This window comes from Paenibacillus sp. NPDC056722, from assembly GCF_042790635.1.
Taxonomy (GTDB): domain Bacteria; phylum Bacillota; class Bacilli; order Paenibacillales; family Paenibacillaceae; genus Paenibacillus_AQ; species Paenibacillus_AQ agri.
This window is the reverse complement of sequence record NZ_JBHTYV010000010.1, coordinates 1-57,671: the sequence shown is the minus strand read 5'-3', so window position 1 is coordinate 57,671 and position 57,671 is coordinate 1. Positions and strand designations below refer to the sequence as shown.

52 protein-coding genes, 12 tRNA genes and 1 pseudogene (1 of these 65 running past the window's edge) are annotated in these 57,671 nt (G+C 47.3%); 14 read left to right on the top strand and 51 right to left on the bottom strand.

Going from position 1 to position 57,671, the window contains the following annotated elements; translation table 11 throughout:
* On the bottom strand, nt 1-92 hold the start of the coding sequence (locus ACFRAM_RS21320) for a DUF5666 domain-containing protein (RefSeq protein WP_379467849.1). The gene continues 763 nt to the left of window position 1, outside the view; the window shows 92 of its 855 coding nt (coding positions 1-92); its start codon is at nt 90-92; its stop codon lies beyond the left edge, outside the window.
* Nucleotides 73-570, bottom strand: a complete 498-nt coding sequence (locus ACFRAM_RS21315) for an RNA polymerase sigma factor (RefSeq protein WP_379467847.1) — start codon at nt 568-570, stop codon at nt 73-75. Before ACFRAM_RS21315 ends, ACFRAM_RS21320 begins: the two co-directional genes overlap by 20 nt.
* 376 nt (nt 571-946) lie before the next feature.
* On the opposite strand from ACFRAM_RS21315, the gene ACFRAM_RS21310 reads away from it, so the two are divergent.
* Nucleotides 947-2,047 carry an MBL fold metallo-hydrolase gene (locus ACFRAM_RS21310; protein ID WP_379467845.1) on the top strand — a complete coding sequence of 367 codons (1,101 nt, stop codon included), beginning with the start codon at nt 947-949 and terminating at the stop codon, nt 2,045-2,047.
* A 75-nt stretch (nt 2,048-2,122) separates the two neighbouring features.
* Here ACFRAM_RS21310 and ACFRAM_RS21305 read toward each other — a convergent pair whose 3' ends face one another.
* A complete protein-coding gene (locus tag ACFRAM_RS21305) occupies nt 2,123-2,857 on the bottom strand; it encodes a nucleotidyltransferase domain-containing protein (protein ID WP_379467843.1) in 735 nt (244 codons plus the stop codon).
* Nucleotides 2,858-2,976: 119 nt separating this feature from the next.
* Here ACFRAM_RS21305 and ACFRAM_RS21300 point away from each other — a divergent pair, with 119 nt between their 5' ends.
* The 3 genes from ACFRAM_RS21300 to ACFRAM_RS21290 all read left to right on the top strand — a co-directional run bounded on the left by ACFRAM_RS21300 (nt 2,977) and on the right by ACFRAM_RS21290 (nt 5,597).
* The gene (locus ACFRAM_RS21300) at nt 2,977-3,258 is read left to right on the top strand and encodes an ArsR/SmtB family transcription factor (protein ID WP_175371449.1); all 282 of its coding nucleotides are present in this window, start codon (nt 2,977-2,979) and stop codon (nt 3,256-3,258) included.
* A gap of 63 nt (nt 3,259-3,321) precedes the next feature.
* Nucleotides 3,322-4,368: an LLM class flavin-dependent oxidoreductase gene (locus ACFRAM_RS21295; protein ID WP_175371435.1), complete on the top strand. Its 1,047-nt coding sequence runs from the start codon at nt 3,322-3,324 to the stop codon at nt 4,366-4,368.
* A 71-nt stretch (nt 4,369-4,439) separates the two neighbouring features.
* On the top strand, nt 4,440-5,597 hold the full coding sequence (locus ACFRAM_RS21290; RefSeq protein ID WP_379467841.1) for an MFS transporter: 1,158 nt from the start codon (nt 4,440-4,442) through the stop codon (nt 5,595-5,597).
* 303 nt (nt 5,598-5,900) lie between these two features.
* Here the strand turns inward: ACFRAM_RS21290 and ACFRAM_RS21285 are convergent, their stop codons facing one another.
* Nucleotides 5,901-6,200 carry an iron-sulfur cluster assembly accessory protein gene (locus ACFRAM_RS21285; protein ID WP_379467839.1) on the bottom strand — a complete coding sequence of 100 codons (300 nt, stop codon included), beginning with the start codon at nt 6,198-6,200 and terminating at the stop codon, nt 5,901-5,903.
* A 458-nt stretch (nt 6,201-6,658) separates the two neighbouring features.
* Between ACFRAM_RS21285 and ACFRAM_RS21280 the strand changes: the two genes are divergently transcribed.
* Complete coding sequence (locus ACFRAM_RS21280) at nt 6,659-7,237, top strand: hypothetical protein (protein WP_379467837.1); 579 nt, start codon at nt 6,659-6,661, stop codon at nt 7,235-7,237.
* Between the two features lie 323 nt (nt 7,238-7,560).
* Here the strand turns inward: ACFRAM_RS21280 and ACFRAM_RS21275 are convergent, their stop codons facing one another.
* From ACFRAM_RS21275 to ACFRAM_RS21250, 6 genes are all read right to left on the bottom strand, one after another.
* Nucleotides 7,561-8,760: a hypothetical protein gene (locus tag ACFRAM_RS21275; RefSeq protein ID WP_379467835.1), complete on the bottom strand. Its 1,200-nt coding sequence runs from the start codon at nt 8,758-8,760 to the stop codon at nt 7,561-7,563.
* Between the two features lie 24 nt (nt 8,761-8,784).
* Entirely contained in the window at nt 8,785-9,630 is an 846-nt protein-coding gene (locus ACFRAM_RS21270; protein WP_379467833.1) for a hypothetical protein, read from the bottom strand.
* Complete coding sequence (locus ACFRAM_RS21265; RefSeq protein WP_379467831.1) at nt 9,627-10,313, bottom strand: ATP-binding cassette domain-containing protein; 687 nt, start codon at nt 10,311-10,313, stop codon at nt 9,627-9,629. Before ACFRAM_RS21265 ends, ACFRAM_RS21270 begins: the two co-directional genes overlap by 4 nt.
* A complete protein-coding gene (locus ACFRAM_RS21260; RefSeq protein WP_379467829.1) occupies nt 10,310-10,726 on the bottom strand; it encodes a GntR family transcriptional regulator in 417 nt (138 codons plus the stop codon). The genes ACFRAM_RS21265 and ACFRAM_RS21260 overlap by 4 nt, the downstream gene beginning before the upstream one ends.
* 1,447 nt (nt 10,727-12,173) lie before the next feature.
* Entirely contained in the window at nt 12,174-12,968 is a 795-nt protein-coding gene (locus ACFRAM_RS21255; RefSeq protein ID WP_379467827.1) for a TrmH family RNA methyltransferase, read from the bottom strand.
* Nucleotides 12,969-13,458: 490 nt separating this feature from the next.
* Nucleotides 13,459-14,157, bottom strand: a complete 699-nt coding sequence (locus tag ACFRAM_RS21250; protein ID WP_379468031.1) for a potassium channel family protein — start codon at nt 14,155-14,157, stop codon at nt 13,459-13,461.
* Nucleotides 14,158-14,252: 95 nt separating this feature from the next.
* On the opposite strand from ACFRAM_RS21250, the gene ACFRAM_RS21245 reads away from it, so the two are divergent.
* Nucleotides 14,253-14,492 carry a small acid-soluble spore protein SspI gene (locus ACFRAM_RS21245; RefSeq protein ID WP_379468029.1) on the top strand — a complete coding sequence of 80 codons (240 nt, stop codon included), beginning with the start codon at nt 14,253-14,255 and terminating at the stop codon, nt 14,490-14,492.
* A 122-nt stretch (nt 14,493-14,614) separates the two neighbouring features.
* On the opposite strand, the gene ACFRAM_RS21240 is transcribed toward ACFRAM_RS21245, so the two are convergent.
* The 10 genes and pseudogenes from ACFRAM_RS21240 to ACFRAM_RS21195 all read right to left on the bottom strand — a co-directional run bounded on the left by ACFRAM_RS21240 (nt 14,615) and on the right by ACFRAM_RS21195 (nt 24,952).
* The gene (locus tag ACFRAM_RS21240; protein ID WP_379467825.1) at nt 14,615-16,201 is read right to left on the bottom strand and encodes a peptide chain release factor 3; all 1,587 of its coding nucleotides are present in this window, start codon (nt 16,199-16,201) and stop codon (nt 14,615-14,617) included.
* 440 nt (nt 16,202-16,641) lie between these two features.
* Nucleotides 16,642-18,192, bottom strand: a complete 1,551-nt coding sequence (gene zwf, locus ACFRAM_RS21235) for a glucose-6-phosphate dehydrogenase (RefSeq protein ID WP_379467823.1) — start codon at nt 18,190-18,192, stop codon at nt 16,642-16,644.
* 204 nt (nt 18,193-18,396) lie between these two features.
* Nucleotides 18,397-19,245, bottom strand: coding sequence for a YwmB family TATA-box binding protein (locus ACFRAM_RS21230; RefSeq protein ID WP_379467821.1), 849 nt, complete (start codon nt 19,243-19,245; stop codon nt 18,397-18,399).
* Between the two features lie 215 nt (nt 19,246-19,460).
* A complete protein-coding gene (locus ACFRAM_RS21225; protein ID WP_175369894.1) occupies nt 19,461-20,108 on the bottom strand; it encodes a response regulator in 648 nt (215 codons plus the stop codon).
* Nucleotides 20,074-21,146: pseudogene (locus tag ACFRAM_RS21220) on the bottom strand (sensor histidine kinase). The gene ACFRAM_RS21225 and the pseudogene ACFRAM_RS21220 overlap by 35 nt, the downstream one beginning before the upstream one ends.
* 43 nt (nt 21,147-21,189) lie before the next feature.
* Nucleotides 21,190-21,837, bottom strand: a complete 648-nt coding sequence (liaF, locus tag ACFRAM_RS21215) for a cell wall-active antibiotics response protein LiaF (protein WP_066376095.1) — start codon at nt 21,835-21,837, stop codon at nt 21,190-21,192.
* Between the two features lie 878 nt (nt 21,838-22,715).
* On the bottom strand, nt 22,716-23,417 hold the full coding sequence (locus tag ACFRAM_RS21210; protein WP_066376094.1) for a PspA/IM30 family protein: 702 nt from the start codon (nt 23,415-23,417) through the stop codon (nt 22,716-22,718).
* 2 nt (nt 23,418-23,419) lie between these two features.
* Nucleotides 23,420-23,920 (bottom strand): PspC domain-containing protein, encoded by a 501-nt coding sequence (locus tag ACFRAM_RS21205; protein WP_175369896.1) that lies wholly within the window; start codon nt 23,918-23,920, stop codon nt 23,420-23,422.
* A 4-nt stretch (nt 23,921-23,924) separates the two neighbouring features.
* The gene (locus tag ACFRAM_RS21200) at nt 23,925-24,602 is read right to left on the bottom strand and encodes a PspA/IM30 family protein (protein ID WP_175369872.1); all 678 of its coding nucleotides are present in this window, start codon (nt 24,600-24,602) and stop codon (nt 23,925-23,927) included.
* A 47-nt stretch (nt 24,603-24,649) separates the two neighbouring features.
* Nucleotides 24,650-24,952, bottom strand: coding sequence for a hypothetical protein (locus ACFRAM_RS21195; RefSeq protein ID WP_066376085.1), 303 nt, complete (start codon nt 24,950-24,952; stop codon nt 24,650-24,652).
* A 288-nt stretch (nt 24,953-25,240) separates the two neighbouring features.
* Here ACFRAM_RS21195 and ACFRAM_RS21190 point away from each other — a divergent pair, with 288 nt between their 5' ends.
* The 4 genes from ACFRAM_RS21190 (at nt 25,241) to ACFRAM_RS21175 (ending at nt 30,282) form a co-directional block, all read left to right on the top strand.
* A complete protein-coding gene (locus ACFRAM_RS21190; protein ID WP_379467817.1) occupies nt 25,241-25,930 on the top strand; it encodes a response regulator transcription factor in 690 nt (229 codons plus the stop codon).
* Nucleotides 25,927-26,955: a sensor histidine kinase gene (locus ACFRAM_RS21185; protein ID WP_379467815.1), complete on the top strand. Its 1,029-nt coding sequence runs from the start codon at nt 25,927-25,929 to the stop codon at nt 26,953-26,955. The genes ACFRAM_RS21190 and ACFRAM_RS21185 overlap by 4 nt, the downstream gene beginning before the upstream one ends.
* A gap of 97 nt (nt 26,956-27,052) precedes the next feature.
* Nucleotides 27,053-27,751 carry an ABC transporter ATP-binding protein gene (locus ACFRAM_RS21180; protein ID WP_379467813.1) on the top strand — a complete coding sequence of 233 codons (699 nt, stop codon included), beginning with the start codon at nt 27,053-27,055 and terminating at the stop codon, nt 27,749-27,751.
* On the top strand, nt 27,748-30,282 hold the full coding sequence (locus tag ACFRAM_RS21175) for an FtsX-like permease family protein (RefSeq protein ID WP_379467811.1): 2,535 nt from the start codon (nt 27,748-27,750) through the stop codon (nt 30,280-30,282). Before ACFRAM_RS21180 ends, ACFRAM_RS21175 begins: the two co-directional genes overlap by 4 nt.
* Nucleotides 30,283-30,400: 118 nt before the next feature.
* On the opposite strand, the gene ACFRAM_RS21170 is transcribed toward ACFRAM_RS21175, so the two are convergent.
* From ACFRAM_RS21170 to ACFRAM_RS21105, 14 genes are all read right to left on the bottom strand, one after another.
* Nucleotides 30,401-31,234 carry a MetQ/NlpA family ABC transporter substrate-binding protein gene (locus tag ACFRAM_RS21170; protein ID WP_379467809.1) on the bottom strand — a complete coding sequence of 278 codons (834 nt, stop codon included), beginning with the start codon at nt 31,232-31,234 and terminating at the stop codon, nt 30,401-30,403.
* A gap of 45 nt (nt 31,235-31,279) precedes the next feature.
* The gene (locus tag ACFRAM_RS21165) at nt 31,280-31,942 is read right to left on the bottom strand and encodes a methionine ABC transporter permease (RefSeq protein ID WP_175369897.1); all 663 of its coding nucleotides are present in this window, start codon (nt 31,940-31,942) and stop codon (nt 31,280-31,282) included.
* Complete coding sequence (locus tag ACFRAM_RS21160; protein ID WP_379467807.1) at nt 31,935-32,696, bottom strand: methionine ABC transporter ATP-binding protein; 762 nt, start codon at nt 32,694-32,696, stop codon at nt 31,935-31,937. The genes ACFRAM_RS21165 and ACFRAM_RS21160 overlap by 8 nt, the downstream gene beginning before the upstream one ends.
* A gap of 303 nt (nt 32,697-32,999) precedes the next feature.
* On the bottom strand, nt 33,000-33,713 hold the full coding sequence (locus ACFRAM_RS21155) for a GntR family transcriptional regulator (RefSeq protein WP_379467804.1): 714 nt from the start codon (nt 33,711-33,713) through the stop codon (nt 33,000-33,002).
* A gap of 11 nt (nt 33,714-33,724) precedes the next feature.
* Nucleotides 33,725-34,741, bottom strand: coding sequence for a sugar kinase (locus ACFRAM_RS21150; RefSeq protein ID WP_379467802.1), 1,017 nt, complete (start codon nt 34,739-34,741; stop codon nt 33,725-33,727).
* Nucleotides 34,734-35,489 (bottom strand): 2-dehydro-3-deoxy-phosphogluconate aldolase, encoded by a 756-nt coding sequence (dagF, locus tag ACFRAM_RS21145; protein WP_175369882.1) that lies wholly within the window; start codon nt 35,487-35,489, stop codon nt 34,734-34,736. The genes ACFRAM_RS21150 and dagF overlap by 8 nt, the downstream gene beginning before the upstream one ends.
* Before the next feature lies 1 nt (nt 35,490).
* Nucleotides 35,491-36,594, bottom strand: a complete 1,104-nt coding sequence (locus tag ACFRAM_RS21140; RefSeq protein WP_379467797.1) for a DgaE family pyridoxal phosphate-dependent ammonia lyase — start codon at nt 36,592-36,594, stop codon at nt 35,491-35,493.
* Nucleotides 36,560-37,672 (bottom strand): amidohydrolase/deacetylase family metallohydrolase, encoded by a 1,113-nt coding sequence (locus tag ACFRAM_RS21135; protein WP_379467795.1) that lies wholly within the window; start codon nt 37,670-37,672, stop codon nt 36,560-36,562. Before ACFRAM_RS21135 ends, ACFRAM_RS21140 begins: the two co-directional genes overlap by 35 nt.
* A gap of 752 nt (nt 37,673-38,424) precedes the next feature.
* Nucleotides 38,425-39,828, bottom strand: coding sequence for an ADP-ribosylglycohydrolase family protein (locus tag ACFRAM_RS21130; protein ID WP_379467793.1), 1,404 nt, complete (start codon nt 39,826-39,828; stop codon nt 38,425-38,427).
* 3 nt (nt 39,829-39,831) lie between these two features.
* The gene (locus tag ACFRAM_RS21125; RefSeq protein ID WP_379467791.1) at nt 39,832-40,788 is read right to left on the bottom strand and encodes a nucleoside hydrolase; all 957 of its coding nucleotides are present in this window, start codon (nt 40,786-40,788) and stop codon (nt 39,832-39,834) included.
* Nucleotides 40,789-40,851: 63 nt separating this feature from the next.
* Entirely contained in the window at nt 40,852-41,790 is a 939-nt protein-coding gene (locus ACFRAM_RS21120; protein WP_175369887.1) for an ABC transporter permease, read from the bottom strand.
* Complete coding sequence (locus ACFRAM_RS21115; RefSeq protein WP_066376011.1) at nt 41,787-42,833, bottom strand: ABC transporter permease; 1,047 nt, start codon at nt 42,831-42,833, stop codon at nt 41,787-41,789. The genes ACFRAM_RS21120 and ACFRAM_RS21115 overlap by 4 nt, the downstream gene beginning before the upstream one ends.
* The gene (locus ACFRAM_RS21110; protein ID WP_379467788.1) at nt 42,826-44,388 is read right to left on the bottom strand and encodes an ABC transporter ATP-binding protein; all 1,563 of its coding nucleotides are present in this window, start codon (nt 44,386-44,388) and stop codon (nt 42,826-42,828) included. The genes ACFRAM_RS21115 and ACFRAM_RS21110 overlap by 8 nt, the downstream gene beginning before the upstream one ends.
* Before the next feature lie 80 nt (nt 44,389-44,468).
* Entirely contained in the window at nt 44,469-45,608 is a 1,140-nt protein-coding gene (locus tag ACFRAM_RS21105) for a BMP family ABC transporter substrate-binding protein (protein ID WP_379467786.1), read from the bottom strand.
* A 336-nt stretch (nt 45,609-45,944) separates the two neighbouring features.
* Between ACFRAM_RS21105 and ACFRAM_RS21100 the strand changes: the two genes are divergently transcribed.
* Nucleotides 45,945-46,700 (top strand): helix-turn-helix domain-containing protein, encoded by a 756-nt coding sequence (locus ACFRAM_RS21100; protein ID WP_379467784.1) that lies wholly within the window; start codon nt 45,945-45,947, stop codon nt 46,698-46,700.
* A 90-nt stretch (nt 46,701-46,790) separates the two neighbouring features.
* Here ACFRAM_RS21100 and ACFRAM_RS21095 read toward each other — a convergent pair whose 3' ends face one another.
* From ACFRAM_RS21095 to ACFRAM_RS21075, 5 genes are all read right to left on the bottom strand, one after another.
* On the bottom strand, nt 46,791-49,292 hold the full coding sequence (locus tag ACFRAM_RS21095; protein WP_379467782.1) for a hypothetical protein: 2,502 nt from the start codon (nt 49,290-49,292) through the stop codon (nt 46,791-46,793).
* Nucleotides 49,293-49,319: 27 nt separating this feature from the next.
* Nucleotides 49,320-50,453, bottom strand: a complete 1,134-nt coding sequence (locus ACFRAM_RS21090; RefSeq protein ID WP_379467780.1) for an efflux RND transporter periplasmic adaptor subunit — start codon at nt 50,451-50,453, stop codon at nt 49,320-49,322.
* A 77-nt stretch (nt 50,454-50,530) separates the two neighbouring features.
* Nucleotides 50,531-51,868: an ABC transporter substrate-binding protein gene (locus tag ACFRAM_RS21085; RefSeq protein ID WP_379467778.1), complete on the bottom strand. Its 1,338-nt coding sequence runs from the start codon at nt 51,866-51,868 to the stop codon at nt 50,531-50,533.
* A gap of 111 nt (nt 51,869-51,979) precedes the next feature.
* Entirely contained in the window at nt 51,980-52,834 is an 855-nt protein-coding gene (locus ACFRAM_RS21080; RefSeq protein ID WP_379468025.1) for a carbohydrate ABC transporter permease, read from the bottom strand.
* A 34-nt stretch (nt 52,835-52,868) separates the two neighbouring features.
* Nucleotides 52,869-53,789, bottom strand: coding sequence for a carbohydrate ABC transporter permease (locus tag ACFRAM_RS21075; RefSeq protein WP_379467776.1), 921 nt, complete (start codon nt 53,787-53,789; stop codon nt 52,869-52,871).
* 124 nt (nt 53,790-53,913) lie between these two features.
* Between ACFRAM_RS21075 and ACFRAM_RS21070 the strand changes: the two genes are divergently transcribed.
* The 3 genes from ACFRAM_RS21070 (at nt 53,914) to ACFRAM_RS21060 (ending at nt 56,398) form a co-directional block, all read left to right on the top strand.
* Complete coding sequence (locus ACFRAM_RS21070) at nt 53,914-54,633, top strand: response regulator transcription factor (RefSeq protein WP_379467774.1); 720 nt, start codon at nt 53,914-53,916, stop codon at nt 54,631-54,633.
* Complete coding sequence (locus ACFRAM_RS21065; protein ID WP_379467772.1) at nt 54,630-56,003, top strand: sensor histidine kinase; 1,374 nt, start codon at nt 54,630-54,632, stop codon at nt 56,001-56,003. Before ACFRAM_RS21070 ends, ACFRAM_RS21065 begins: the two co-directional genes overlap by 4 nt.
* Nucleotides 56,004-56,101: 98 nt before the next feature.
* Nucleotides 56,102-56,398 carry a hypothetical protein gene (locus ACFRAM_RS21060; protein ID WP_379467770.1) on the top strand — a complete coding sequence of 99 codons (297 nt, stop codon included), beginning with the start codon at nt 56,102-56,104 and terminating at the stop codon, nt 56,396-56,398.
* Nucleotides 56,399-56,518: 120 nt separating this feature from the next.
* On the opposite strand, the gene ACFRAM_RS21055 is transcribed toward ACFRAM_RS21060, so the two are convergent.
* The 12 genes from ACFRAM_RS21055 to ACFRAM_RS21000 all read right to left on the bottom strand — a co-directional run bounded on the left by ACFRAM_RS21055 (nt 56,519) and on the right by ACFRAM_RS21000 (nt 57,656).
* Nucleotides 56,519-56,597 (bottom strand) — tRNA-Leu (locus ACFRAM_RS21055).
* A gap of 29 nt (nt 56,598-56,626) precedes the next feature.
* Nucleotides 56,627-56,700 (bottom strand) — tRNA-Cys (locus tag ACFRAM_RS21050).
* An 8-nt stretch (nt 56,701-56,708) separates the two neighbouring features.
* Nucleotides 56,709-56,783 (bottom strand) — tRNA-Gly (locus ACFRAM_RS21045).
* Nucleotides 56,784-56,788: 5 nt separating this feature from the next.
* Nucleotides 56,789-56,863: transfer RNA gene (locus tag ACFRAM_RS21040), tRNA-Gln, on the bottom strand.
* A 17-nt stretch (nt 56,864-56,880) separates the two neighbouring features.
* Nucleotides 56,881-56,956, bottom strand: a tRNA-His gene (locus ACFRAM_RS21035).
* 46 nt (nt 56,957-57,002) lie between these two features.
* Nucleotides 57,003-57,078 (bottom strand) — tRNA-His (locus ACFRAM_RS21030).
* Nucleotides 57,079-57,125: 47 nt separating this feature from the next.
* Nucleotides 57,126-57,201: transfer RNA gene (locus ACFRAM_RS21025), tRNA-His, on the bottom strand.
* A 23-nt stretch (nt 57,202-57,224) separates the two neighbouring features.
* Nucleotides 57,225-57,298 (bottom strand) — tRNA-Trp (locus ACFRAM_RS21020).
* Between the two features lie 5 nt (nt 57,299-57,303).
* Nucleotides 57,304-57,389: transfer RNA gene (locus tag ACFRAM_RS21015), tRNA-Tyr, on the bottom strand.
* Between the two features lie 5 nt (nt 57,390-57,394).
* A tRNA-Thr gene (locus tag ACFRAM_RS21010) sits at nt 57,395-57,470 on the bottom strand.
* A gap of 20 nt (nt 57,471-57,490) precedes the next feature.
* Nucleotides 57,491-57,566, bottom strand: a tRNA-Phe gene (locus ACFRAM_RS21005).
* Between the two features lie 12 nt (nt 57,567-57,578).
* Nucleotides 57,579-57,656, bottom strand: a tRNA-Asp gene (locus ACFRAM_RS21000).
* Nucleotides 57,657-57,671 lie beyond the last annotated feature (15 nt).

Here is a 57,671-nt window from a genome sequence, read left to right as displayed (position 1 = left end):
ATCTCTGATAACAGCTTCTGATAGGTTACCTCATTGAAATCTTCACTTGTCTTCACATGAGACATCGCTGATTTATAAACTGATTTCTTCATCTTCCAGACCTCCAATCTTTTCTTTTAAAAGAAGGCGTCCACGCGCAAGCCACGTGCCCACTGTTGCCGGCTTCGCTTGCATAATCTCGGCGATTTCCTGAATCGAATAGCCTTCGTAATAGTGCAGATGAATGGGGATACGATATTTTTTATCCAAGGCCAGCACGGCCTGTAAAACCTCGTTTTCTTCTTTCGGGAGGTAGCTCAGATCCTCCGGGACCGGATTTCTACTTTTAAACCAGCCGGTTTTCAGCATATTCTTGCTTTTATTGATCGTTGTTCGGATAAGCCATGCCTTTTCATGCTCGTTATTTTCAAAGGCCGGACGTTTTTGCAGGTAGGTTAGAAACACCTCTTGCGCCACCTCTTCTGCATCAGCCACATTTTTTAGGTAAGTGAACGCAATCTTAATCATGCTTTGAGAATATAAGTCCAGGGCCCGTCGTACCGATTCATTGATATCAAATGAAGTGTACACCTCACCACCTCCTTTCACTTTAAATACAACTGAGCCCTCCGATATTTTTCATCACGTTTAATATTTTTTTAGGATGCAACGGTTGCTTCTAAATTAATACAAAAAAAGCTCCAGCCAAAAGGCAGGAAGCTCAGGTAATCGTCCTAATTCAAATTGTTTCCGCACCGGGATCGAGATCCGACAGTCGGGTAACAGTACATTTGGTGTATTTTGAATACAATCACGACATAATACATGCATAAAGTGAACTTAAGAATAACACCTTACTGATCGATGAAGTCCTGATATTTAGAAGGCATTCTCCAGTCAGCTTGCCTAATTATTAAGTTCAGCTTATATAGTTACACAAATTTAACTACTGTGGGTGGGAGAAAAGATGACCCTATTATTAACGATTGTTATCGTAGTTCTGATACTCATTCTGATTGGCTTTCTGTATTTGCACCAAGCCCCGTTTGGAAAGCTGCCCTCCGGGAGCCGGCTTGCCCGTATTGAACAGTCTCCACATTATCGGGATGGAAAGTTTCACAACGTACTAACCACGCCAATCTATAGTGAGAACTCCAACTTATATACTGTTGTAAAAGAGAAACTCTTTACCAAGGAGCGTCTCAAACCACTCCAAAAAGTCCCTATAAAGAAGACTGACCTTCATGTTCTTCAGGAAGATGAGGAAATGATGGTATGGTTCGGCCATTCCTCCTTTTTTATTAGGACGGGTCGTAAAAATATGCTGTTCGATCCGATCTTCAGTCAGACAGGTGCTCCCGTCTCATTCTCAAAAGCCTTTCCCAGTACCAATTACTATACCCCTGATGATATGCCGGATATCGATTACCTGTTCATCTCCCATGATCATTGGGATCATCTCGATTATGCAACGCTCACGGCTCTGCGGCCAAAAATCAAACAGGTGATCTGTGGTCTGGGGGTAGGATCGCATTTGGAGCATTGGGGATTTAAGCCTGAGATAATCACGGAGCTGGATTGGGGAGACACGGTAGCTTTGGGTGATGGTTTTACTGTGCATGGGGTCACAGCCCGGCACTACTCTGGACGCGACTACCGGCAGAAGCGGACGTTGTGGTTATCCTTTGTCATAGAGGCACCTGGTCAAAAAATATTCTACAGCGGAGATAGCGGCTACGGGCCTCATTTTGCCGAAGTCGGTAAGCAGTATGGGCCCTTTGATCTCGTCATCCTGGAGAATGGGCAATACAATACACAGTGGAGATTTATTCACATGTTTCCTAATGAAGTGCTAAAGGCAGCGCAAGACCTGCGTGCAAAAAGCCTGCTGCCCGTTCATGCCGGAAAGTTCGCCCTAAGCATCCATAGCTGGGACACGCCTTTTCGCAGAATATCTGAGCACGGTGAGGATAAAACATTTCATCTGCTATTGCCGATGATCGGCGAGCGGGTGGAACTGTGGAAGGATCAGCAGCAGTTTGAGCGCTGGTGGGAGAGTATTAAGTGAGACTATAAAAGCCAGTTTTCCGGTAGTGAACTGCAACCCGATTGTTAGAACGACTAACAGTGGGGGGGCGGTTTATTAAAGGGAGACTGGCTTATTTTCTCGCATATTTATAAGATCATTTAAACTTAGAGTAACCCATTCGATAATTTGGATGGAGGATTCTATCCGTTCCCTGGCCTCTCCAACGAAGAGACTTTTAATTAAGTTCTTCAGATCATCAGATAGCATCTCCATATCCTTCAGATAAAACAGGACTGAACCATTGGGAGGCATCGGCTTATTGCTGGCTGCCCAAACCCCTTCGAGGATTTTCCATGAAGTAGTTCCCGCAACAAAAGCAGCTTTTAAATCATCTCCTGACATTTGAGCCGCTTTGATTTTAATCAGAGTGCTCTCAAGCCAATATTTTATCGATTTCATTTCTGTGACAGGGGTTTTATACCCGGAGAAAAGCTGTTTGGATCGTTCTATGAGTTGTTGGAGCTGCTCTTCGTGATCAAGGAGGATGACTGAATCCAAGAAATTGTACATCCCCATAGGTCCACCTTCACATTTATGGGTCGCCACCTCTATATCTGAATATTTAAGTTCAACGTAAATGCCCTGTCTGAATTCTGCTAGAAAGGGTCTGCTTAACCCCTCCTTCAACAATATGTACATATCCAAATCAGAAGTTTCGTAGGATTCACCTCTTGCTACCGAACCTTGAAGCAATAAGCCAATCGCTTCGTGATCCTGAATAACTTCTTCGTATATCTCCATAACTAAATTGCGATGAATTTCACTTTTGATCAAGCGAATAGAATCCATTAGACACCTCCATAATTTATTATAAATTAAATTTTGATCTTTACACTGTAGAAATAAGATGTTAATATCATTTCTATATTTATAGAATAGTAGAAATGATGATAAGAAAGGAGACCATGATGGCTCAAGTTGACAATGAGATACTGCAAGCTGTTAAAGTATTCAAGGCTTTAGGTGAACCTACACGACTAAAAATCGCATTGATGCTGGTACGGGAAAGTAATCAATGTGTGACTGCTATTGGTGAAGGCCTTGAAACCGTGGCAGCTTCAACATTATCACATCATCTCAAGCAACTGACGGATTCAGGCTTAATTCAGTCCCGAAAGAGCGGTCCGTTTATTCACTATAGTGTTAATCACGAAGTTGCAGAGAAATTTGCGCCATATATTTTGGTGTAAATTTTTTTCAGATATAATTCTATTATTCTAGAAATGTAGAATACAAAAAAGGAGCGAGCAAAAATGCAAAAAAACTCAAAAGGCATCGAACTTGGAATAACAACATTTCTTCATACCAGACCTGAAGCTGGAGGTGTTTTACCAGCCGAGCGGCTACGACAAGCCATTGAAGAGATTCAACTGGCTGATCAGGTTGGCCTTGATGTCTATGGCATCGGTGAACATCATCGCAACGACTACACAAGTTCATCTCCAGCAGTTATCTTGGCTGCTGCCGCTTCCACAACTAAGCATATTCGGCTATCCAGTGCCGTAACGGTGCTGTCTTCTGCCGATCCAGTTCGTGTCTATCAGGACTTCGCCACACTGGATAACCTAACCAATGGCCGGGCTGAGATTATGGCTGGACGTGGTTCTTTCGTCGAATCCTTTCCCCTCTTCGGATATAACCTGAACAATTATGAAGAATTATACGAAGAGAAGCTGGATCTTTTACTTAAAATCCGATCCGCAGAGAAAATAACATGGACAGGTAATCTCCGTGCACCACTTAAAAATATGGGCGTATATCCACGTGCGCAACAGCCTGCGCTTCCTGTGTGGATTGCTACTGGCGGTAGTCCAGAGTCGGCCATCCGTGCCGGCCAGCTAGGTCTTCCAGTCATTTTCTCCATTATTGGAGGTATGCCGGAGCGTTTCGCTCCACTAGTGCAGTTATATCGTCAAGCTGCTGAACAAGCAGGGCATAATCTCAATGATTTGCAAATTGCCTGTCATTCGCATGGTTTTATTGCAAATTCGTTCGAAACAGCTACAGAAAAGTATTTCCCCATCATGGAAGATCAAATGAATCAAATTGGCAAAGAACGCGGCTGGCCAGCGTATTCACGTAGCACGTATGAGGATGCGTTGAGCCCTCGTGGCGCTCTTTATGTTGGAGATCCAGAATACGTGGCCGAAAAAATCGTGCGTGCAGTACAGCAACTGGGCTTGACCCGTTTTCTTCTGTATGTTGACTTTAGTACGCTGCCTCACAGTGATTTGTTAAAAACGATCGAGCTTTTCGGCACAAAAGTAGCACCCATTGTACGCAAGGAATTGGCTAAATAAGTGAACTTCATCTATTTTTCCAGCTAACAATTCCATGTTTCTAGAAATGTAAAATCGAAAGGGGCAAAATAATGCATAACACGTGGAAAATCTATATATTAGCTATTGTAAGTTTTTTAGTGGGGACTTCAGAATTTGTAATATCCGGGATACTGGATCGGGTCTCTAGCGATGTAGGCGTAACACTTGCGGCTGCTGGCCAACTTATTACGGTTTACTCGATTGCTTACGCGATTGGTACACCTATTCTCATTGCCACTACCTCAAAAATAGACCGGAGAAAACTCATGTTGGCTGCTTTGGTCCTATTCTTTATAGGAAATCTGATCACAATCTTAACCACCGGCTATACGATGCTGGTTGTAGCACGAGTCGTCTTAGCATTAGGCACCGGTGTCTTTATGGTGGTTGCGCTAACGGTATCTGCTCAAATGGCCCAGCCAGGCAAACAAGGCAGCGCCATTGCTACTGTTCTGCTTGGATTTAACCTTTCGCTTATTTTGGGCGTTCCTCTGGGAAGAGTTATTGCCAGCACCTACGATTGGAAAATGATTTTCCTCGGAATTGGTGTACTCAGCTTGATCGCGATGCTGATCATTTCATTCACTATTCCAAAGTCCAAAGGAGAAGCAGCTGTACCGCTTAGAGAACAACTCGCCTTGTTGAAAAATCCGCGGCTTTCATTAACCTTATCGATCAGTTTCTTCTGGATCATGGGATACACTATCATTTACACGTTCATCACACCATTTCTGCTCAGCATTACTGGAATGAGCGATAACCTGGTGAGTATCGGGCTGTTTGCTTTCGGTATAGCCAGTCTGCTTGGCTCCCAGGTTGGAGGATACGGCGCAGATAAATGGGGGATTCCACGTACTTTGATTGGAAGCCTGCTATTCCACGCTGGTATTCTGCTCCTTATGACCGCATTCGCTCATATTACGGCTGCTGTCTTTCCTTTGCTGATGTTATGGTCATTTTTCGCCTGGTCTACCTTTCCCGCTCAACAAGTGTATCTGATTGGCATGGCGCCCAAAGCATCGGGAATTCTTCTTAGCTTGAACACCTCCATCGTACAACTTGGAATGGCTGTGGGAGCTGTCATTGGTGGTCTGGTTGTGGAAAAATTCTCACTGCAAGCGGTCGGCGTGGTTGGCGCAATTGGTGTCGCCATTGCAATCCTCCCGGCAATAATATCGCTTGCTATGCGAAAACAAACTGCGAATTAATTTTGAATAATATAATAAATAAGATTTGTGTAGACCCCTCTGCACAATTCTTATTTCAAATCGCCCTTTTGGTGAAATGGAGGTCCCTCAACCATTTCATCAGGGGCTATTTCAATATATGAGAACTAACTCTCCTCTCCTGTCGTGGATATTTATTAGACACATTCCAGCTGGTCCTTAGCGGGATAACAAAACGGATGAGTCTTGGTAACAAGCAATCGGAATAAAATTAAAAAAGCCGAGAGACTTCAGGAATACCTGAAATCTGCTCGGCTTGCTGTAATACTCTATAAGCTTCAATGCTTATTTTTCAAGAAATCCCGTAGAAGGATTCGTGATGAAGAAACCCTCCTGTGGAACATAAAAGTATTGAATCCAGACACCATCCAGAAGCGGTTCGCGTGTATCCAACAATACATTAATATCCTTATCTGTTGCGATAATTTCATCATGTTCAGTTGGTGTATCAAGTACTACATCATAGTGGCCGTGATCGCCATGATTCTGAGTAATAATTACCCTAATCATCTTTCCTTCAGCTTCTTGACTGTTTAGCATATCTTTTAGAACTTTAGCTGCATTACGGTTAATTTTGCACTTCATCCTCAATCGACCTCTATTCGTCTTAATTTACAGTAAGAAGTTCATTATAACATAACTTAAGGTGCTATATATAATTTAGTGCGGCAGTTTAATGAATTGCCTCTGTTGCCATTACATTAAGGACTGTCGCATACAAAAAGAGAGCCGACGTGCTGTGAACCGCTTTTAAAATTTGATGCTCACTTGCCACTTCCGTACTCCCAAAAGCCCTTATGACAAGAACTTCTATATAAAAGTCACGACAAGGAATTCTATACATTGCCATGGGCCAAATGTTAGAAGAAAGATAAGTATTAGAACTCTACACAAAGATCGGCAGTCAGGCACTGTTGAATAAAGCATTAGACTCGAAATTTATTTAAGCTAGCGGGCAGGATAGTTTGTTCGCTTTGGAGAATACTGCACTACGAATGCTTTTACGAAGTTCGTAAATCAGATATTATGAGGGGATTATGGACATGACTGAAATTGAAAAACTTCTCTCAACCATTAAAGAAAATGAACAACTTGCAGAACAGATTGGCGCAATACTATGTTTAGATTTTTATGACAAATTGCAAACACCTTACATGCTTAACTATCGGTATATATTTAGTATCCCTGGCATGGCATTCTGTAAAGATGGAGGGGGCGGAGAGTATATATTGTTAGAAGATAGTAGTATTGCTTATTCTGGTCAGGCGGATGAATGTGGTCGTGTAGCTGAAAATGTTCAAGAGTTTTTGGAATTGATATTAAATTGTGCTTACAGTTGGTATAACTATACTCTGTTGTATAATCATAATCCAGAATTTCTCAACGAAGATATTGTGGAATATGAGCTTGAAGGACGTGAGCAGTTTTTGGATGCTTTCGGGGATGTTTTTTCTAATTATGATGAGATACAAAAAAAAGTGGCAGAAGCCCTGCATCTTAAAATTTCACAGGACATTAGAAAAGATATTCTGCCTTTATTTTTTAAGGCTGCAAAGAAAGAACCTAAGTTTTACTGGGAAGAGCAAGATTTAAGAACCAAATCAACAGACTTAATAAGTTAATATTCCGGCGGTTTTTACCTAAACATACAGGATAATGGAATTGGCAATCTGATACATAGCAATGTAGGCTATTTTAAACAAGAAGCACTATAACATAACTTTGATGGGCATTTTCAAACATTCAGAAATAACTATTAGCAAATATTTATTACGTTAACAGAAACGTTAGTTCAATGAAACAGCGACAGTCTAGGACATTATTTTCCCGTCCTTTGCTGTCGCTGTTTCAATTTCTAGGGTCAGACTAAAACTTTATTTTCTTTTAACCGCAGGTAAGTTTCAGTCACAAACATATCACAATCCTCTATTTTTCTAAAATAATTCTAATACTGACCGAGATCGATAAAACTCAAATCCATGTTAGCTTCATCTTCAGCCTGATTTGCAGACTCTGTTGACACTGCTTTTCCTTCGTATTCAAGGTTACCGTTTGTCAAATTGAATACATATAGACGATTACCTTTGAAATTCTTATAACCCACAATATAGAGATAATTTTGCTTAAAACCATAGGTAATGTTTTCACTTAAATCTATATTTGTATTCTTCAGAACTGTCTCATATTCTTTACTCACTAGATCGTAAGAAATAACAGTGAATCCTATATTCCCCTTACTTGATACAGATTTTTGCAGGAAATAAATTTTCTGTCCATAGGTATCCATAATATTATTCAATAACATTTCATGTCCTTGGAACGCGAGAGGCGAGATTTGTCCTGTTTTAACATCCACTTGATATGCCTTTTTATGATTATCCTTGCTAACATTTAAAATCCATTGATCCGTGTAATCCAGGTTTTGATTGGCTAACCTTACGTATTGATTATCCCCATTTGTTGCTACAGATTTAGCTCCTGGTAATACGAGCGGCTCATTCGTAATCTCCTTTGTTGTTAGATTCACGCGGATAATCTGCGGTTCAGATACATAACCTTTAGCGCTGTGATTCAAAGACACCATTGCAACAAGCTGTTGATCAACAAGCTGTACATTTTGTACAAAGATATCTGAAACATCATGATCTACATTAAGATCGGATCTGATTTCCTGCGTATTGTCATTTTGCTTGTTAAGCACAGAAATACTGAGCGTAGCTTTCTTCTTCGCTGATGAATTATTTGATTGCTGCTGATCCACGGTCCAATCCATATAAGCAAGTATATCCTGATTTTCATAGAACCCAGCTAAGTTCTTCTTTCCACGCATGAACTGACGATGCTGATCTATCCATTCATCCAGTTGCGTTTTCACTGGTCTTTGGTTTAAGCTTTGGCTTATCGTTGGCTTTTCATTTGGATAATCTGTACCGTTTGTAGTGATATAAGCTCCTTTGATGCCAAATACACTATCCTTAGTCAAGTAATTGCCGTATAAAGCTATACCTTCAACGAAGGAAGCATCCCCTTGAACCATCGTCAGCTTATAATTAGGTAGTGTCTCTTGTGAAGCCTGTACATAATACGTCCCGATTGTAATCACCGCGAACACTACAAGAACGGCGTTAACTATATATTTTTTCATCCCATAACCTCCGTAACCCTTCAATTATACCGATATTTTCTTACGCAATAGATACAAGCTGTACCAAAGCGAACCTCCAGCAATGATCACTATTAATCCGAGACAAACACCTATGATTTCTCCTGGATAGAAGTAGCTATCGTACCGGCTGTAACCCATTTGATAGGGTATTGAGGCTAATCCAGCTAGAAGCGCAAAGTATAGTATAATTAAGCCGATTCCTTTCAGTCTGTAGCTCCGCTCCATTAGAATCGCTGTGAATAAGACGATCAGGCCTGCGATACCCAGTCCATAGTATAGTACAAACTCAGAAAAGTAGGGCGGAATCAGAACTTTAAGCACATTAGGAAACTTTAAATAATCAAATACCGAGATGTTCCGATATAATTCAGCGGGAAGAATTGACTGTGCTATCAAGCGCTCCAGTGGAACAAGGACAATCTGCAGGGCGACAAGTCCAAATGCGAAGATCAAGATCGTAACTAGCTTGGCAAAATACAAATTCGCCCGGTTGGATGGCAACGTGAGCAGGCGATATACTACCGTATTTTTACCTTTCCAGTCACGGTACCAAATGAAGCAGCTGTATATTAGCAACACTGTTATGCTCAAAAATATAGGTCCGAAATATAGAAGTACATTATATTGACTGGACACTGTACTATTTAGCTGAATATATCCAGTTACATTGTGATATTGCTCAAGGGTCCATTGATTCATTCTCATTGCCTCATTCGCAGAATCTAGCCAATGATTAGCACCGATGGTGACTGCTGCAAGTTGTAAGGCGACTGTCAGCACCATGAGTCCAAAATATATTTTGGAAAATCGGTTCATTTCAAAATTTAATAGCTTCACAAAAGCTCTCATTTCATGTACACCTCTCTCATTACGTCCGTAATGGACTTACCTTCCTGCTCGCGAACTTCTTCACAGTAGAATTCGCGTTCTACCTTTCCGTGCTGTAGCAAGACCGCTTTATCAATTAAATGCTCAATATCGTTAATTTCATGAGTTGTAATAATCACACCACGATCCTCGATCAATTCACTTGTGAACACATCAATAATTTGCTCGCGGCTGAACATATCAATCCCCGAGAACGGTTCATCCATTAGGATGTAATCACAATCCAAGGCAAGTCCGAGCAACAAATTTAACTTCGCAGCCGTCCCCTTCGACAATGAGGATACCCCATCCGAAGAGCTCAATTGGAAGAGCTTAAGTAATTCCTTGGCACGTTCAGCGTTCCAATTCCGATAAAAGTCAGCCATAAAGCTCAAGCAATCAGCAATTCTCATATTGGAGGGCATCGTTAACGAATCTGGAATGAAAGTGATTGTCTCATACATCACAGGTGTTAATGATACATTATCGATTAAGACTTCACCCTTGTGTGGTGTCAGTCCCATGATGGATTTCAGCACCGTTGACTTCCCGGCACCATTGATTCCGATTAGGCAGGTAATTTCACCCTTGGCAGCAGTGAAGCTAACGCCATTTAGTACCTTTTTGAATCCATAATTCTTCACCATCTGATTCACTTGGATCATCTTGTGTCACCATCCTCTGGAGATAACTTTCGCTCGGATGTATATTTTGTCTTTATGATATCTACCAGTTCTTCAACTGGAATTTGAATATTCTGAATGGAGCTGATGAATATATCCACTGCACTTTCGATTAATTCAGCGCGAATCGAGCTTAGAATCCGCTGATCCTGTGTAATTCGACTCGGGGAATTCCCTTCTGTTACGATCAATCCCTGTTCCTCCATTTCCTTATAAGCCTTCTGCGCCGTGTTCGCATTAATCTTCATTACTGATGCCAGTTCGCGCCGTGAAGGGATTTTGTCTCCCGCTCCGATTTGCCCTGTAGCAATCTGTTCCTTGAAGTAACGGACAACTTGAATATATACGGGTTCTCGAATATTAAAGCTAACACCTGACTTCTGTTCTTCTGTCATACAACCAACTCCATAAGGTAAGTGTGTGTACTAAGTGGTTCATACATCTTATGAATGTACTATATGTGTAATACACTTTTGTGTCAATAGATTAATTTTGAACGCAGTCTTCTGGAGTTATTGTTCTTAGCTATTGTATTTTGTGCAATTCATCCGATGAAAATCAACCTTTAATAGCACATTTCTCTAAGTTTAGTCTAATTCTTTATTTGATTTGGACACCAATTCCTCCCGGAAAGTATATCCATAAATTTGTTAAACCGCCTTATTACTTAGCATTATAGATTCTCCTCTACAGAAATTATAAATAAAAAAGGGCGTAACCCAGAACATGTAGTAGGTACATGTTTTGGGTTACGCCTTTTACACACCATATATCGTAAGGCAAGGATGAATCAGATCCATCATCATTCTTTAATTTCTTTACTTCCTACAATATTCAAACACAGACGAACCTGGTCCTGAGTTTCGTAAATCAGCTTGTTTATTTTAGAGAACCACTTTTCAAAAAAACCTCTCTTTTTCATTAAAAGCAACCAATCCGTTATTATTTTAAATAAAGAAGATGATATTACAAATGGTAATGAAATCGATTGACTCAGCAATTGAATAATTTTCTTCAGCTCATCTGCGTTCTTACTTTCATAATCCACAATGATTTTTTTGAAAAAAAGAAAATCATTTTGAGGTAATGAATATATAGTAATAAGTCCAATTGAGATAGCAAAAAAAGTTCTAATATTTTACCCCGATAGTGTTCATTTAACCGCCTCACACTACCATTTGTGCCAACAATTGTTCCATGAACTTTTGAACCCAAAATCAGTTTTAGCCATTTAGAGCACCTTTGAAAATACTCAAAGAAAATTATAAAAAAGTCCTGATAAATCAAGGGTTTCTTGACCATCAGGACTGAAATACTTGTGCCAAAAATCGTTACAAACCTGTGACAAACTACGTTCCAACGGTGACAAGATGAATTACAACTCACAGGTGGACAGAAATTATTGTTTCGTTAAACTCCCTGTAAGAACGAAAAAAATACTGTCTCAAAACTTGCCCTTCTCCAACTCGTCCCAATCCTTTGCCCCACAAGGTATCAACCCAATTTCTAGGATAAAAATTCATGTCCTTTCATGTCAGGTCACTAGGGAGAAAAAACTGGTTCATTTGTGAACGAAACGAGATAAAAATAAGAGGAAAGATAAAGGGCGAACCCCAGGGGAAAAGCTTGGGGTTCAGCTTGAGGGAAAAGCGTGAAAATCCTTGACAGGCTTGGGTTCTTGCTTGAGAAAACATAAGAAAAGGCTTGAGAAAGTTCTTAATAAAAAGAGAAAAAGACTGGGGAGTTGGTTGGGTAAAGCATCAACCAGCATCCAGTCTTTGGTGGTTTAGAGACAGTTGTTTTTATTCAGGGACAATTATTTGGGGATTGGACAGGAATTGTTTAATGTTTACCTCCCCGCTGGCGCATCCCCTCAAACAACAAAATTGTGGCCGCCATCGCTGCATTCAGCGATTCCGCCCGGCCAGCCATCGGGATGATGATGCTCTTGTCCACGAGCTGCGCGGTCTGTGGCGAGATGCCCTTGCCTTCGCTACCAATCAACAGCCACTGGCTGCCATGAAAATCGTGGCTGTAGCACGATTCTTCGCCTTGCAGCGAAGTGCTCACCAGCAGCGCCCCCCGCTCGCGCGCTTGCGGCAGGATCTCTGCGAGATCTCCCTCTATAATCGGGAGATGGAACATTGAGCCCATCGTAGACCGGATGGTCTTCGGATTATACAGGTCGGCGCAGCCTTGACCCAGTATCACCCCATCCGCACCAGCGGCATCGGCGCTGCGGATAATGGTACCGACGTTGCCAGGGTCCTGCACGCCGTCAAGGACCACTACGAAGCTATCCTTCACAGACAGGATAGCTTCCGCCCCGTGCCCTTCCTTCCGCACGATGGCGAACACCGGCTGCGGTGTATTAGTGCTGCTGCATTTGGCGATGACCGCAGCCGATACACCGACCACTTCCATGCCTTGCACAGCCTGAAGGTGATCCTTCAGCTCGGCTGGCATTCCCTTATCGAGGTCAAAGGCCAGAATCTCCACATCGGCCTCAGCCAGCAGTGCCTCTTGTACCAGATGAACGCCCTCAACGATATATTTATGAGCCTTGTCACGGTGCTTTTTTTCCTGCAGACCGGCCCATTCTTTTACCCGCGTATTTTGCGGAGACATGATTTCCATAAGGTCTTCCTTTCTTTTTCGAATCAACAACGAAATTAGTGATAGGCGCTTAATTGGATCGCTACGGGCTCGAAGGATCCTTATGGTCGCTGTTAAAGCCCGATTTCTTAAACACAAGAGAAATTAGAAGTTGAAATCGGGCTTTAAAGGCAAACACTTCCGTTTCCCCAGTACCCCAGGGCTTTGATAACGGGAAAATATACCGTTAATTTTTCACTTTCAAGGTTTTGATCATAAATAACGGGAATTTATCCTGTTAATCCACCTCTTCCATCCCTTAATTGGGCAGAATAAGGTGATTAACAGGATTTTTTCCAGTTATTTTTAGAAAAGAAGCGGATTTAATGAAAATAACATGAGAAATTCCCGTTATTCCAATGCCCTATTGAGTGAAGTTGAGCTTTTCAGCCCATTTTTCATCTTGGATAGATGAAATCCCAGTAAACCAAGGAGGCGTTTTGGTTCTAAAGCCCCCACGCCTCCAGCTCCTCTACAAATAAGCCATTTCCAGCTTCGCCAAATTATCTTTCCGGCCAACGATAACAAGAATATCGCCTTCAGCCAAACGATCCTCCGCACGAGGAGAGATATTCATTTCCTCACCCTTGCGGATTGCCATGACGTTACAGCCATATTTTGCTCGGATGTCGAGCTCCAGCAGGTTTTTGCCCAGCATCGGCCCGGATACCTTCATATCCAGAATGCTGTAATCCGGCGATAGCTCAATATAATCCAGAATGTTCGGGGAAGCCAGATGATGCGCCACACGCATCCCCATATCCCGCTCCGGATAAATGACCTTGTCCGCGCCAATCTTGCTCAGCACCTTACCGTGCAGCTCGCTTTTCGCTTTGACCAGAATCGCCGGAACCCCCAGATCCTTCAGGATCAATGTGGTCAAAATGCTGGACTGGATATCCTCCCCGATCGCGACTACAACCACATCAAAATTACGAATGCCGAGCGCACGCAGCGCCTCTTCGTCGGTGGAATCCGCGGTTACCGCATGGGTCACGATGGTCGATATTTCCTGCGTCCGCTGCTCGTCCGCATCAATTGCCAGCACATCAAACCCCATGCCGCTAAGCGCCTTGGCTACACTTGAGCCGAAACGCCCCATGCCGATAATGGCATATTGTTTTTTGGTCATATCCATGTACCTCCCGTTGCTGTCTGCATCTCCCCACAGTATAGCATAAGGCCTTAAAAACTTGAATTTTCAGCTCCCAGACAGGGCACATTATATCCTGTAACCCTTTGCTCAATTATTAAGGAGGTTGTATGATGCCAATTACACTTGATTTGCGGCAGGCGGTTATTCATAAAGTGCATGGGCAGTCCGAAGGTGATCTCCGCAGCATGATCGAAGGCTCTATCGACGGTCCTGAAGCTGCGCTTCCCGGCCTCGGTGTGATGTTCGAGATCACTTGGAAGCACCTCGACGCTGCCAAGCAAGATAAGGTCATCGAGCTGCTGCACGAAAATCTCAAGTCGATGACTCCCGGATCTCTGACCACTTCCTGATCTGGAGTGCCATCAGCCAAAAACCTCCGCAACATCAGGATGCTAGCCAGCAACCTGAGCGCGGAGGTTTTTCATCAATATCACAGCAGATGATTATGGGAAATACAATTTCTTGCTAAAAGTTAAGGGGCGGTCTCCAAGAACTTCGCTGTCGGATTCTTTTCCATAGCTGTACGCATCGCATACTCATTCTCGAACAACACCACGTAGTTACCCTTCTTGTCTTTGACCAGCGTCGAGTTAATCCGGAATTTACTTGGGTCCGGCTCATTCTCGTCCACGATCCAGCGAGCGAACTGATAAGTCATCCGCTGCAGCTGTACATCCACGCCATACTCACCCTTCATACGGTAATCGAACACCTCGAACTGCAGTTGTCCAACTACGCCCAGAATGATATCGTCGAAGCTAACCGTACGGAACACTTGAATCATGCCCTCTTCGGTCAATTGGTCGACACCCTTCTGGAACTGCTTCGATTTAAGGGCATTCTTAATACTTACCTTGGCAAAAATCTCCGGTGAGAACGTTGGCAGCTCATCGAACTCAATGTCACCAGCTTGGCTCAGCGAATCCCCGATTCGGAAAATCCCGGGATCGAACAAACCTATGATATCACCCGGATAGGCTTCTTCGACAATATCACGGTCTTGTGCTAAAAATTGCTGCGGCTGGGACAACTTGATATCCTTGCCTGCCCGCACATGCTTCACGCTCATGCCACGCTCAAACTTGCCAGACACAATACGCAGGAAGGCAATCCGGTCACGGTGAGCCGGGTTCATATTGGCTTGAATTTTGAATACATAACCCGTGAACTTCTCGCTCGTTGGATCGACGGTACCCGCATTACTACGGCGTGGTTCCGGCTTTGGTGCGAGCTCAAGGAAGTTATCCAGGAAGGTCTGTACCCCGAAATTGTTGATCGCACTACCGAAGAATACAGGTGTAAGTTCTCCCCGCAATACTTTCTCATAGTCAAAAGCGTCGCCCGCTATATCCAGCAGCTCCAGATCCTGGCACAATTGATCATGCAAATATTCTCCGGCCATTTCGCGAATAATCGGATCACGGTAACTCTCAACCTTCTGTACCTTGATCACAGAGTGATCATCGCCTTGGAACAGCTCCACCTGATTCTTCATCCGGTCATATACTCCGCATAGCTCACGTCCGGAACCGATCGGCCAGTTCATCGGCACAGAACGGATACCCAGCACTTGCTCCAGCTCTTCCATAAGGTCAAACGGACTGCGGCCTTCACGGTCCAGCTTATTGATGAAGGTAAAGATCGGAATGCCACGTTTGGCGCAGACTTGGAACAGCTTGATCGTCTGTGCCTCCACACCCTTCGCCACGTCCATCAGCATGACCGCGCTATCTGCTGCCGTTAGGGTACGATAGGTGTCCTCACTGAAATCCTGGTGACCAGGGGTATCCAGAATGTTCACCCGATGATCCATATAATCAAATTGCATAACAGAGGAAGTAACGGAAATCCCCCGCTGCTTCTCGATTTCCATCCAGTCACTCGTCGCATGTTTGCTGGCCTTCCGTGCTTTAACCGTTCCTGCCAGCCGGATCGCGCCGCCGAACAACAGCAGCTTCTCCGTTAAAGTCGTTTTACCGGCATCCGGGTGGGAAATAATCGCAAACGTTCTGCGCTTATCCACTTCCTTCTGCAGATCCTGATTCGTAGCTTTACTCATTGCACATATCCCTTCATATATAAAATTCATGGTGCTTTTTCAATTGCCCCAGGTTTGCATCAAATCGGTGATTTGCTCATTTTACATTTCCCTTCACTTGGAGAATTAATGAAATGCAAGCATCCTTTAAAGTATAACAAAATCGGGTAGAGATTATCTACATAAAAGCCCTCTTTGTAAAAAGAAACGACTAGTTTAGCCTTCAAACAAAGGACAAGCATCCGTTTCTTGTAAAATATACGTCTGATGTCTTGCACCCAAGCGATTACTCCTGTTATTCAAGTAGAAATGGCTTTGCCGTCCGCTAAGGGACGATATCCGTTTCAGCGAGAAATATAAGGATGATATATAGTGTGAAACATATAATTCTTATATTTTCAAAAAAATCTCCCTGCGGGCTTCCGCAGGGAGATTTATACACATATGTGCAGCTACGTAGCTTAGTTATTCAGCCGCCACACTACATTGTCTTCTTCTTGGCCGTTCACCGGCCACCAGTGGAATCCTTCCTGTTCCAGCAGTTGATCCGCTTCGACAGGGCCCCATGAGCCTGCTGGGTAGGAGGCCAGTTCGCTGGACTCTTCCTTCCAAGCCTTGGCGATACGGTCCACGAACGACCACGCCGACGATACTTCGTCCCAGCGCGTAAAGTAAGTGGAATCGCCGCGAGCTGCATCATGCAGCAGACGCTCATAAGCTTCTGGTGAGTTGATACCCACCATACAGCTTTGGCAGAAATCCATTGCCAGTGGCTGAATTTCGGATTCCGAGCCCGGTTTTTTGGCATTGATCTTCACATAGATGCCTTCCATCGGGTTTACACGGATTACGAGCAGGTTTGGTTCCAGTTTATGCTTTTGACCCAGATAGACGTTGGTCGGCATACCCTTGAACTCTACAACCACTTCCGTCGTCTTCACCGGAAGGCGTTTGCCTGTACGGATATAGAACGGAACTCCAGCCCAGCGGAAGTTGTCCACGAATACACGGGCAGCGAAATACGTTTCCGTCTTGGACTCCGGATCTACCTTATCTTCCTGACGGTATGCCGGCAGGGTCTTACCTTTATGCGAGCCTTCTGTGTACTGGCCACGCACAACGTTCTCACGTACCTCTTCGGAGTTAGCGTAAGGACGGAGTGAACGGAGTACCTTGACCTTCTCGTCACGGATATCCTCAGCCAGCAAGCGGCTAGGTGGCTCCATGGCAATCATGGTCAGGAGTTGCAATATGTGATTCTGCCCCATATCCCGCAGAGCGCCGGCATGATCATAGTATCCGCCGCGCTCTTCGACACCCACGGTCTCACCGAGTGTGATCTGGATATTGGCAATATGCTTGTTGTTCCAAAGTGGTTCAAAAAAGGCATTCGCAAAACGGATCACTTCAATGTTCTGCACCATTTCCTTACCGAGATAATGGTCGATCCGGTAGATCTCTTCTTCCTTGAAGACCTGACGAATCTGCTCATTAAGTTGCTCTGCTGATTCCAGATCATATCCAAACGGCTTCTCGATGACAAGGCGATTCCAGCCTCTGCTATCCAGCATACCGCCGGCTTTCAAGTTGTTAGACACGCTGCCGAACAGCTCAGGTGCAAGCGCGAGGTAGAAAATTCGGTTGCCCGGAATTTCAAACTTGCCTTCAAGCACTTCTGTCTGGGCACTCAGCTCGCGGAACCCGTCAATATTATTGATGTCCAGAGATTTGTATTCAAAATGCTGGACGAAGCCGTTCCATTCGCTCTCGTCTTCTGCCTGGTAACGGCAGAATTCACCGATCGATTCTTTCACGTCTTCTCTGAATTCATCTTGAGTACGCGGACGACGCGCCACGCCGATTACCGCAAAATCATGTGCCAGCTTGCCTTCACGGTACAAACTGTAAATAGCCGGGAACAGCTTACGCCGGGCTAAGTCTCCGGTAGCCCCAAAGATAAAAAATACAGCACCGGGTGTACGCAGTGCATCAAGGGTTTGATTTTCAGCCATGGCTCCTCATCTCTCTGTATGTAATTTAGTTGACAATCATTCTCAACGCCGGATACATGCATTAACACTTTAACGGCGTGATGCCATTTTATCATATTCCGAAAAAGGATGCTATCACATTCCTGACAATTACCCTCGGGATATCGACAAAAGCGATCACCTTTTCTTATTATGGACTATAATTCAACTTATATGATGTCGTTCTTAATATTCTATCGTAATCAGGGGAAAACCGATGGTTATTCTGTTCTCATTGTTGATACCATCTCTATGGACAGCCGCCTGCATACCCAAGTTGTGACTGCCGCTGACGACAAAGCGTTGCAACCCGGGCACCTTGTAAGAACGACTGTAGGTAGCTTCGTCTTCGTAACTCTCTGCTTCAGCCAGCCCCGCAACCCGGGTAGCAAAGTTCTTTTCAGTCACTATTAACGCCTCTTTAGGCTCCCCTTGCTCTTTGGCCGTCCCTTGCAGGGAAGCATTCCATTCAGCGTCAATCCCACTCTTCAGCATGAGTTTACCCACCTGTATAGCTTTATTCTGCCAATCTCCTGCCTTAATCAAATCTGCTGTCTCCAAAGTCGCTATCACATAGCTGTGGCCCTCACCCAGCTCACTCCAGAAGAGCGAAATCGAAGTATCCTCTGTCAGCGAGGACGTAGCACGGTAGATCAGATGTCCATGTTCTTCAACAGCAGTAGGAATGTTTAGCCCAAGGTCTTCGGCCAGCTCCACAGCAGTAAGAGGACCTGCGGCACGGACGTCATCCCCCTCACTGTACTCACCTTGCCATTTCAGAACAAGACGAATAGGGGTGCCAGGTTGCGTAGCCTGCTGGCCTAGCAATGATAATAGAGAAAGAGACTCTTCCATGCCGCTAACTCCGCCAATGTCTCTTGCATCAGCGCCTTCAACAGCAGCGCGTACTGAGGCCACTTCCTTAAGCGGTTGAGCCTCCGCTTCATTAATGAATCCTGCCACCAGGATCGCCGCAAAACTCAAACATAGCACCAACAGTGTCGCTTTCCCTGCTCCCTTGTTCCCGTTCCCCATCGTCCATCTTCCTCTCCATCCGGTCTAGCAATCTACTAAACAGGATGGCCGGGGATGAGAGATTTTAAACCTGAATCCATTTCATAATTCGGATTTCATTCCGAATAGGTACAATATCAAGTTATACCTAAACCATGTACAACTTGATATCGATGATTAGACGCTCACTTATGGATTTATGAAATTGATTCACCTGTAATAAAAAAACCTGCGGATTACTCCGCAAGTCCGTTTTTATATGCATAAATGGCCGCCTGGGTGCGGTCCTCCACATCCAGCTTGGCGAGAATATTCGTCACATGGAATTTCACAGTCTTGATTCCAATAATAAGCTGGTCGGCGATATCCTGATTGGATTTACCCTGAGCCAGCAGACGTAGCACTTCCATCTCACGTTCCGTCAGCTCTTTATACGCCGGTGCTTCTACTTTCGCATCGTTGCGGAAGCGATTCATCATCTTGGAAGCCACCTGGGATTCCAAGACAGACTGTCCCCGGGCCGCAGCGCGGATAGCATCCGCGACTTCAGTGGCCCGTGAGGTTTTGAGCAGATAGCTGAAGGCTCCTGCCTCGATTACAGGGTACATTTTTTCATCATCCAAATAGCTGGTGAGTACAATGACTTTACAATCGGGAAATGTCTTCATCAACTGCCTCGTCGTTTCAATACCGTCCATACCGTCCATGACAAGATCCATCAACACAACATCAGGATTATATTCATGGGCAAGGCGTATGCCTTCCTCCCCGCTTCCTGCTTCTCCCACTACTTCAATACCGTCTTCGGTACCCAGGACCGCAGCCAATCCGATCCGGACCATCTCATGATCATCGACTAGCAGTACCTTGATGGATGTCTCCATTTCCTCCATTGCTACCCTTCCCTCCTATTCATTGACTACCGGTACAGTAATCTCAATGCGTGTTCCTTTGCCCGGCGCGGTGATGAACTGAATGGAACCTCCAGTCTCTATAATACGCTCCTGCATATTCGACAGACCATAAGAGGTCTGCTTGTTCTCATCCAACTCAAAGCCCACACCATCATCTCGCAGCGTTAACCGCACCGTATCTCCGCGGCGGTGTAATCGAATCTCCATCTTGGAAGCTTTGGCATGCCGCAGCGTGTTGGAGATGGCTTCCTGCACAATGCGGAACAAATGGTTCTCGATCCCCTTCATCAGATGCACATCAGGGTCCATCTCGAACACAATCTCGATGGGCATTTTCTCTTGCAGCTCACGGACTAGCTCCCGCAGGCCCTGCTCCAATCCCTTGCCCTCCAGATATACTGGCCTTAAGTGCAGCAGCAAAGCCCGCATTTCCGACTGGGCCACTGCCGACATCTCTTCGATCAAGGCAATCTGACGCTGAGCTTTATCAAAATCCTTCTCAAGCGTACGACCCACCGCAGTAGCCGTCATAGAGATGGCAAAAAGCTGCTGCGAAACCGCATCATGCAGCTCCCGTGCAAGCCGCTGCCGCTCCTCGATAATCGCTGAGACACGCGCTTGCTCGGCAAGCTGCGCATTGTTGGTGGACAGCCGCTGGAGGGTGTTCACCTGATTTTCCCATTTGACGCTGATCCGGCTCAGCTGTTCACCGAGCCTGCCGAGTTCATCGTCGCCAAGTTGCGGCATGGACAGCGTCAGGTTGCCTTTTTCCCACAGGACCAAGGTCTCCCGAAGGCGCTCAAGCTTACGCTTCACGCGAAAACCTTGATAGAACCCGAAGCCCATACCGAAACCTACAGGGAGCAGAACCATCGTAATCGCCGTTCGTACCCCAACCGTCCAATTCTCGAACGGCTTCAAATAACCATATGTATACATGATATACAGAATAACGAGCAGCATGACAAGGGAGAACAGAGCCCCCTCACCCATGCTGCGCGAAATCATATTCGTGTTCTTCTTTCCCACCCGGGGGCCCCCTTCCTTATGATCAAGACAATCTGATATCCAAATCCCCTATTAAATAGGATACGTTAAATTTCACTTTATGTTCGCTGGTCTCATAATTGGGTGATTTCCAGTTCAGCCGGTTGAGCATGCCCGTATCCCGCTGAAGGCCAAGGTCTATCGATCCGAACAGGACAAAGGCCTCAATCTCCACCCCATAGCCTTCTGACAGATGAAGGTCAATATCGCCGAAAATCCCGTGAAAGAGCATGATCGTCTCCCGGTCATCCGCCATAGCAAGAGAAAGATCCAGATCCGCCTCTCCCAGCACATGCCAGGCACTAAGACTCTGCATCACCCAAGGCACACGATCCCATTCAAATCTGGAGGAAAAGTTTTGCTTCTGCATAAACCTTGTCTGGTGCTGGAGCTTCTTGGATTTTCTAAAAAAGATGACCAGCGAGATCAGGCATATGCCGAGCACCAATACCAGATGATCCAGTAGCAGCATGACCGCGCCGATGCCAAGCAAGGTATAGCCTTGCTTCACTTTGCCTGTCGTCGTGCGGTAAATACCCAGCAGCAGGAACAGGAGGGCCACAATGGAGAAAAAGCCAATCCATCTGCCAAATATCATTATACAGCCAACGCCGATGAGACCTATGGCAATCAAACGGCTCCGCTTATCCATTTTTGCACCTCCTAAAAGTTTTGCGAAGCAAAACTATATATTGAACTTAAGATATTAACATAAGGATCGGCGTCGTTCCGGTGAAGCTTGGACTTCCGGTCGCTGTTGTCTCCAGATTTCTTCTATTTAACCGCTTGTAGCGGTTGAAATCCGGAGACAAAGGCGATCGCTAGCGCTCCTACAGTTCCAATCTTCCCCTCCACTCCTTCTCCCCTTTTCGTTTCTTTCTTTAGTTCAACTTATATAGCTTCGTAAGCATAGACTTAAGTTTTGCGAAGCAAAACTAATTGAATAAAAAGATCCTCCAGAGTACCTTCAAAGTGTAAATAAAGGCATTTTTGTACCTTAAATTGGCTGTAACTGAGGATCAGCATCGATTAAGGGCAATTTTGTACGTTAATTTTTCTGATTTACCGGTTACAGCGGATTTTCCAGAAAATAAGGTACAAAAATGCTCTTATTTGCTCATTTCCCCCGACAATGAGGAATATAAGGTACAAAAATGCTCTTAATTACAAATACCATGCCAAAAATCGTACGATTCATTATCTAAATCTTATATCTAATCTTGAATTCACGTTAACCGATAAATAATAATTGGATTTGCGAAGCACAGCTCATTATTGCTAATAGTAGTGTTCTCCCTCTAAAGTAGCTAGACCAACATCCGCTGTACTTCCCGCATCCCCTGATCCGCCCGCCTAGCTGCAAAATAATTCTAATTGCATCGGGAATTAAAGCCTGCAAAGCCTTCTGCCAGTAACCAAATTTCTGTAAGCGGATAACCGCTACAAAAGCCATACCGGTATGGGGACTCCATACCGTATGGCTTTTCCTAGTTCAGCATATCATATCAGCCTATATTTGGGGAACAGGCTTTAATCTTCTTTTTTGCTGATGGAAGGCGCCGAGGATGGGCCATTCAGCTTGTTTTTAAGTGCGGCGAGTTGCTCTTCAACCTTCAGTTGCTTCTCAGCGTCAACCGGACTGTAGGCTGTAGAAGGACTGTATGGTGCACGCAGGACATCTGCTTCCGCTTCGAGCTGCATGATCTTCTCTTCCATGCGGTGGAATCCAAGGGATGCGCTGCCGCTCTCGATGGAATGCACACTGCTGATTTGCGACATTTGCTTCTTGGCTTTAGCCATTTGGGCACGGGATACCAGTTCATTGCGTTTGTTACGCAGCTTGTAGAACTCATCCTTCATGTCATGCAACTGACGTACAAGGTCTTTGGCTTGAACTTCAGCTTGACCGTGAAGCTGGCTGTACTCGGCTTCTTTTTGATCGAAGTAGATTTTTTCTTCCAACAGCTTGCGGGCCACTTCCTCTTGGCCGTTCTTCAGCGCCAGTTCAGCTTGGGCTCCGCGTTGTGCGGACATTTTAGCGGCTTCTTCTACACGTTGTTTCATGCGGCGCTCATTGGCCATTTGTTTGGCAACCGTTACTTCCGCTTCGTGAATCTCAGCCTCCATATCGCGCAGGTATTGATTGAGCATTACGATTGGGTCCTCTACCTTATCCAACAAGTCGTTTACCGACGCCTTAGTCATATCCTTAATTCTTTGAAATACTCCCATGATTACACTTCTCCCTTCTCATATTTAGACAGTTTTTGTTTAAGCTCTTCCACTTCTTTTTGCAGGGCTTTCTTCTCAATATCCTTCATCATGGCATCCAGGCCGGAGTCTGGAGCAGAATACGCTTGGTTTTTTTCAAAATTAGGGTTGTAGCTCGACTGACTTCCGTAGTGGCCGTATCCGCCGTTCCCGCCATTTCCACCTTGGCCTCCATGACCACCATATCCTCCATGTCCGTGCGGGCCATGTTCCGGTCTGCCGGAGTGTGGTCCGCCGTATGGACCTCCGAATGGGCCACCAGGACCGAATGGACTCTGGTAATGCTCTTTCGGAATGATCAGTGCAGCGATGATATATACCGGAATGACCGTTCCGCCTGTGAACGGAATGCTGATCAGCAGCAGAATTCGGAATAAAGTGGAGTCAATACCTATGGTTTCCGATAAACCGCCGGCTAGCCCGGTTACGACTTTGTCTCTTCTTGAACGATACAATCGGGTCATAGTACTACTCCTTTCCGTCATTGTTCAGCTTCTCCTTTAAGCGGGCCATTTCCCTTTCGAGCACAGTGGCTACCGTCTCACCGGCTTGCACTGCATATTCCTGACCCATGCGCCGGAGATCACGCAGGCTTTTAGCTTCCAGCTCCCAATCATTCAACCGGTCATCCAGACGTCCGAACATCTTGGGAACATCACCGCCATTGCCATAAGCACTGGCTCTTTGGTTCATCCGTTGCTGCAAGCGCAGTGACTCCATTCGTGCGGAATAATATTGACGTTTGCTATATACGGTCTGATATTCCAGTTTCAATTCATTCAGCTGCGCTTCAAGCTCATACAGGGATTCCTTGCTTTGCTCCAAAAGTCCGCTGTATTGCTCCAGCTTTTCTTCGTGAATAATCTTTTCCTGCAAAGCGAGCTTCGCGAGGTGGTCCTCACCGGCTTTGAGTGCCAGAAGTGCTTGTTCCTCACGTTTGTCCCTCATGCCAGTCGCCTGATTTACCTGATTCTGCAGTTGCTTCGTGTGCGAGGCATATTGCTGGTAAAGTCTTTCCGCTTCGCTGATTTCCTCCCGTGTTGAATGTAGAAATTGATCGATCAGCTTCACGGGATCCTGGCTTTGCTCCAGACGTTCATTTAAGTTAGCTACAGTGATATCTCTCATGCGGCGAAAAACACTCATGATTTCCTGCTCCCTCCCTGCTTATATTCATTAAGTAAATTTATTTATTAGTAGGTACCAGATCTCTTTCCCTTCAATACCGAGATGCCCCAGACTACCAAAGCGATTCCCAGAAGCGGTCCAATGATCCAGGAAAGCTTCGCGATCAGGGACATGACACCGACGAACAATACTACCCAACCAATAAGCTTGTGACCTCTCTTGATTCCGTAGTACCCGAGAACAACCAGCAATACCGGGAACAATAATCTGAATATCCCGTGAATCAGAGGAAGCGCAATTCCCATCAGCATGAGGGCACCAATTACGATCAGTACAATCGCCAGCCCGTTTCCTTGTCTTCTTTGCATTTTTTCTCACCGCCTTTCGTTCTCCTTAACCTTATGCTCTTATTCTAGGGCAATCTGCGTTCTTTCAAAACAGACCGGGGACGGTTTTTGGTACTGGACCTTAGTCGGGGAAGGTATGGGACTGCAGGCTGTTAGAGGGCTGGACAGGCTTAAAAGTGCGCTCATTTACGCGGAAAAATGCGGGTTTAGGCCAATTTTACAGCTTCACAAGAAAATTATGGAAAGATATAATTAATCATCTACTTCTTGTCCATTGGATTAATCTCAGGCACTCAAAGGGGAATAAAAATGACCACGTTATTGATCGTTGAGGACGACCTCAGTCTGAACAAGGGAATTGCGCTGACGCTCTCCCGAAGCGGATTTATCATCAAACAGGCTTATGATATAGCAACAGCGGAAGCCATCATGGCTTCCGCCAGTATTGATCTGCTTATTCTGGATATTAATCTGCCCGATGGAAGCGGGCTGGACTTTTGCGAGAGCATTCGCATGGTATCCGAAGTGCCGATTATCTTTTTAACCGCCAATGATCTGGAGCCTGATATTGTCACCGGATTTGAGCTCGGAGGAGACGATTACATCACCAAGCCGTTCAGCTTAATGATCCTGCGTGCCAGAGTGCTTGCTGTACTGAGAAGAACAGCCCCCGGCAAAGAAGAACAAATAACAATGGGTCCACTATCCTTCGATTTTGGAAAGCTGCAATATTATAAGCACAATCAGCCGTTGAGTCTGAGCAGAACGGAGCAAAAGCTGCTGAAGGTGCTGGTCGCTAACCCCGGGAACATTTTGACGAGGGAACAGCTGATCAATAGAATCTGGAGCGAGGACGCCGACTTCGTGGACGAGAACGCGCTGACTGTAGCGATTAAGCGACTGCGGAGCAAGATTGAAGATGATCCCTCCTCTCCTTTTTATATTAAAACTGTTTATGGTCTGGGCTATATGTGGATGAAAGGACAGACTCCAGGATGAAGAAATACGTGCTGCAGAGCAAAGTGATCTACCTCCTTTTCTTCGTTCTCTTCATTATCATCGTATCCGTCTATACAGGCATCCTTCTCTCGTTCTATGGGATGAATCTTAAGCTCTTATATGTCTCTCTCCTGTTCATGGTGTTAATAATTCTCTTGGGTGCTGCCTGGGTGTGGTTCCTGAAGCATCAATTCACTGCTCATATCCAAAAGGTGGACGATATTGTCGACGGGGCCATTCATGGGCGGGACCAGCTAACACTATATGAAGAGACTTCGTTATCTTCGCTGGAACATAAACTAATCCGATACATAGAGACCTCTAAAGCAAGCGAACAGAATATGGCTGCCGAGAAGAACATCATCAAGGAGTTGCTCTCTGACATTTCTCATCAAACCAAAACCCCACTCTCCAACATTATGGTCTACAGCCAGCTTCTTGAGGAGACGCCCCTACTAGCTGCAGAGCCGCGGCATTTCGCCAGCCAAATCAAAACACAGTCAGCCAAGCTGGATTGGCTTATTCAATCGCTGATCAAAATGTCCCGGCTGGAGTCGGGCATGATTGCCCTTCATCCAGAAGTTAATGGCATCCTTTCGTCCATCACCGCAGCGGTAGCGCAAGTGTACAATCATGCAGAAAGTAAAAGGATCACTATCAGCATTAACTGTGATTCCGGGATTGCAGCCCGCCACGATACGAAGTGGACAAGCGAAGCGCTGTTCAATCTGCTGGAGAACGCCGTAAAGTACACAGCACTTGAAGGGAAAATTCATGTGTCAGCCGAGAGCAACGAGATGTTCACAGTGATCGAGATTTTAGATACAGGCAGTGGCATCAACCCTGTGGATATACCTCATATTTTTAAGCGCTTCTACCGTGGTAAAAATGCCCGGGATGCAGAGGGTGTAGGGATCGGATTATTTTTAGCGGGGGAAATTATCTCCGCACAGGGCGGCTACATCAAGGTGAGTTCTACTCCAGGCCAAGGCACAACGTTCTCCATCTTCCTTCCCCATAGGTGAATGTGTCAGAACCGACAGTTTCCAGTCACGGTCCTGTCAGATTTGTTTGCTACTCTCTAGAGAGTGAACACCTTTACTTAACTTGGGAGGAATAAGCATGCCGATTTTAAGAATGGAGCATCTGAAGAAGCATTATGGCAAGGGTGAAAATACAGTTAAAGCGCTGGACGGTATATCTCTCACCGTAGAAAAAGGCGAGTTCCTCGCCATTGTAGGCACCAGCGGCAGCGGCAAAAGCACGCTCCTGCATATGCTGGGCGGTCTGGATCGGGCTACAGAGGGCAAAGTCTATGTGGACGGTCATGATCTTTTTGCCATGAACGATGAGAAACTGACGATTTTCAGGCGCAGATCGGTAGGCTTCGTATTCCAGAGCTATAACCTGGTGCCTATTCTGAACGTACGGGAGAATATTGTGTTGCCGATTGAGCTCGACGGGGGCCGTGTAGATGAACCTTATTTTGATCTGGTTGTCCGTACGTTGGGTTTACAAGCGAAACTTCAGCAACTCCCCTCTCAACTGTCAGGTGGACAGCAGCAGCGAGTGGCCATTGCCAGAGCATTAGCGACCAAACCGTCAATCATTCTGGCGGACGAGCCGACAGGCAATCTGGATAGCAAGACCAGTCAGGAAGTGCTGATTCTGTTGAAGCAGATGAGTGAGAAATTTAACCAGACTATTGTGATGATCACGCATAACGAGCAAATTGCCCAGACAGCGGATCGAATTGTACGGATTGAGGATGGTATGATCGCCTCCGGTTCTACGGGAAATCCAGAGGTGAGCAACGTATGATCGTCACGAATAACCGCAAAGTGATCTCCCGCTTGGCCCGAAAAAGCCTGCAAGCCAACCCTGCACGCAATTGGGCTATCATCTGTGCCATCGTGTTGACGACGATTTTGATTACGGCCGTGTTCACCATGGCCCTCAGCATCAATGAATCAATTGAACGCGCACAGATGCAGACCACCGGCGGTGATTTTCATGGAGGCTTTAAATATTTAAATCCTGCTGAACTGGAGCAGCTTCGTATACATCCTTCTATTAAAGAGTATGGAGTATCTCTTAAGGTGGGTGAAGTTAGCAGCCCTCTTTTCAAAAATAACCGTGTTGAGGTGCTGCATGTTGACGACAGCTATGCCAAGCATACCTTTGTCGATTTTATAGAGGGTGGACTGCCGTCAGGCGAGAACGAGATTGTCTTGAACACCTGGGAGCTGGACATGCTTGGGGCGAAACATCAATTGGGTGCAGTGGTGCGGCTAGACATTGATACCGATGAGAAGGTCATTAGCCAGAGCTTCACAGTCTCAGGATACTACGAAACAGATAAGAATCTGGCGATGTCCGGATTGGCTTTCGTATCCAAAGCTTTTACGGACAAAAACATTTCCGGAATTGATCCTGACCACAATGAAGCAACTGGTTCTTATGTTAACACATCCGATCTGGGCGTCATGCTGGACAACTCATTCCATATCGAAGAGAAGATCAAGGGGATCTTAGCTGACACTGGATTAAAAGTAGAATATGGTGTGAATCCGGCGTATGCCAGTGTATCTCTTTTTGACAATCTCTTGAATACCATTCCTTATATCATAGTTATTCTGATCACCATGCTCAGTGGTTATTTGCTGATTTACAATATCTTTTATATTTCCGTAGTGCGTGATGTGAAATTTTACGGACTCCTGAAGACCATAGGCACCACACCCCGGCAACTCAGAAAAATAATTCACACTCAGGCCCATTGGCTCTATCTGGTCTCCCTACCGTTCGGGCTTGGACTTGGCTACCTATTAGGCCGCCTGATCACACCCATGGGCAATAGCTTTTCAAGCAGCTCTGTCGGTACCGTATATTCTTCAAGTCCTTGGATATTTGTAGGAGCAGCCGTCTTCTCCTATCTAACGGTACGGATTGCGTCAAGCAAGCCAGGCCGAATGGCCTCGCGTATTTCTCCAGTAGAAGCTGTGAAATTTGCCGGAATCAACAGTGGTAGAAAGACTAGGACCAAGAAGTCCAAACATGGAGCGAAGCTGCATCATATGGCTTTCTCTAATTTGTTCAGAAGTAAAAAGAAATTAGGGTTGATGCTCTCTTCACTCTTTCTCAGCATCGTCTTGTTTAGCACGATTTTCACGGTAATCTCTTCGCTGGATGTGAACAAATATCTGGCAACCTTTATATCCGGTGATTTGCTTGTTCAGAATGAAGTATTGACCAGCATCACAGGTGGACGTAATGGTGATCCCTATAGACTTACGGAAGAATTCTCTGATCAGCTTGGTAGCATTGACGGCGTTGAATCCGTGGATAAAGTTTATTACAGGTATCAGCGTATTCCTTTTGATGATATCTCCCGTGCTGTGCTAGAGCCGCTGGCTGTTGGTGCTGTCCCTGATTCCCCTATCGCTTGGACGATGAAGACCGGGAAGATACCTGTTGATTTGTACGGAATAGACCCGGGTTGGTATACGCTGGTAGATAACGATATTATCGCAGGCGAATTTGACCAGATGAAGTTCGATTCCGGAAAATATATACTAATTTCAACCGCCTCGCTTCAGGATGATTCCGAAGTGAATACCTATTACCATCCAGGAGATATCCTATCCTTCCCGGCTCTCGGCAAAAGCTACGAAGTGATGACCTTATTAAAGCAGGAAGGTATTTATGCAGCCACAACAAAACATTATTCTGCGTATGGCTTCAACGCCTTTCTACCGTCTTCGGAGTTGCAGGAGGAACCCCTTGCGGACAGCGACCCGGCTATGATCGTTTCCGCCACACTTCATGTCGATCCAGCCAAACTCGACAGCGTGAAGCAAGCAGCCAAAACGATCGTCCAGCCTGCTGATGAGCTGAGCTTAAAATCAAGAGAGGATTACAAAGCCGAGCTTGGCGGATTCATCACTATTTTCAAAACGATAGGATATGGTCTCAGCTTCGTCATCGCTCTGATCGGCGTCCTGAATTATATTAATACCGTGCTTACAGGTGTCCTCTCGCGTAGAAACGAGTTTGCCGTTCTGGAGAGCATCGGCATGACTAAAAAGCAGCTTAAGCGCGTTCTCATTTATGAAGGACTGTACAACGTGCTGTTCACTGTACTTATAACCTCAACATTAGGTGTACTGCTGACCCATACCGTTGCTAAAAGCATTACCAATGCTATGGCCTTTACTGTATTTAGAATGAGCTGGCTGCCCTTTATACTCACCGTGCCGGTGCTGCTAATCATCGCTTACACAGTAACCCTGAGAGCATATAAGACATTATCCCAAGCTACTATTGTGGAGCGGCTGCGCGAAGCTGAGTAAGAGGTCGGGACAACAGCGTCCTATAGTTCTGTTCCACACAAAAGGGCCAACCTGGAATACACCGGGCTGGCCCTTTTTCATATCATCTTTTTCACATCATCTTTTTAATATACAGATCTTATTTAAAAGCAGGCAGCGCGATATCCGCGTAGTTGTCCTCAAGGAATTTCTTCACTTCAGGGCCGCTGATCGCCTTGGCCAGCTTCTGGATGGCTTCGGAGTCCTTGTTGTCCTCACGCGCTACCAGGGTAATCGCGAACTCGGAATCCTCGCTCTCTGTAATCAGCGCATCCTTTGTCGGCGTTAATCCCAATGGTTTGGCATAGGCCGGAGTCATCGCTACCAGATCGGCATCATCCAGCATACGGGACAGCATCAGAAGATCTACTTCCTTGAACTTGAAGTTCTTCGGATTCTCGGTAATATCAGCCTGTGTAGCTTGAATGCCTACGCCTTCTTTCAGCTTGATCAGTCCGGCAGCTTCGAACATCACCAGGGAGCGGCCGATGTTGGACGGGTCATTCGCCATGACGAGTGTAGCACCTTCAGGCAGATCAGCGATGTTCTTGTACCGTTTGGAATAACCGCCATAGATTGCGTTATACACCGGTTGAACAGCTACCAGATGTGCACCCTTGCTGTCATTGAACTGCTTCATGTAAGGAACGTGCTGGAAGAAGTTCGCATCCACTTCCTTGTTCGCCAGGGCTTCGTTCGGTTGTACGTTATCCGACAGCACCACAACTTCCATGTCCACGCCTTCTTCTTTCAACAGCGGTTTAACGATATCCAGAATATCCGTCATCGGTGGAATAAGCGAGGCCACTTTAATTTTTACAGGCTCGGCGCTTGTCGGTGCCGGTGCTGCATCATTCACGGATGTATTTTTGTTACCACAACCTGCCACGATCAATACCATTACTGCAAACAGCGCAATTATAGACTTCTTCATTAGTTTGATTACCCCCAGTTTAATATTTGTATATAGATACAAGCTTTATTTCTTGTCCAGCAGCCGCGCTATAGTGCTTCCGCTGAACTGGACGATCTGTACCAGTACAATCATGACCACGATCGCGTAGGCCATCACTTCGGTTTCATAACGCTGGTAACCGTAGCGGATCGCAAAGTCACCAACCCCGCCGCCTCCAACCACACCCATCACTGTGGAGAACGAGATGAAGCTGATGGTTGAGGTGGTTAATCCCAGCACCAGCCCTGAACGGGCCTCGACATACAGAAATTTAAAAATCAGTCCCAGCCTCGAAGCACCCATCGATAACGCCGCCTCCGTAGTTCCGCGCGGAATCTCCAGCAATGCCTGCTCCACCAAACGGGAGTAATAGGCAATGGCGACAATGGACAACGGGACTGTGGCCGCAATCGTTCCAATAGCCGTTCCCACAATCAGACGAGTCACAGGAATCATTGCAACAACGAGCAGCAAGAATGGGAAGGAGCGCACGATGTTCACCAGCGTGTTCAGCACCAGAGACAACTTCTTATTCTCATACAGCTGACCCTTCCGGCAAAAATAGAGCAGCGTTCCCAGCGGGAGACCCAGCAGCACCGCGGCTCCCACGGAAATGCCGACCATGACGAAGGTCTCCCCGATAGACTGCCACATTTGTTCCTGGTATTTGAAGGCATTCTCAAGCATGATCTTCCCTCGCTTTGCCAAGAATCTGCTCCCGGTAGGAACCGGAGCTGCTTGCCGCAGGAAGGAACTCTCCGTCCGCCCGGGAGAAGGTATCTACTATTCGTCCATCCTCCATCACGGAGACATGGCTGCACAGTCTTTTGACGACATCCATCTCATGCGTGACGATGACAATCGTGACCCCAAGCTTCTCGTTGATATGCTTCAGCACTCCAAGAATCTCCGCAGTCGTTGCCGGATCAAGCGATGACGTTGGCTCATCGCACAGCAACAGCCCCGGATGATTCGCCAGCGCACGGGCAATGGCTACCCGCTGCCGCTGTCCACCACTGAGCTGGGCAGGATACTGCCCGGCTTTATCTGCCAGTCCAACAAAGCGCAAGCATTCCTCCACCCGCTCCGTTCGCTCAGTCTTCGGGACACCAGCCAGTTCCAGAGGGATGGAAACATTCCGGCTGACCGACACATTCGCTACAAGATTGAACTGTTGAAAAATCATCCCGATCTTCTGTCGTTCCTGTCGCAGCAGCTTCTCCGGCAGCACAGTCATCTCCCGGCCATTAAGGCTAACACTGCCTTCATCCGGCCGTTCCAGCAGGTTAATCAATCGCAGCAAAGTGGACTTTCCCGCCCCGCTTGCCCCGATAATTCCGTGTATAGAACCCTTTTCAACCTCAAGCGTCACCGAATCTACCGCCTGATACACGCCATCCTTGACTTCAAAGCTCTTGCTTATACGGCTCAGTGACAGCATACAAATCCCCTCCTTCCCATGCCTTACGGCAGCAGCAAGTGATCAGGTAAATATTGTACTATAAATATTCAAAAACTGTTTTATTCAAAATCTCCTTAAATAATAAGGTATTTTATCGTCTGTGTCATTAATTTTCTAAAAATGATATATCCTCTTTTGGAAAAGCACCACGAATACAAAAAAATCCCCGCCGCGAGAATGAATCGCGAAAAGGATTTTACTGATTATAACCCGAACTGCTTACTGATATACCACATACTTAAACAACGTCTGCACAATTACACATCTGCACAGCTTGTAGATCTATACATCATAGTCAGCTACATAGCTCTGCAATTCTGTATTGTAATAACCGATGCTCCATTCCATAGCTGTTCCCTGCTCGTTAAAGGAATACCGCGTTCTCTTCAGCACATGGCTATTACTGGGCAGACGCAGATTCTGCTCCACCTCTGGCGGGGCGAGGGCAACAGAGAATTCATCCCGCAGCCTGTCAGGTGAAATGCCCTGCTCCTCAAGCCATTCATAGAGAGATCGTCCGCTAAAGCTGGATAGCTCTAAGTCCTCCACGGTCATGCTCAGATAATGCGTATAATAAATGTAGGGAGCATCGTTAAGGAAAAAAATACGCTCCAGCTTCAGACAACGCCCGCCGAACAGCCGATATGGCTCAGTGCCCTCCGCACATGGATGCACTTCTGCACGCAACCACTCCTTGCGGATGGTATGCCCTGCCTCCACGAGAATTTCCGTGAAATGCTTCCACTTGGACAACCGGGAGGTCTCCTTGTTGCGGATGACCTTGGTGCCTCTCCCGCTGCCTTTTTCCAGAAAACCTTCCTGAACCAGCTCTTGAACGGCCCCCCGAACGGTAATCTTACTGACGGCAAATTCCTTTTCCAGCTTCGGCTCGGAAGGAATGATGGACCCTAGCGGATATACGCCGTAAAGAATCCGTTCTTTTAAAATATGCTTGATTTGCAGGTACAACGGTCTGTCTTGCCTCGACAAACTCATGACAAATTCCACTACCTTTCCACATCGCCTACGGCTTCCGTCATCGCACGGAGAATATCTCCTTCCGAAGCCTTCGGCGTATCGCCGGAGATCGTATGGGCGAGCATACCCGCCACCGCCGCGAACCGGACGGTTTGCTCTGCGGGCCAGCCCTCTAATTCCCCATGGATAATTCCACTCGCGTAGGCATCTCCTGCACCGATTCTATCATATACAGAGAACCTTAGGGGATCAGCGAACACCAAACTTTGATCCTTGTATATGTAGCCGAGCAATGAATGTGAATTGTCGCCGTGGATTTCCCGGTGGGTTCCGGCAATGACCTTAATGCCATATTCGTCGGCTACAGCCGGAATGAGTTCTTCAAGCTGCGCCTTACGTCCCTCTTTGTCCGTGCTCATCCCTAGCGTCCACAAGGCGTCTTTTTCAGTCATCATAACGATGTCCGCCAGCTTCAGCATGTCCTCATAGTATGGCTTAGCCCGGGTATGACCTTCTGCTCCCCAGAGCGAAGCGCGGTAGTTGGAATCGAAAATCACCAGACCTCCCTGCGCTTTCACCGCCAAGGCCAGTGCTTTCATATGGCTTCGGACAGCATCGTTCATAGCCAGCGTAATGCCGCAGAAATGAATGGCAGCGATGGACTGGGCTATCCCACCGTAATCGTATGTGCCTTCAGGTGCTGTATTAAAGCTGCTCTCCAAACGGTTGGTATAGGTTACCCGGCCGGGGCGTACTCCAAATCCATTTTCGAGAAAATACATCCCCATATAATCTCCTCCGCGCTGGAGGAACTCCGTAGAGATTCCCAGTCCACGCAATTCGGCGGCCGCAGCGTCCCCCACCGGGTTGTGGGGCAAGCGCGAGATCAGGCAGCCCGTATGCCCGAAGTTGGCCAGCGCTGACAGCATATTCACACCAGTCCCGGAAAAGGAGTAGCGAAGCATATTGCTCTGGGACAGCAGATCATGGCCCGGCACCTGCAGGCGCATCATGACCTCGCCGAAGGCGGCAATTTTTTTAGGCATAGGCGTTAGCCAGCTTTTTCATCATTTGCAGCAAAGTCCGCACGTCTTCTATATTCGTCTTGCCAGATGCCTTGTCGATAATCGAAGAATACACATGGGGGATAACCTGCTGCACTCCAGCTTCCAGAGCGATCCGCAAAATAGCTTCAAAATTCTCCATATCAATGCCGCCTGTTGGCTCCAGCGCAAAGTTTTCCTCGGCGCAGGCCTTGGCTACAGCACGATATTCCTCTTCAAGCTCCAGGCCTTGCATCGGAAAATACTTGATCGCATTTCCGCCCATATCCCGGATCAGTGCAATCGCTGCCTTAACCGGTACAATGGCGTGTTCCTCTCCCGCTGCACTCAGCGGACCTGTCGAAATATTCACATAACCTGGACGGCCGGTAGGCGACACCAGACTGTTAATCCAGCTGTCTGTTCCCCCAAGATTGGCCCGGGTAGCTCCCACGGCGGGGAATACCTGATTGATATGACTGCCCCCGTAATGCTTGGCAATCTCGGCAACTACGGCCGCCTGACGGTTATCTCCGGCACCAAGTCCAATCGACACGGCATCATCAATCTCCTTACCATATTCGCGCATCGCCGTTACAGCTTCCTCTGCTGTTTTATAGCTTTTGGAGAGGACGCCTACCAGAACATATCCTTCCGCCGCTTCATAAATATCTTTGGCGTTCTCAATATCCTTAGCTAGTACATTTAATGCCACCCGGTTGTTATAAAAACGCTTTGCAATGTTGGACATGTTATTTTCCTCCTGCCAATTTATAAATCTCCGATTGGATAACCTGTATGTCATCGTCCAGCAGCGGACGCGGATCAATGTCGAAATAGCCCTGTCTTGCACCATAGTCCCGAGTATATATGGCGATATCGCCCTCTCTCAGCTTCTGGACAGCTGTTACAGCACTAATTCCAGTCTGCGTCTGATCCAGGTGCACACGCCCCCGATAGATTGCGCGTCCCGCCTCGTCCTGCACAATTGTCACCTTCACACCAGGCACTTCGTTCAGCGTGAGCAGGGTTTGGAGTAGTGCTTTTTCCTGTTCGCTGCGGTCTTCTTTAACGATGTATTCGTCCAGCGCCTGTAGCAATCCAAAGGCTGTCTCCTTGCCCACCTTCATGCTCCGTCCTATGCCGTGCAGCTGTACCTTCAGCCATTCGACATAAGTACGCCGCCCGGCAACGATGCCGGAAGTGGGACCTTCAATCGCTTTAGAGCCGCTATAGATGGCTAGGTCAGAACATTTCACGTACTTGTGGATATCTTCCTCGGCTGCCGCATCAACAATCAGAGGAACACCCCGCCGCTGGGCAATCTCCCAGGCTTCTTCGACAGAGATCATATTTTTCTGGACCGCATGATGTGATTTCACATAGAGAATCGCTGCGGTGGTATCGCTGATAGCATCCTCAATATGCTCGCCTCGGCCTTCGTTGGCATAGCCAACCTCGACCAGTTTGCCTCCGCCCAGGTACACCATCGTTTCCACAGGCGCACCGTATTGCACATTATGGCCTTTCAGAATAATGATCTCATTTCGCAGAATCTTATCCTGATGCAGACGCTCGCTGATACGGCGGTTGCCTTGCGTTACCAAGGCGGCTACCGACAGCGCGATTCCGCTGGAAGCAGAGTTCACGATCACTGCGGCTTCGGAGCCGAGAATACGTGCAATATAATCGCCCCCCTTATCGACCAGATCGGCAACTTCCACATAGCTCTGCCCGCCTTTTTTCATAGCCTCCATAACGGTATTGGTGGGTGCCGATACTCCCAGTATGCTCATTCGTCCGCTGGCATTAATAACACGCTTAAGCCCGTACTTCGCATTCAATGAATTCTCCATGTGCAACAGCTCCTTTAACCTGGATGAGTTGGTCTGTATTTCTTTGTTCTCCTTCGGAATCCACCAGTACGGCTGGGCCGTTCTCTACGGTGAACAATGTAAGGTTGGCAGGTTCTCCGATCCTTATCCGGCCCAGCTCCGGCTTGCCAAGCCAATCCGCTGCCCGTGTAGTGACTGCCGCAAGCGTATCCTCTAGTGAATAGCCCAGATACAAAAACTTGGACAACACGTTCGCCAAGCTGTAGACCGGACCGTTCAGCCGGTTGCCGCGATAAATATCGGTGCTAATGGTATCCGGCGGAATGCCGTGACGCTTCGCCGCTTCAGCGATTTTGAAGGAAAAGCTTGCCGTCCCATGGCCCACATCCAGATGAACACCCCGCGCAATCGCCTCTTGCAGCACCTTCAGGGGTTGACCTTCTTCGTCGAACAGATTATTGCTCTTGCCATTCAGATAATGAGTAATGATATCTCCGCGATCAAGCAGCGGCACCACCTCCTCGATCTCCGGGGGACCGGAGCCGATATGCACCATGAGCCGTAACCCTGTTTCGTCAGACAATTCTCTGGCTCTGCGCAGTGGTTCAATGCCCTGCTCTCCCACCACGCTTTGGCTGATTCTTGCCTTTAATCCGACGATGAATGAGCGGTTCTTCTGCACGGCTTCCTGAACGCTAATCTTGTCGATCCATTCCAGCCGGGACAATTCATCCACCCGCTGCAACCCGATCCGGGAAATGTTCAGAAAAGCAAACAGACGGGTCTTGGCATTCTTCGCGCTGCCAGCAAGCTCGGCGATCCGGTCGCTTCCGCAGCTCCCCGCATCGATAATCGTGGTGACGCCCTGTCGCACACCTATTGCATCAATCTCGTCACCATAGGGATGAAATTCGGGAAAGGCATGCACATGCATATCAATCCACCCGCTGCTCACATAAGCTCCAGCCCCATCCCACACTTGCTGTCCACGACCTGCCCCAGACTCCGTAATGTCTGCAATTCGGCCATTTTCTATGATGATATCCAGGGCCTGCCCATTGATGCTTTTTAAATTACGAAGCACGAGCCTTTCTTCCAACTCTCCCACCTCATTCATTATAACGTTATAATGTTTAATGACAGTATGAACCTGCGGATCAACAGTTTTCTTACTCCTATCATATTCAAGTTACAGGTACCTGGCAAGTATTTTACATAAAACACCTATATAAACCGAACAAAAGAAATTAACAAAAAGCGAAGATGAACGGACGAGGAAGTTTGGAACTGTGTAAGTGGAAAGAACGTATGAAAGCAGCCTTCAGCCTTCCATAGGAAAGCTGGCACCGGAACATAGACCGTCTTCAGCAAGACCTCTAACCATGGCTGTTCAAACCCAGCGATATCATTAGAAGCAGTATATTCCCCTTCACCTGCCATCGTCTAAACAGTGAAAAAGAGGAGCCATCTCCCCAACTAACAGCCTTTTTGTACCTTATTTTTCTTTAAAATAGGAGAATGAGGGAAATAAGAGCATTATTGTATCTTATTTTTCGAAAAAACACGCTGGACGGGGTATTCTGGAAGATTTAAGGTACAATATTGCACTTAATCTCTGCTAACCCTTAGCTGCAGAGGATTTAAGGTACGAAAATGCCGTTAATTACACTTCGATCCTTCTTATAAGCTCTCTCTTTTCTTGGCTATTTTTCTTAGCTATGTTTGTTTTTTAATGGGCTCTATCTATTCCACCATTCCCTATGAAAAAAAGAGTAATTCTAGAGACTGCAATTGAACAGCAGTCTTTAGAATTACTCCTCGAAGCCAGATAGTCTCCAAGTCCTCAACGATTTATGCCTTAGCAGACGCCTCAAATTCCTCGCGCAGCTTCAGGAACACCTGATAACTCCGCTCGGCACATTCCGAGATCGCAATCGGATGGAAGCCGGGCAGATCCGCGTACAGCGTATCGTTCAGCGGTCCTGTCCAGCTCTGCGGCAACTGACTCGCCCCTAGCTTCGCGCCCATAATGGAGCCGACCGTCGCACCGTTGCAGTCGGTGTCCATGCCGCCGTACACGGAAGTCACGACAGCCTTCTCGAAGTCGTCCCCGCCATACACCAGCGACGCCGCCACCAGAGCCGCATTGTTGTTCGTGTGCACCGCATCATAATGGCTGAAGGTATCCCAGATGGTGCTGACCAACTCCCGTTCGCTCGTCGCAGAACGGGCAATTTCTACACCGCGCCGCACATCGCTGGCGAGGCGGCTGGTGTGCGGAATTTCACTCAAGCCGATCTCAATGATCCGCTCGTTATCGCTTTCAGCGAACGCGGCGGCAATCATCGCCGCGTTGAACATCTCACCGTAGATGCCGTTCTTCTCATGGGAGAAGGAGGCATCCCGCCAGCCCAGCTCCGCCGCCAGCTCAGGGTGGCCCGCTGCGCCGTAGGCCAGCCCATCGGCGCGAATCGCGGCGCCGATCCATTCGCGGTACGGATTCAGATGCATCCGTACCCGCTCCTGCCGCCGGCTCCAATCCGCCGGCTTCCCGCCATGCAGGTGACTCGTCTCCTGCATGAAGTTCATATAGGCCTGCGTCTCCGCCGTGCAGACCTGGCTATACGTCAAGTGGCGATGCCACAGCTTGCCGACATCCCATGAATCCCAATCCAGCCCCTTATGCTCCAGCAGCAGGAGGCCAAGCACCGTATAGCGGATGTCATCATCGCTTTCCATATACCGGATGGTCTCTGCTGTGCTCGCAAAAGTCCATTCGCTTAAGCCAAGTCCATACTCTGCGGCAGCCCGCGAATGTCCCGGCGTGTAGCCCTTAATTGGCCAGGCATCGGCCCCGCGGAACCACAGCTCGACATTCTCCCAGCCGGGACGACCGTCCTTGCCATAGAGATAATCCCAGTATTCCAGCGGCTTGCCAAGTGCGCAGCCGACGCTGCGCCCGAGCCAGGCGCCGTAGAATTTATCGCGCCATTCCGACTCGCTCCACCCGGTGTCCAGCTTACGCGGACCCTCTGGACGAAGCGCGCGAATGTCCTCCAGCCCAGAAGGCTCCCGATAAGGGAAATCCTCAGCTACTTCCAGTTGCATCAGTTCCTCGTAGACCTGCATCAGCTTCGCTTCATCGTCTCCGGCTGCTTCCAGCTTACCAGCAAAACCATCCGTGCGGCAGCCTTCTTCCCCGCGTTGGATCATCTCCAGCCGCACGGTCTCGCGCAGTGTCTCCCAACCTGCCATAAGCTAGTTCCCTTCCGCAGAACGCAGAAGCTCTTGATCCAGGCGCTCAAGTGAGTCGAACAGCAGCTTCATGAATGCCTCGCGGTCCACACCCAGCAGTACCTCCGTGTTGGCTGGACGGTCAGGCTTCTTGCGTCTGTCCGCAACAGTCATCCCCCGGGTCAATTTGCCCTCTGTCTCCACGGTTACATAGAGCTTCTCAGAGGTGAATAGCTCAGGATGCAGCAGCCAGGCGATGGCACAAGGATCATGCAGGGCGCTGCCCACAAAGCCCATTTTTTTACCGAAGATGGAATAGAAGTCGAGCAGTTCACCTACCATAACCGAGACCGGACCCCGCTGTTTCAGTGCCTCGATCTCTTCTTCAAAGATAGCCGCCTTATCCGTCACGTCCAGGCCACTCATCGTAATCGGAATACCGGATTCGAACACGATGCGTGCCGCTTCCGGGTCTACATAAATATTGAACTCCGCAGTTGCGGTAACATTGCCGTAGGCCAAGCCCCCGCCCATGAGGGAGATCTTCTCGATCTTCTCCTTCACTTCAGGGTAAGCCGTAAGCAGCAGGGCGATATTCGTTAAGGGTGCGGTAGGCACCAGTGTAATTTTCTCTTCGGAAGAACGGATGATATTCAGCATGAATTCCACCGCACCTTGCTCTACCGGAAGGAATTTGCTAGGTGGCAGCAACGGACCATCCATGCCTGACTCACCATGCGCTGCTTCTCCGGTTACAAGCTTGCCAAGCAGCGGTGCAGCAGCACCTTTGGCCACCGGGATGTCGGCGTTGATAAAGCTGAGCAGCTTCAGCGTGTTATCCGTGATTTTATCCAGAATCTGATTGCCGCCCACCGTCGTAATTCCCCGGATATCCAGCTGATCCCGGTGTGCATAGGCTAGCAGAATCGCAATCGCATCATCATGACCCGGATCACAATCGATAATAATAGGTGTAGCCATAGTTGTCTCGCTCCTCATTTTGTAGATCTGTATGTCCGTCTGTTTAGGTTCTCTCCACTATTTCTACTTAACGACCGGACTTTTCACTTTGCGGTTCTTCTTCCGCGTCTCGGAGACCGCATAGATGACCAGTCCGATGACTGTCGCTACATAAGGCAGTGTAGCAATCAGCTCGGCTGGAATTTTAAGAACTTGCAAGGCATTCGAAAGTGCATCCGCTGCCCCGAACAACAATGACGTCAGCGCCGTGCCTACCGTTGTGCTTCGCCCCATCGACTCTGCCGCAATGGCAATCCAGCCGCGTCCAGCCACCATGTCCCGTGTGAAGAGCGAAAGATAGCCCATCGACATGTAGGCCCCGCCCAGTCCGGCAAAAAATCCGCTGAGCAGCAGCGCCATATACTGGATTTTCACGACACTGACACCGACCGACTGCGCCGCATGCGGATTCTCTCCGACCGAACGGATACGCAACCCCAGCGGCGTACGGTTGAGCAGATAGTAGACGACGAAGACCGCTACGATGGATAAGTAAGTCAGAATGTGATGTCCCGACAGGATCGGGCCCAGCACAGGAATATTTTTTAGAACAGGGATATCGATACTTGGCAGCACCTTGCTTGGCAGCGAAGTAGATGAACCCTTGTCTCCGCTAAGCAGATACAGTAGAAACACCGTACCGCCCGAGGCGAACATGTTGATCGCTACCCCGCCGAGAATAATATGGGTTTTGAATTGGAGGGTGAAAAAAGCCAGAATTCCCGCAATCAGCGTTCCTGCCAGTACCGCACCCAGTAGTCCTACCCAAGCGCTCCCGCTATAGGAGCTGACAATAACACCGGCCAGGGCCGAGACAAGCATGATGCCCTCCATCCCGATGTTAATGATGCCCGCACGATTGGAGATCAGGGCCCCCAGGGCCGCGAACAGAATCGGGGTGGTCACCCGGAGAACCGAGAACGCAAAGTCTGTTGTCAAAATAACATTAAGCAGGCTGTTCATGCTTCCTTGGCCTCCTTCAGCAGCATCCGGTTCTTCCAGAACTTCAGGAACTGCTCCGCCGAGATCAATAGAATAATTACCGCTTGGATGATCGAGATCATCTCTGACGGGACATCTGACAGGCGGGACATCAGATCCGCACCGATCCGGATATAGGCCAGGAAGAGCGCTGATGCGATGACAGACAACGGATTGTTCTTAGCCAGCATCGCCACCAGCGCCCCATCCAGTCCGTAACCCGGCAAAGACGTCCATTGGAAGCGGCTATACATCCCGAGCACCTCCACCGATCCGCCCATGCCTGCGATAAATCCGGCGATCAGGTGGACCATAATAATAACTTTGGCTGTCTTCATGCCGGAGTAGCGGGCAAACTCCCGGTTGATTCCCGTCATGCGCAGCTCATAGCCCCATTTGGTTTTATAAAGAAACAGATGCGCCAGCACAATCAGCACGACCACGATAATGAGTCCGGTATGAATGCGTGTGCCCTGAAAAATTTTGCTCAGCTGCGCCGTTTTCTCGAATTTGTAAGAGACGTTGGCGAAGGCCTTGGCATCCCGCAAATGATAGTTCAACAGATACAATCCGATGCCGAATAAAATATTGTTGAACATCAAGGAGGTCACCAGCTCATTGGCATTCCATTTGGCCTTAAGTATCCCCGGAATCGCCGACAGCAGCGCTCCGACAATTGATCCGGCGGCAATCGCCACCAGCGGATGCAGCCAGCTGTTCAGGGTCAAGTGGATCGCCAGCACAGAAGTTACGACGCCCGAGAAATAGAAAATACCTTCCGCACCCAGGTTGAACATGTTCGCACGGAACAGCAGCGATACCGCCAGCCCCGTAAACATGAGCGGGATGGCCATCTCAACGACATTGCCGATATGTCCTTTAGTTGAAAGCGGCTCCAGCAGAAAAATCCCGATGGTCTTGACCGGATGGTCGCTGACGAGCGAAATAATTAGAAAGGCAATCGCCAGTGAGATCACAATGACTGCGGTTGTCCGGATGACCTCGAAATATTTGGATTTAAACATGTTCTGTGGCCTCCCCGGTCTGCCGCTCATTTTGCCGCTTGATTCCCAGCATATATAATCCAAGCTCCTCTTCACTTACTGCAGAAGGCTTCTCGAAGGAAGCGACAATCTGCCCCTCATACATGACCAAGAGAACATCACTGATCTCCAGGATTTCGTTCAAGTCTGCCGACACGAGCAGGACAGCACTGCCAGCTTGCCGCAGCTCCAAGAGCTTCTTATGAATGAATTGAGCGGCGCCAATGTCAACACCCCGAGTAGGCTGCTCAGCAATCAATAAATCAGGACCTGTTGAACATTCTCTGGCAACAACCACCTTCTGCATATTGCCTCCCGATAACATTCCGATCTGCTGAGCAGGACCAGAACAGCGCACCTTGAATTCCTCAACGAGCGAAGCTGCCAGTGCGGCAATCTTTGATCCATTCAGAAACGGGCCCCGGTTCATCTCTTTGGAGCGGTAGCGAGTAGAGATCAGGTTATCGGAAATGCTAGCCTCTCCGGCGGCCCCCTGGCGCATCCGATCTTCAGGGATATAAGCGACGCCCTGCTGACGGATATCCAACAGGCTCGAATTAAGGATGTCCTTTCCTTTTACCTTCACAGCTCCACTGCTGGACACCCCGGTAAGTCCGCCGGTCAAGGCTTCAACCAGTTGTGTCTGCCCATTGCCCTCGACTCCGGCAATCCCGACAATCTGGCCACCATGTACCGCGAAGTTGATATCTGTGAGTAATGTCTTACCTTGCTGATCGTTGACGTTCAATTGCTCAACTGTCAGTACCGGACCACCATCCGGAGCTGTTTCTTTATCGTATTTCAGCACCACATCCCGGCCAACCATTAGCCGTGAGATCTCCTGCTCAGTAACATCAGCCGTCTGAAATACCCCTTCACTCCGTCCGCTGCGCATAATCGTAATCCGGTCACAAATGGCTTTGACCTCTTTCAACTTATGCGAGATAAAAACAATCGTATGGCCCTGCTCCTTAAGCTGCGTCAGCTCGCGGAACAGCTCCTCTGTCTCTTGTGGCGTCAGTACCGCCGTAGGCTCGTCCAAGATCAAGATCTTGGCGCCGCGCAGCAAGGCTTTCAGAATTTCGACCTTCTGCTTCATGCCGACGGTCAGATCTTCCACCTTCGCCTTGGGATTCACGGCAAGATTGTATTTGCGTGCCGTCTCCTCGGTCATCCGTACAGCTTCGGCGTAGTTGATGCCAACACCCCGGCGCGGCTCCATCCCCAGCACCATGTTCTCGGCCACGGTGAATGAAGGCACCAGCATAAAATGCTGGTGCACCATGCCGATCCCGCGATCAATAGCATCCTGAGGAGATTGCAGCCGCACCTTCTCGCCTTTGATAAAAATCTCGCCCTCGCTCGGCTCTTCCATGCCGAAAATGATTTTCATGAGTGTTGACTTGCCCGCCCCATTTTCACCGGCAATCGCATGAATCTCGCCTGCACGAAGCGAAAAATGAACATCTTTGTTCGCAACAACGCCGTTTGGATATACTTTGGTAATTCCCCGCATCTCCAGCAGAGCGGTTTGCATAGGTCTCAACGCCTTTCAACTTGGAAGTCATGACAATCAGTGTCGAAACTTATATTTTGGAATATTGATCTTTTATGGAATTAAGGTTTAACCGCATTACGGATCGCTTCTACTTCCGAAGTTTCCATCCCCATTGCGTTATCTACCTTGATTTCTTTGTTAATGAGTTTTTGCTTCACTTCATCCGCTTTGGCTTGGAGGTCCGCTGGCAGAACATTTTTGTAGATATCGTTCTCGGCAATTCCCACACCGTCATCCCCGAAGCTCAGTACATCTCGTTTACCCATTTCAAGGGTACCGTTCTGGAGCTTTTTCACTGCCCCTAGAATCGCCATATCAATTTTTTTGATTGCCGAAGTAATGATAAGATTGGCTTTTTCAGCGTCAGTATCTTTAATCAGCGCCGCTTGGTCGGAATCGACACCAATCGCATATTTCTTCTTCTCTTTAGCTGCATCGAAGATGCCGAGGCCTGTACCACCAGCTACATTAAAAATCACGTCTACACCGGAGTTGTATTGAATCAGCGAAAGTTCCTTGCCTTTGGCCGGGTTGACGAAGTCACCTGCATAGGACACTGCTACTTTTACACTTGGGTCAACATACTGTGCACCTTGAATGTATCCTACCAGGAAAGCATTGATCCCAGGGATGTCCATACCACCTACAAAACCAATTACATTATCTTTGTTGGCATTCGGCATACCAGACTGTGTTGCCAAAGCTGCAACTGCGCCTGCAAGGAAAGACACCTCGTTAGTCGCGTAAGACATGTTGTACATATTAGCCGGAGCCTCATCGATGTCCGTATCATAGTTGATGAATTTTTTATCCGGATTGGCCTCTGCTGTAGCGTTGAACATTTCTGTAATCTCAGAGCCACCGGAGATGATTACGTCCCAGTCCCCAGCCGCGATGTCATTGAACGTAGGCTCCCATTTGGTTTTATCTGTGCCCATCTCAACGACCTTGGTTTCTGCACCGAGCTCTTCCTTCACTTTCTGGAGACCGTTATTCGCCGCATCAAAAAAAGATTTATCTCCCAGCGTGCCTGGAATAATCAATACGACCTTCAGTTTACCAGCCGAAGCCGTTTCTCCGCCTTCTGCCGTCTGGTTTCCATTCGTTGTGGACGTCCCATTATTGGATGCACCGCTACCACATGCCGTTACCAGTACCATTACTGTCAGTAGCATTAATGCCAGAACCTTCTTTTTCATTTCCCTAGTCACACCCCTGTTTGTAGTTGGTCGTTCTGTCAGGACCCGTCTTTTCCGATAGTCAAAGATTTGCACAATTTACGTTAGTCTATTTCTAGTTTGAAAATGTAAACCAAATAATGATAATCATGATTTTATCCTTTTTTCATTACAAAACGGATGTTTTCATGATATTCTCCTGCATAAACCGAATCAATTTCCGAACGAGATGGCCGGTCAGGTTGCGAATATTCGGTTTAACTGATACGATCATAACAAATATCATTACAAATAATTATATAGTTTCGGTCATATTTTTGTACGATTCGGCTAAAAGACTCAACAAGGAGGATCAACATGGTACGTGTTCTATATATTGTAAGCGCAGAGCATGAATCTGGAACTTATATCCCCCCGCATCAGCATGAATGCTACGAATTGGTTTATTATATAAAGGGATTGGGAACCTGTAACGTTGGGACACGAAGCTATCATTTTCGTAACTCATCCTTCTCACTGATCCCGCCAAATACCAAGCATGACGAGAACCATCAGCCTGAGGCCGATATTTTATTCGTAGGTTTTCATTGCGATAACCCGCAGATGAATGCGCTGGCTGGGGTTTATGAAGATGATAAAGAACAGACTGTATTGCAGAACTTGCTCCGGATGAAAGAGGAGTTTTGCCGGAAGCGTGACGGTTTCGCGGAGCTGCTGAATCTTCAGATGAGCGAAATCACTGTTCACTTACTCCGCTTGCTGGGAGCTACAGGATCACCCTCGCTTTCGGAGGACCGTGTACAATATGTTATGAATTATATGGACGAGCATTATCGGCAAAAACTGCCGATTGGCTCCCTGGCAGAGATGTCCGGCTATAGCTATGACCGGTTCCGCCATTTATTCAAAGAACGCTATGGTTGTTCGCCGCTGCGTTATCTTCTTTTAAAGCGTCTGGACTATGCCAAATCATTGCTCAAGCACACACAAATGCACATCTCTGAAGTCTCTGCTGCTTCAGGCTTTGTGAATGACGCCCAGTTCTGCAACATGTTCAAACGGGAGATCGGTCTGACCCCACGCACTTTCCGTATCAATAATAGAGCTAATTAGTGCTTCTTTATTCATCTTATATAGCACGTAAAGAAGCCGTGAGACTTCCCTCACGGCTTCTTCTCTATCTTTTTTAATAACAACATTTCATTATAGCTGGTCGGTTTTCTTTCTTAATGTAGTAAGCTTATACGTTTGTGTCGCCAACAGCTTCCGCTGTCCTTGGAACTCATCGTATACATTCAACCGTATTGCTCCTCCATCCAGCGTCTTATATCCATTACTAGTTAACGTCATCGCATATCGTTTGAAGCTCCCTACCTGAAGATCTGTACCAAAATTCAGCGTCTGAGACATCGACTGCCCCAGTGGATCAACGAGTTCCAGCACAAGCTTATGCTCATATGGACCGGCTTCATACAAATTGCTGACTTCAAGATTATAATTCAACACCGCATTCAGTGTATCGCTGCCAACAGTAACTGTGGCATTCGCATCCGTAATGGATAACGTATATGGAGACATATTTATGCCCAGCAGATTGTTTTGCGGCTCCTCAGTAACCATGTTCAGACCTAGCGACACCGTGTTGATAAAACCGGTCGGTTTGCCACCAGGAGAGGTTAGCTTACCATCAGCCACCCCTGCGCCCAGATAGAGTACCAGCTTTGAGGGGTCCACATTCGCGGGAATCTTACTCCAGACGGTCACCAAGCTTTTCCCGTTAGGACCCGGTGGCGTTTCCGACTGGCTGACCTTCGCTTCATAGTAGTAATTGTCCTGCGTTTTGTAGTACGCCACAAGCTGCGCCTGATCGGCTCTGCGCTTCTCCTCATTTGTCATAACCAGCTCTGTATACATAATATTGGAGCCCGTGCCCGGATAGACAGTGGTAAGTAGCTCAACGACCTCTGCTTTCTTCCCTACTAACTCTAGCTTGAAGGGGCTAAGAGGTTCGATCTCTTTTACCTGGTTATACAGTTGGGTAGTGTTCAAGGTCAGGAAGTTCTCCTTCTCCTCTCCTACTGTTTCCTGGAGTTCAATCTTTAAATGATTAAATGTATACGCATAAGGAACTGTGAACAGCACATAGACGGCCACCGTCTCATTCGGAGCCAGAATCGTTTGGGTATCCTCCGTCACCACCTGCGAAGTACCACTGACATTGTTGTCTTCAGCCATGACAATCCCTTTAAGGGTAGGGAGCTGCACGGAAGTCGATTGCAGGTTGCGAATGTTGATTTTGACCACCATTTGATCTTTATCAAGCCATGGCAGCCGTTGAATATTTACAAACTTCACACCGAACTTGCCATGATTGTTATCTACCATATATTCTGAATCCTGCCACTGGTTACTTTGCAGCGAATACGGAATCTGATAGTAAGCAGTCGGGAAAATAATCTTCCCCTCCGCAGCAGGCTCTACCAACTGTAACTGTAGCTTAGCCTGATCTATTGATAATGGTACCTCAGCAGTCAGGTCGATAGTCTTCTCTTCCAGTGGCTTTAGCGTCAGACTTGCGAATGCTTTGGAATCTACGGGGAAGCTGAAGCCTTCCGACGCTTTCACTTCAAGCTTATATGCAGGCAGCGTAACGGATTTATTGCCGCTATTTTTCACCCGGAATTTTAGCGCCCACTTGGCCGAATTGCCGCTTGCAGCTACCTTTGCACTTTTCAGCTCAGTTTCTACAGTGTTATTGCTAATCAGAATCTTCTTCACCACGGTACTTGGAACCACGAGATTTGGCGTAGTAGCTGCCGGAAGATTATAGCTGGCCACCGGTAGCTCAATCTTCAGCGCACTGTCCTCCTGGGAGAACTGTAGGCGCATTTTATCTGTTTTAATATAAGAAGGGATTTCTGTCAGGAAAAAGATTGTTTTCTTCTCCTTGGGCTGCACTTTATGATTCGCTCCTGCCGTATCATCCAAGGACAGCTTAAAGATCGAGCCTCCCACCGAGGCGAGGTATCCTTTTAAATTCAAGTCCTCAAGGGCCTTCGTTCCAAGATTGGAGAAGCTGATGCCTACTTTTGCATATACTTTCCCATTATATTTGTAGATTTGCAAGCTCTCGGCCTTGGTGCTAACCGGCTGGTTGTTCAGTGTAAGATTTTTACTCTGATCTTGGGGAACGATGATAGAATAGGCAGCAGGAACGGTAAAGGTCCCCAGCTGTCTCCGGAAATCTGCACTGTTGAAATCCCAAGTATATAAGGATATCTTCATCCCGTTAATCTTATTAGCCTTGCCTATATTCACATAATAAGTGACGCTCTGAGTAGATTTAGCGGGAATAGATTTAGCATAGGTACTGCTGGTCACTGTATTGCCCTGGACAACGGTACCTCCCGGAGTAGTCACTTTATTGAAATAGTCTTTTAAAAGAACGCTGCTATTGGTACCATTGGTATAACTCAATGAGTAGGTCAATATATTACCGTTGTCCTGTTCCATCAGATTGACATCGGTCAATTTGACGCTAACCCCGTTTTTCAGGGCGATTGTCCCTAACTGATCCAGTGTAAAACCTTGAGGTGCAGTTGGAGCAGCACTTGCAGTAGTCGTGTAACCCCCATAGCCCGCTGTCTGGATGAAAAGAGTTGTACAGAGCAGTATGGCCGCACCAGTCGTTCTAAGTTTGTTCATTACACTCCCTCCCGCTTTCAGTCTTTCTCATTTTAGTCTTATCCGATTGCCCTCCTGCAAGGGCTCACTTGATTCTGCAATCAATTGCTCATCCTTCAAAAGCCCGCCCAAAATAATCGTTTCTTTATCCACGGTGTCACCCTTGACAACATAAGCCTTTTGAACCCTGTAGGTCGTTCCAAGCGTGCCTCTATTTTCACGGACCACCCATACATAGCTGCTTTCTCCATCACTTTTGATCAGCTCACTCCGAATCACCAATCCTTGCTCTGCGGGCTCCTTTTGTACAACTACTGCTGCCTCTTCATCTCCCTCCGTTCCTTCCGCCGGCAACGATATAACAATTTTCCGCTTATCCGAGCTCTCAGGCGCGTTTTGCTCGCCCTCTCCCCGGTCATTTGGTCCTGGGCCTGAAGTGGCGATTGTTATTTTGGATAGTGTACCGGTAAATTTCTTGTTTTCTTTTCCTTTCAATTGAACAGGAATCTTCTCACCTTGCTGCAGCATTGCTGCCGCATCCTTATCTAATGTGAAAGAAAATTCATATCCTTCACTTAGCTGGACGATTGTCATGAGTTTTTGTCCCTGTCCAATCATCATTCCTCGCTCCGCCGGTAATTCAATAATCCTTCCATCAAACGGAGCATGTATGGTCCGGCTTTTACCTAGCTCACGTTTTAGCCGTTCTATATTGCGCTGGAGACTGTTCCGATCCAATGTGTTGATATCCAGTTCCCGTTTGGCACTGATCATCCCTTCTTCGTCTTCAGCATTTCCAGCGACAATGTACTGCTCTTTCAGCTTTTCCCGGTTCAAGTCATGTTTCTTGAGTTGGTATTCCGCTTCAAGCAGCTCTTCTTGTGACTTGGTGCTGTCGAAAGTCACTAGCAGCTGGCCCTTTTGTACGCGATCATTCTCCTTCACATGCACTTCGCTGATCAACCAGCCGTTATCACTGTTCAATGTCTTCAGCTTCTTCGGTGTGAGGATGCCGCTGCCTTTAATATGATGCACTAGACGCTTACTTGAAGGATTCTCGGTGGTCACTTTCGGCAGCATTGCCGTCTCTAGGGTATTACTGAATAATGTTAGACCGGCCAGCAGCACAAAGAATAGGATTAGCCCTATACTTGCCCAGCGTTGTTTTCCCTGCAGTAACATCTGCTGCTCCCCCATTTCTTCACTGCCTCTATAACTCATGATAGGGAAAGATCGACTAACGATCTCCCCCTCTTCCGTTATTCATTCAAATACGTTTTCACTTGGTTTTGGATAAGTTTACTTACTTCTTCTGCCGATTTCTGTTCGCTCATGAAGCTATTGAACTCTTCCATGACGATCGTTATCACTTTCATATCGCTAGATCTTCGAAAATTGGTTTCCGAGATCAGCTTCTCTACCGCTTCAATCCGTTTTTTTACCGTTTCGCCATCCGGCAGCATGTCTAGTGGGATCATGGTTTCCAGCGTTCCGTTCTCGATTTTTTGGAGAGTTTCCTTGAATTTTTTATCGGTGATCCCTTTATTCATTGGTATTCCCGTGAGATTCGGGGAAGCCTGCATTTCATCAGAAAGCAAAAACTTGATGAATGCCCATGCTTCCTGTTGAACGTCGGATTTGCTGTTTATCCCTAAACTGTACGTAGGCTGGAACGGTGTACCAAACTTTTGCCCGCTCACGTTCGGCTTTTGGTAATAATCCATGCCCTGAGGCTTCGTCAGTGCCTGCTCGGGACTGAATACATTCACCATTTGAAATGCCGCATTACTGTTATCGAATGACATACCATCGCTGAGCAAACCTTCGTCATACATCGATTTGATATCTGTCATCATATTGCGGAATAAATCAGAGTCGAAGTTCGGCTGGCCCTGCCCTACGAGCTGAGCGTAATTGTCCTCGATGAAATCAAAGAGCAGCGACAAGGGATCCAGGCTAATAAGCTTTTCGGCATCACCTTGCTCCTTCAGTTTTTGGGCAAGATCCTTGAACTCGCTCCAGCTCCACGATTTATTGACGTCAACTGAAATATTCGACTTCTTCAATAACTCTGTATTTCCCTGAAACAGGGAGAGCGAAAAAGAGAGTGGCATGGCATACAAACCATCTCCGTCTTGGGATGCCTGCAAAATATTAGAGAATAGAGCTTTTCGATCGAACGAGCTGTCTTTGGACAATAGATCATTCAAGTCCACCAGCAGTTTTTTGGCGACGAATTTGTCCTGGGGTAATTCGCTCATGAGAATAAGATCGGCCCCTTTACCGGAAATGACTTGTGTCGTCACCGATTGCACGTACTTTTCTACGTCTCCCAGCGAGATGGACTCTACCCCCATGCCACCTTCTGCAACTGGCTCTGGCGCTTTATATTCCTTCATTTCGATATGGATATCCTTATGCTGTTCCTCAAATTGTCGCGCTGCAGTTTCCAAGAAACGATCTTTCCTCATGACAGAGATGACGACAGTCTTCTGGCCACCCTCTTTCTCGACTTTGGAATCGCCTCCCTCGTTGTTAGAACAGGCGGATAACAGCAGCGCGCTGGATAGCATGACGATTAACCCTATTTTTTTCAAATGAATCATCCTCTCAATTTAATCAAATTTGGTTGTTGCCGGAGAAATAGAGCCATTGCGAATCCTGCAATCCGTTGTCCTTGCGGACCTCACGTTGCTTATTCCTTTCGCTCAGCCTTTCACGCCGGAAAGCTGGATTCCTTCGATAAAATACCGTTCGGCACTTAAGAACAGAAGCACCATAGGCATCATGTAAATAACCGAGGCGGCAAACGAGACGCCAAGCGCATCTTCCTGTATGCGGGAAAGAAACACAGAGAGTGGCTGCAACGCAGCATCCTGCAGAAAAATAAGCGGCTGCTCGACCATGTTCCAATAGTCAACGAATAAGAGTACGACGAGTGCGGCAACGCCCGGCTTCACCATTGGGAGTGCGATCGATATGAATATGCGTAAGTATCCCGCCCCATCGATTTTAGCTGCTTCAATAAAAGCCGAATGGATCTGGAGCATGAATTGCCGTAGCAGAAACACGCCAAAGGCCCCGAATATACCGGGCAATATGATAGAGCTAGGATGATTCAGGAGGCCCAGCCGATCAGCCATCAAGTAATTGGGCACGAGCGTCACCTGGAACGGCATCAGCATCGTCATCAAATAAAGTAAGAACAGTCCATCCCTGCCCGGAAAATACAGCTTGCCGAACGCGAACGCAGCGAGCGTTGCCACAAACGCTTGTCCGATAATGATAGGAATCACTAGCATTACAGAATTCCAGAACAGGTACAGAAATTGCGGCGTAGCGATTAGTACTTTGTTATATTGCTGGAACGACACCCAGTCGGGAATCCACTTAAGATTTACGAATACGCTCGTATCGGTTTTGCCTAGCATGCTGTAATTCGACGTAATCTCCCTCTCAGTCATGAAGGAACTGACGATGTTCAAGACAACGGGCATAAGCAGCAGGACGGCGATGGCGATCAGCAACAACGAACGCAACAGCGGTGCCACCCATTGCTTCATCACCTCATTCACCTCCTTCACCTTTTTCTTGCGTTTACTCCATATAAGAGCGGAAAATCTGCTCCGTTCGAAACAGAATCAACATAAGCACCATAATGCAAAGTGCCATCAACACCGCCGCGGACGATACCTTCTGGATATCAAGGGACAGGAACATATTGTTCATGTAATGCTGCATCATATAGATGCGATCATGCGGGTATGCACCGGCGACAAGATACGTCTCGCGGAACACCTTGAACGAATTCAGCACAGACATGAGCACGACCAGAAATGTCGTCGGTGTCAAATACGTGAGTGTAATTCCGAACAGCTTGCGAATCGGACCTGCGCCTTCCAGACTGGCAATTTCATAATATTGATCCGGAATATTCTGCAAGCCAGCCAAGAACAAAATGACGTTGTATCCGATGTTCTTCCATACATAGACCAACACAATCACAAAGCCAGCCCAATCGGATTTCATCCAATCGTGACGGCTAAAGCCGAAATGCTGCAAAACAGCGTTTAATGTGCCGTTCCAGTCGAATAAAATTTGCCAGACTAGCACAATCGAAGCAACAGGTACAACAAGCGGCAATACATAAGCTGTGCGTATCCAGTTCCGGATGAGTACCCGCTGATTCAAGAGTAACGCCAGCAAGAGGGATACAACGACGAGAATCGGTACGCTGATCGTGGTGAACCAGAACGTGTTGGACATCGCTTTCTGAAAGGAGGAACTGAGAAACAGTTCCTTGTAGTTGGATAATGTGAGACTTCCTCCAATCCGATCCTGGAACGAGTTCAGGACACTCTGACCAAACGGAATGAGATAGAATAAGGAAAATCCACATAAGCTTGGAGCTAGAAAACCTAAGGCAGCTAGAAGCTCCCTGCGTGCCAGACGGCGCAACTTCACGAAGAAACCTCCAATCGAGAGCCGGTCAATGCTTTGTGCGGAGCGGCTGTACATCGATTAGTTTACAAACAAATTCGGGAGTAAATATGGAAGCAATGTGGAAAACGTGTGGAATCGGGCCGTATCTGAATTTTTTATGGTAGAATTGTCCTCGGGTAAATGTTGAGGAGGTTACTGCATGAAGTCCTATCAAATCGCCATAGTCGACGACGATGCACAGATCCAGGAAATCGTTGCGGCTTATTTGTATAAAGAGGGATACCGTACGATGACGTTATCAACTGCAGAAGAAGCTTGGGAGCTGTGGAAGAACGATCCGCCAGATATGTGGATTCTCGATATCATGCTTCCGGGAATGAACGGCTTCGAGTTGTGCAGGAAAATTCGCAAAGAGGCAGAAGTGCCAATCATCATGATTTCAGCGCGCGATGAAGAAGTTGATCGCATCTTAGGGATTGAACTAGGAAGCGACGATTACTTGACGAAACCTTTCAGCCCAAGAGAACTAGTCGCACGCGTGAACCGCTTATTCCACCGGATTAGCTCGATTTCCCAAACCCAGGACAATCCCCTTCCTTCTCAACCAGGATATACAGAGATCCAAGTTGGCGAGCTGCGGCTCGTTCTGGAAGAACGGCGCGTTTTCTGGCGAGGGGAAGAAATCGAAATGACACTGAAAGAATTTGAACTGCTGCAGACGTTGTCAGAGCAGCCGAATCGGGCATTCACCCGCGATGCGTTGCTTACGATAATTTGGGGAGATAACTATTACGGCTACGACCGGGCGATCGACGATCTAGTGAAACGACTGCGTAGAAAAATAAAGGAGCTTCCCGTCGACACCATAAGGGGGCACGGCTATCGATTGCGGACAGAAAAGGACGGAGCAATAAAATGAGAATGATTTATCGGCTTCATCTTTCATTTGCATTCCTGCTACTATGTATTCTGACGATTACCGCCGTTCTGATTCATCCCCTACTGCTCGACACCTTAGTGGATAGCCAGCGAAAAGAGCTGCGGGATCAGGCCAGCTGGCTGATGAATTTAAGTCCAGTCATGCCGCTTATGTCGGTTCGACAAACAGAAGCGATCAAAAACTCCAATACGACGACATGGTCGGGAGATACGAGCGCGGTATTAATTGCACCTGGGGAGAAAGTAGTTTACAGTACCCTGACCGGTGAAGCAACAACGGAATTGATGGAATTATCGAAGCAAAGCCCCACCGGGTCAGGAGAAATCTGGAAAAGAACAACTGATGATCAATATATTGTTGAGACGCTAACATCAAATCAAGTCAGTGCGCCGCACTGGCAGGGTGTCACGGCAGTGATGGCAGCTCCGCTAAGTAAGATTAAAGCCATGCAGCTCGCCTTGTTTGAACGGTTGATGATCATCTTGTCCCTTGGCGGGGTCGTTGCTTTCCTACTGAGTATGCTCATTACGAGAAGACTGGTCAAACCGCTCGAAGAGCTCAGAAAGGAATTGAACAAAGTGGAAATGCGCCGTTTCTCCGAAGTTCGATTGATTGAAACGGGAGGCGAGATCGGGGAAGTCGCTAAAGCCGTATACGATCTCGCTGGAGAATTGGAGAAATACCAGCGGACGCAGAAGCAGTTTTTCCAAAACACCTCGCACGAGTTAAAAACGCCTCTCATGTCCATCCAAGGTTACGCCGAAGGCATCAAGGATGGCATCTTTACGGGGGATCATGCTAATAAAGGTTTGGATGTCATCGTCAAGGAATCCGAACGGCTCAAAAAAATCGTGACGGAATTGATTCTTCTCGGCAAGCTGGAAAGCGAAGAAGGCATATTCCATATGAACCACGTCCCGGTACGGGAGTTAATCGCAGAGACATTAGAACGCATCAATCCGTTGCTCGTCAAGAACGACTTACGAGTCGAGTTGAACGGATTCGATGGCAACCAAGAGCACTCGATTTATGTTGACCGCGAGAAAGTACTGCAAGCGCTGATTAACATTATGGGCAACGCAGCTCGCTATGCCAAGACAACGATTCGTATCCAAGCTTCTGCTGACGCTGAAACCATTGCTATCAGGATCTCCGACGACGGTGAAGGAATTCCCGAAGCGTTATTATCCCAGCTTTTTGAACGATTTGCGAAAGGAAAGAACGGGGAAACGGGACTAGGCCTAGCGATTTCCCGCGCCATCGTCGAGCGATGCCGTGGCCGTATTTCAGCCCATAACGAGCCGGGTAGCGGCGCAGCGTTTGTTTTGTGTTTTCCAACCCATTTCTAGATTTCATCTAAATTCCATCTAAGTTCCATTCAAATTCCAGATAACTAAGTTAAACTCCTAAAGTATAAGTCAAATAAACATATAGGAGTTTGATTAGAATGAAAAAGAAATTGACCTTGTTAGGTGCTGTGCTGGCCATCTCTATTGTCTCTGCTCAATCGGCTTTCGCTGCCAGTTCAACATCGACGGCTGGCCAAAAGGCCTCTACTACCGTTAACCAGTCCAATCCTGATGCTTCTCCAATGGGACAACTCACCGACACAACGAAAGCTGCTCCCGCTAAAGAATCAGCTCCCAAGCCAACAGCTACCCCAACCAAGAAAGACAAAGCTAAAACTCCGTCCAAAGCACCGGTTAAAGCACCAGCTAAAACAGACAAGAAAAAAAGCAAATAAGTTTGCTGCAGGTTATAGGAGCAGCCAGGAGTGGTTCCCTGGCTGCTATTTATTCTCGCTTGGAACACATGAAAAAAGGTTCATTAGATTTAACATCTAATGAACCTTTTCTTCTTTTAATACCGGTGAGAGGACTCGAACCTCCACGGTTTCCCACTCGATTTTGAGTCGAGCGCGTCTGCCATTCCGCCACACCGGCTTATTCAATTATGAAACTCCAAAAAATAATGGAGGCGCCACCCAGATTTGAACTGGGGATAAAGCTTTTGCAGAGCTTTGCCTTACCACTTGGCTATGGCGCCGTATATTATGGAGCGGACGACGGGAATCGAACCCGCGACCCTCGCCTTGGCAAGGCGATGCTCTACCGCTGAGCCACGTCCGCATAAATGGCTGGGGATATAGGATTTGAACCTATGCATGACGGAGTCAAAGTCCGTTGCCTTACCGCTTGGCTAATCCCCAACAATCATTTCTAATAATGGGGCGACTGATGGGTCTCGAACCCACGAATGCCGGAACCACAATCCGGTGCGTTAACCCCTTCGCCACAGTCGCCATATGAAACTAAATTAATTAAGCCTATTATTTTCAGTGAAGTGAATGGGGCGACTGATGGGTCTCGAACCCACGAATGCCGGAACCACAATCCGGTGCGTTAACCCCTTCGCCACAGTCGCCACATGAATCTGACTTAATTAAGCCTATTATTTCTTAGTAAAGTAAATGGGGCGACCGATGGGTCTCGAACCCACGAATGCCGGAACCACAATCCGGTGCGTTAACCCCTTCGCCACGATCGCCATATTAAACTTTAATAAAAAATTGGCAGGGGCAGCAGGAATTGAACCCACACCAACGGTTTTGGAGACCGTTGTTCTACCTTTAAACTATGCCCCTAAAAATGGTGGGGGATGATGGATTCGAACCACCGAACACGTACGTGAGCAGATTTACAGTCTGATGCGTTTGGCCACTTCGCTAATCCCCCAAAGATGGTGCCGGCGAGAGGACTTGAACCCCCAACCTACTGATTACAAGTCAGTTGCTCTACCAATTGAGCTACACCGGCATATTAAATTGTATACTTCATGGTGGCTCGGGACGGAATCGAACCGCCGACACGAGGATTTTCAGTCCTCTGCTCTACCGACTGAGCTACCGAGCCATAACGTCTAAATGGCGGAACCGACGGGATTCGAACCCGCGATCTCCTGCGTGACAGGCAGGCATGTTAGGCCAACTACACCACGGTTCCAAATTGGTTGCGGGG

Coding starts and splice junctions, on each gene's coding strand:
- ACFRAM_RS21310 (WP_379467845.1), top strand. CDS start 947: ATGACCCTATTATTAACGATTGTTATCGTAGTTCTGATACTCATTCTG.
- ACFRAM_RS21305 (WP_379467843.1), bottom strand. CDS start 2,857: ATGGATTCTATTCGCTTGATCAAAAGTGAAATTCATCGCAATTTAGTT.
- ACFRAM_RS21300 (WP_175371449.1), top strand. CDS start 2,977: ATGGCTCAAGTTGACAATGAGATACTGCAAGCTGTTAAAGTATTCAAG.
- ACFRAM_RS21295 (WP_175371435.1), top strand. CDS start 3,322: ATGCAAAAAAACTCAAAAGGCATCGAACTTGGAATAACAACATTTCTT.
- ACFRAM_RS21290 (WP_379467841.1), top strand. CDS start 4,440: ATGCATAACACGTGGAAAATCTATATATTAGCTATTGTAAGTTTTTTA.
- ACFRAM_RS21285 (WP_379467839.1), bottom strand. CDS start 6,200: ATGAAGTGCAAAATTAACCGTAATGCAGCTAAAGTTCTAAAAGATATG.
- ACFRAM_RS21280 (WP_379467837.1), top strand. CDS start 6,659: ATGACTGAAATTGAAAAACTTCTCTCAACCATTAAAGAAAATGAACAA.
- ACFRAM_RS21275 (WP_379467835.1), bottom strand. CDS start 8,760: ATGAAAAAATATATAGTTAACGCCGTTCTTGTAGTGTTCGCGGTGATT.
- ACFRAM_RS21270 (WP_379467833.1), bottom strand. CDS start 9,630: ATGAGAGCTTTTGTGAAGCTATTAAATTTTGAAATGAACCGATTTTCC.
- ACFRAM_RS21265 (WP_379467831.1), bottom strand. CDS start 10,313: ATGATCCAAGTGAATCAGATGGTGAAGAATTATGGATTCAAAAAGGTA.
- ACFRAM_RS21260 (WP_379467829.1), bottom strand. CDS start 10,726: ATGACAGAAGAACAGAAGTCAGGTGTTAGCTTTAATATTCGAGAACCC.
- ACFRAM_RS21255 (WP_379467827.1), bottom strand. CDS start 12,968: ATGGAAATCATGTCTCCGCAAAATACGCGGGTAAAAGAATGGGCCGGT.
- ACFRAM_RS21245 (WP_379468029.1), top strand. CDS start 14,253: ATGCCAATTACACTTGATTTGCGGCAGGCGGTTATTCATAAAGTGCAT.
- ACFRAM_RS21240 (WP_379467825.1), bottom strand. CDS start 16,201: ATGAGTAAAGCTACGAATCAGGATCTGCAGAAGGAAGTGGATAAGCGC.
- zwf (WP_379467823.1), bottom strand. CDS start 18,192: ATGGCTGAAAATCAAACCCTTGATGCACTGCGTACACCCGGTGCTGTA.
- ACFRAM_RS21230 (WP_379467821.1), bottom strand. CDS start 19,245: ATGGGGAACGGGAACAAGGGAGCAGGGAAAGCGACACTGTTGGTGCTA.
- ACFRAM_RS21225 (WP_175369894.1), bottom strand. CDS start 20,108: ATGGAGACATCCATCAAGGTACTGCTAGTCGATGATCATGAGATGGTC.
- liaF (WP_066376095.1), bottom strand. CDS start 21,837: ATGGATAAGCGGAGCCGTTTGATTGCCATAGGTCTCATCGGCGTTGGC.
- ACFRAM_RS21210 (WP_066376094.1), bottom strand. CDS start 23,417: ATGGGAGTATTTCAAAGAATTAAGGATATGACTAAGGCGTCGGTAAAC.
- ACFRAM_RS21205 (WP_175369896.1), bottom strand. CDS start 23,920: ATGACCCGATTGTATCGTTCAAGAAGAGACAAAGTCGTAACCGGGCTA.
- ACFRAM_RS21200 (WP_175369872.1), bottom strand. CDS start 24,602: ATGAGTGTTTTTCGCCGCATGAGAGATATCACTGTAGCTAACTTAAAT.
- ACFRAM_RS21195 (WP_066376085.1), bottom strand. CDS start 24,952: ATGCAAAGAAGACAAGGAAACGGGCTGGCGATTGTACTGATCGTAATT.
- ACFRAM_RS21190 (WP_379467817.1), top strand. CDS start 25,241: ATGACCACGTTATTGATCGTTGAGGACGACCTCAGTCTGAACAAGGGA.
- ACFRAM_RS21185 (WP_379467815.1), top strand. CDS start 25,927: ATGAAGAAATACGTGCTGCAGAGCAAAGTGATCTACCTCCTTTTCTTC.
- ACFRAM_RS21180 (WP_379467813.1), top strand. CDS start 27,053: ATGCCGATTTTAAGAATGGAGCATCTGAAGAAGCATTATGGCAAGGGT.
- ACFRAM_RS21175 (WP_379467811.1), top strand. CDS start 27,748: ATGATCGTCACGAATAACCGCAAAGTGATCTCCCGCTTGGCCCGAAAA.
- ACFRAM_RS21170 (WP_379467809.1), bottom strand. CDS start 31,234: ATGAAGAAGTCTATAATTGCGCTGTTTGCAGTAATGGTATTGATCGTG.
- ACFRAM_RS21165 (WP_175369897.1), bottom strand. CDS start 31,942: ATGCTTGAGAATGCCTTCAAATACCAGGAACAAATGTGGCAGTCTATC.
- ACFRAM_RS21160 (WP_379467807.1), bottom strand. CDS start 32,696: ATGCTGTCACTGAGCCGTATAAGCAAGAGCTTTGAAGTCAAGGATGGC.
- ACFRAM_RS21155 (WP_379467804.1), bottom strand. CDS start 33,713: ATGAGTTTGTCGAGGCAAGACAGACCGTTGTACCTGCAAATCAAGCAT.
- ACFRAM_RS21150 (WP_379467802.1), bottom strand. CDS start 34,741: ATGCCTAAAAAAATTGCCGCCTTCGGCGAGGTCATGATGCGCCTGCAG.
- dagF (WP_175369882.1), bottom strand. CDS start 35,489: ATGTCCAACATTGCAAAGCGTTTTTATAACAACCGGGTGGCATTAAAT.
- ACFRAM_RS21140 (WP_379467797.1), bottom strand. CDS start 36,594: ATGGAGAATTCATTGAATGCGAAGTACGGGCTTAAGCGTGTTATTAAT.
- ACFRAM_RS21130 (WP_379467793.1), bottom strand. CDS start 39,828: ATGGCAGGTTGGGAGACACTGCGCGAGACCGTGCGGCTGGAGATGATC.
- ACFRAM_RS21125 (WP_379467791.1), bottom strand. CDS start 40,788: ATGGCTACACCTATTATTATCGATTGTGATCCGGGTCATGATGATGCG.
- ACFRAM_RS21120 (WP_175369887.1), bottom strand. CDS start 41,790: ATGAACAGCCTGCTTAATGTTATTTTGACAACAGACTTTGCGTTCTCG.
- ACFRAM_RS21115 (WP_066376011.1), bottom strand. CDS start 42,833: ATGTTTAAATCCAAATATTTCGAGGTCATCCGGACAACCGCAGTCATT.
- ACFRAM_RS21110 (WP_379467788.1), bottom strand. CDS start 44,388: ATGCAAACCGCTCTGCTGGAGATGCGGGGAATTACCAAAGTATATCCA.
- ACFRAM_RS21105 (WP_379467786.1), bottom strand. CDS start 45,608: ATGAAAAAGAAGGTTCTGGCATTAATGCTACTGACAGTAATGGTACTG.
- ACFRAM_RS21100 (WP_379467784.1), top strand. CDS start 45,945: ATGGTACGTGTTCTATATATTGTAAGCGCAGAGCATGAATCTGGAACT.
- ACFRAM_RS21095 (WP_379467782.1), bottom strand. CDS start 49,292: ATGAACAAACTTAGAACGACTGGTGCGGCCATACTGCTCTGTACAACT.
- ACFRAM_RS21090 (WP_379467780.1), bottom strand. CDS start 50,453: ATGTTACTGCAGGGAAAACAACGCTGGGCAAGTATAGGGCTAATCCTA.
- ACFRAM_RS21080 (WP_379468025.1), bottom strand. CDS start 52,834: ATGAAGCAATGGGTGGCACCGCTGTTGCGTTCGTTGTTGCTGATCGCC.
- ACFRAM_RS21075 (WP_379467776.1), bottom strand. CDS start 53,789: ATGTACAGCCGCTCCGCACAAAGCATTGACCGGCTCTCGATTGGAGGT.
- ACFRAM_RS21070 (WP_379467774.1), top strand. CDS start 53,914: ATGAAGTCCTATCAAATCGCCATAGTCGACGACGATGCACAGATCCAG.
- ACFRAM_RS21065 (WP_379467772.1), top strand. CDS start 54,630: ATGAGAATGATTTATCGGCTTCATCTTTCATTTGCATTCCTGCTACTA.
- ACFRAM_RS21060 (WP_379467770.1), top strand. CDS start 56,102: ATGAAAAAGAAATTGACCTTGTTAGGTGCTGTGCTGGCCATCTCTATT.